This is a genomic window from Streptomyces sp. NPDC043726, from assembly GCF_056436565.1.
Map to the genome: position 1 here is coordinate 564281 of NZ_JBWKCI010000004.1, position 45630 is coordinate 609910.

Here is a 45630-nt window from a genome sequence, read left to right on the forward strand (position 1 = left end):
GTCAGTCTGCGCACGGGCGCGCGCATGGACGACCTGCTCGACGAGCAGCCCCTGTGGGCGGTCTCGGTCCTCTCCGAGAGCCAGCGGCACATCGCCGGCCGCTTCGCGATGAAGGGCCGCATCAGCGACCGCCTCCTCTTCGAGGACATCCCGTACGTCCGTGGCGAGGCGACCGGTGCCGCACTGGTCGGGGGTGCGCTGGCGCAACTGGAGTGCCGGACCGAGCAGCGGGTGATCGCGGGCGACCACACCCTGGTCATCGGCCGCGTTCTGACGGCCCGGCTACCGAGCGCCGAGGGCGGCCCGCTGACCTATTTCCGCGGTCGCTATCGCCAATTGGACTGAACGGGAATTCAGCTGACGGAGAGTGAACTCGCGTCCTATGGTGCGCACATGACGACGAACGGCCTCCGCCTCGAATCCCTCACACCGAAGAATGTCGAGGACGCGATCGCGATCCGGATCCGCCCGGATCAGGAACACGCGGTCGAGCCGGTCGCCCACTCACTCGCCGAGGCCTATGTGTGGCCCGGCGTCGCCTGGCCCCGCCTGATCCTCGACGCCGAGCGCACGGTGGGCTTCGTGATGGCCTTCCTGGACATCGACTGGAAGGGCGACGGCACCGTCATCCGCTCCGGCCTGTGGCGCCTGAACATCGCGGCGGCCGAACAGGGCAGGGGTTACGGCCGCTTCGCGGTCGACGCGGTGGCGGACGAGATCCGCCGCCGGGGCGGAAGCGAGATGTACGTCACCTGGCACCCGGGCCCGACCGGCCCGGAGGGCTTCTACCTGGGCCTGGGCTTCGAGCCGAACGGGGAGACGAGCGGGGGCCAGACGGTCGGGGTGCTGAAGCTGAGCGCCTGAAGGGGCCGGGCAGGAGGGCCGCAGAGGTGACCGCGGGCGTGACAGCCGGCCGTCCCGCTATCCCCAGTCGCGCCCCGAACGCCCCCGCTTGGTGTCCGAGCGCTGCTTCTTCTGCCGCAGCCGGCGTTCGTTGATGCCCCGGGGGATGCGGGTCGGCTTGCGCGGCTTGGGCGGTGGTGCCGTGGCCTCGGCGAGCAGCGCCGCGAGGCGCACGGCCGCCGTCTCCCGGTTGCGCCACTGGGAACGGTGCTCGGAGGAGCGGACCGTGATGACGCCGTCGACCAGGCGTCCGGCGAGCCGCTCCAGCGCCCGCCGCTTCCACACCTCGGGCAGTGCCTCGGTGCGCGCGAGGTCGAAGCGCAGCTCGACCTGGGAGTCGCTGGTGTTGACGTGCTGTCCGCCGGGCCCCGACGACCGCGAGAAACGCCACATGAGCTCGGCCTCGGGGAGCGAGACGGAGCCGCGGACGGGATAAGGACCGGACATGCCGTCCATGGTGGCGTGTCTGACCGGACCACGTCACGCGAATATGTGCCCCGAGTGGCCGAGTAAAGAAAGTAAAGCGAGCTGGAACCTCACGTACCCGCTCCGCGTTATCAGGGGTAGCTGTAGCTTCGTGCTCGTACGCACTACGAGGGAAGGGACTCCCAACAATGGCTGTAAGCCTGTCCAAGGGTGGCAACGTCTCGCTCACCAAGGAGGCTCCGGGCCTGACCGCCGTCACCGTGGGCCTCGGCTGGGACGTCCGCACCACCACCGGCACGGACTTCGACCTCGACGCCTCCGCCATCGCGGTGAACACGGAGGGCAAGGTCTACTCCGACGCCCACTTCGTCTTCTTCAACAACAAGCAGACGCCGGACCAGACCATCGTCCACACCGGTGACAACCGCACCGGCGAGGGCGCGGGCGACGACGAGGCGATCAACGTCAACCTCGCCGGCCTGCCCGCGGACGTCGACAAGATCGTCTTCCCGGTCTCGATCTACGAGGCCGAGAACCGCTCGCAGAACTTCGGCCAGGTCCGCAACGCCTACATCCGCATCCTCAACCAGGCCGGCGGCGCCGAGATCGCGCGCTACGACCTGTCCGAGGACGCGGCGACGGAGACGGCCATGGTCTTCGGCGAGCTGTACCGCAACGGCGCGGAGTGGAAGTTCCGCGCGGTGGGCCAGGGCTACGCCTCCGGCCTGGTCGGCATCGCCCAGGACTTCGGCGTCAACGTCTGACGGATCCGTCCGGACGTCCGACGCACCCGAACCCCCGGTTCCGGCCGGGGGTTCGGTCGTGTCGCAGTAGCGTCCCCGGCATGATCCTCGAACCCCTGCCCCGCACCCCGGACCACGACCTCCCGGCCCCGCTGCTGACCGAGCTGACCGCTCTCCACGCCGCGAACCGTGAATTCCACGCGCTCAGCGGGGACTTCCCGGACCCGGACGACATCCGGCCGGATCAGGTGGCGGCGGCGCTGGCCGAGGAGCTGGCGCATCCGGACGCGGAGGTGCTGCTCGCCCGTGCCGAGGGGCGACTCGTGGGAATCGTCATCACCCTCGCCCACCACCCCGACCCGGCCGACCCGGACCCGTGGATCGGCCTGCTGATGGTGGACGCGAGCCTGCACGGGCGCGGTCACGGCCGCCGGATCGCCCAATGCGTCGAGGACCGCTTCCGCGCGTCCGGCCGTACCGCCGTACGCCTCGCCGTCCTCCGGAACAACCCCGGGGCCCTCGCCTTCTGGACCGCCCTCGGCTACGAGGTCGTCGACCACCGCGAGGACCTCCGGCTGCACCGCCCCTGCGCGGTCCTGCGCAAAACGCTGCGCACCCCGCGCCGCGCCGCCCGGGTCGCCGTCGTCGATCCGGAGGGCTCGGTCCTCCTCTTCCGCTACGACAACGTCGAGGTCGGCGTCCACTGGGCCCTGCCCGGCGGTGGTCTGGAGGCCGACGAGAGCCCCCGCGAGGGCGCCCTGCGCGAACTCCGCGAGGAGACGGGCTGGACGGACCTGGCACCGGGCCCGCTGCTCTGCACCTGGGAGCACGACTTCACGCACTCCGGGACCGGGACCCCCGTCCGCCAGCACGAGCACATCTACGTCACCCCCGGCCCGCACCGCGAACCGACCGGCCCCCAACTCGCCGCCGCCCACGCTCAGGACGGCATCCTCACCTGGGCCTGGTGGACGAGGGAGCAGCTGATGGACGAGCCGGAGCCGGTCTGGCCGCCGGAGCTGGCACGGCTGCTGACGGAGTGGGAGGCATCCGGATGACGGACCGCCGGAAACGGCTTTCGGACACGAACCCGTAAAGTCTAGACCGCGCTCTGTCAAACAGGGTGGTTCCAGTGACACCCTCTCCTGGCCCGCCGCGACTCTGTGCCCCACCTGTGTCCTCGGCGCGCGCGAGAAGCTCGTCGTCCGGCGCGACGTCAATTGACCCGCACGGGGGGCCGGACCGATTTCAGGGGCGGTCCGGCCTCCCGTCTCCGTACAGCCAGTCGTCCCAGACGCGGCTGAAGTCCACGTCGGGCGCCCGCTTCTCCGCGTACGCGGTGAAGTCGTCGGTGTCCGCGTTCCCGTGACGGTGGCCGGCGGTCCAGCCCTGGACCAGGTCGTAGAAGGCCTCGTCGCCCACCGCCTGCCGGATCTTGTGGACGACCATCGCGCCCCGGTCGTAGACCGGCCGGTCCGAGATGTGCTCGGCGCCGGGCGGCTCGGCGGGCGGGAAGGCCCAGAGATCGGCGTCGTCGCTGTCGTACAACGCCTCGAAGGTCATCTGCGCGCTGTCGCCGCCCTGGTCCTCCTCCCACAGCCACTCGGCGTAGGTCGCGAAGCCCTCGTTGAGCCACATGTCCCGCCAGGTCCTCGGCGTGACGGAGTTGCCGAACCACTGGTGGGCGATCTCGTGGACGAGCAGTTCGGTGTCGGGGACACCGGGGAAGACCGGCCGGTTCTGGGTCTCCAGGGCGTAGTCGGAGTCGCCCGCGCCGGCGATGATCACACCGGTGGAGGAGAAGGGGTACGGCCCGAAGTTGTACTCCGCCCACTCCATGACGTCGGGCAGTTCGTCGCCGAACTCCGCCGCGCCGGGTTCGACGGCGGTGTACTCCGGCACGCCGCCGGCCGTGCCGCGCCGGATGTCGTAGTCGCCGATCGCGAGCGTGGCGACATAGCTGGCCATGGGCTCGGCGGCCCGCCAGGTGTAGGTCGTACGGCCCTCGCGGGTGCGCTGACCGGCGGGCTCCCCGTTGGAAACGGCCGCCACGCCCTTCGGCACGGTCACCTCGATGTCGTACGACGCCTTGTCCGAGGGGTGGTGATTGCCGGGGAACCACGCCATGGAGCCGGTGGGTTCACCGAGCGCGAGGGCACCGTCCGAGGTGGGCAGCCAGCCTTCCGCCGAGCCGTCGGGGTCGGTGATGGTCCGGGGGGTGCCGTGGTAGCGGACGCGCGCCTCGAAGGTCTCGCCGTCGGGGAGCGGGGCGGGCGGGCTGACGATCAGTTCCTGGTCCTCACGGCTCCAGCGGGCCCGCTCACCCTCGACGGTGACCTCGTCGACCGACAGCCCGTGCAGGTCCAGGTCGAAGGCGGAGAGGTCCTGGGTGGCCCGGGCGGTGACGGTGGCGGTACCGGAGAGGCGGCGGGAGGCGGGGTCGTAGTCGAGGTCCAGCGAGTAGTGCCGGACGTCGTAGCCGCCGTTGCCGGCCTCGGGGAAGTAGGGATCGCCGAGCCCCGCGGCACCGGGACTGCCGTGACGGTCGCCACCGCCGCACGCCGTCAGGGCGAGGGCCAGCAGCAAGGGGGCGATACGGACGGACCGGTACACGATCGCGATCCTACGAGGGCATGACACCATCACCCCGTGCTCGACATCGGCTACGCCCTCTCCAACCGCTTCCCGGACCCCCCGCAGACGGACTACCGCCGCGCGGACGTCCACGCCCTGCGCCACGACCTCTTCTGCGGCGACGTCTACCTCGCGGACACCAAGGAGGACCGCGAGCTGTCCACAGCCTGGGGATGGGTACCGGTGCTCGACTTCGCGTGGGCCCTGTGCGACATCGTGGAGCGTCTGGACCAGGACCCGGCGGGCTCCCGGGCGTCCCGCCCACAGCACGCGGAGCTGGACTTCACCGAGTCCACCGACCGGATGCTCTTCGAGCGCCGCTTCGGCTGGGTGGACGTCGAGGCGGACTGGATGCCGGCGGAGGAGGCACCGCTGAGCTTCTCGCACGCGGAGCTCAGGCGCGAGGCACGGGACTTCCTGCACGACCTGATCGCCGACCTGTGCGATCTGCACGAGGACCTGGCCGAGAACCCGGCGATCTGGACCCTCCAGGCCCGCTTCCCCCGCCTGCCCTGACCCGCCCCCGACCTCCGCTCCCCCGACCGCCGCGCTACCTCCGCCCCGCTCGGCCCCCTCGCGCTGCCTCCGCTGACTGCGACCGGCTCACCCCCTCGCACTGCCCCCGCTCCTCCGGCCGCCGCTGCCTCCGCCCCTGCTCGGCCCCCTCGCACTATCTCCGCCGCCTCCGGCTGCCGCTGCCTCCACCCCTGCTCGGCCCCCTCGCACCGCCCCCGCCGCCTCCGCCCCGCTCACCCCCTCGCACTGCCCCCGCTCCCCCGGCCGCCGCTGAATCCACCCTGCTCGGCCCCCTCGCGCTGCCGCCGCCTCCGGCCCGCTCCTCCCCCCAGCGCAGCCACAGCCGCTGCCGCTGACTCCGCCTGCTGACCCAGCGCAGCCACAGCCGCTGACTCCGCCTGCTGACCCAGCCCCTGGCCTGACCCTGACCCAGCCCCGTCAGTCCGCCACCCGGATCCCCAGCGCCCCCGCCAGCACCGGTGCCAGATCGAGGAGTTGCCCCGTGCTGATCACCGCACCCGACAGCCGGTCCACCCCGCCCGCGAGCTCCAGTGCCGCCGCCTCCCTGAGGTCCACGTCCCTCAGGGTCGCCCCGCTCAGCTCCGCCCCTTTCAGCACGCAGCCCGGGAACGAGACCCGCTCCAGCGTGGCGCCCCCGAAGTCCGGCTCGACCAGGACGCAGTTCTCGAAGACGACGTCTCTGAGGCGGGCCGCGCGCAGGTTCAGGTAGTCGATCTTGCCGCCGCGGATCAGGACCCGCTCCAGGACGGCGCCGTGCAGCTGGACTCCGCCGAGGCGGGCGTCGAGCAGCTCCACGTCCCGCAAGGTCGCCTCCGCGAGGTCCGTGCCGACCCCGCGCGGAGCGCTGAGCACCGAGTCCAGGAGGCGGGCGCGGGTGAGCCGGGTCTCGTCCAGCACGCACGCTCTGAGCGCGCAGTCCATGAAACGGGCGCCGCCGCCGTCCTGCCCGGCGAGATCCGCCTCCCGGAACTCCAGCCCGTCGTAGTCACCGTCCGGCTCGAGCCCCCCGGTGCACGCCTCCAGGGCAGGAAGCCGCACCTCGGGGCGCCGGGCCGCCTTCACCGTCGTACCGCCACGCTCCGCAGTCGCCATGCCCTCATGGTGCACCCCACCACTGACAACGCCCCCTACTCGCCCCCCACCCGGCTCTGACCTGCGAAAACCCGGCCGATGTCACATTTCACGGGCCTCGGTGCGTCGTACTCGTAGCAAGGGCCACCACGCAGCAGGCCACCCGAGCAGAGGGAGATCCCTATGCACCGCATCACCGTCGTCGGCGGCGGCTTCGCCGGACTCGCCGCGGCCATCACCGCCGCCGAGGCGGGCGCCAAGGTCACCGTGTACGAGGCCCACCACTCGCTGGGCGGACGGGCGCGGACCGCCGAAGGGCCGTACCGGACGAACGAGGGCCCGCACGCCCTCTACAACGGCGGTCCGCACTGGGCCTGGCTCAAGCAGCGCGATCTGATCGGCCGGCTGGCCCCGCTCCCGCCCCTAGAGGCGGCGCGGCTGCGGCTGCGGCACAAGGGCACGCTGCGCCGCACCCCGCCCTTCGGCCTGCTCAAGCTGCTGCGCCCCGGGCTGCCGCAGGCGCCGGTCGACGCGGACTTCCTGAGCTGGGCGACGGGGATCGCGGGCGAGGAAGGCGCCCGCGCGGCCGCCCACTACTCCGCCGTGGCCCTCTTCCACCACGACCCGGGCGCGCTGTCCGCCGCCTTCGTGCAGGAGCGGCTGCGCCGCGCGACCAAGCTGCCGCCGGAGGCGCACTACCCGCGCGGCGGCTGGGGCAGCGTCATCGGGCGGATGGCCGACCACGCCTGGAATCTCGGGGTCCGGATGGAGACCCTGTCCCGCGTCGACACGCTGCCGACCGACACCCCGGTCGTCGTCGCCACCTCCCTGGACTCCGCCCGGCGGCTGCTGAAGGACGACAGCCTGACCTGGACGAGCGGGCGTACGGCCCTGATCGACCTGGCGGTACGCACCCGGCGCGGCGACGCCTTCGCGGTCTCCGACCTGGACCACCCGGGCTGGATCGAGCGGTTCACGGCGCAGGACCGGACACTCGCGCCGGCCGGCGAGAGCCTGATCCAGGGACAGATCCCGCTGGGCCCGGAGGAGTCGAAGGCCGCCGGGATCGGCCGTGCCGAGCAGCTGCTGGACCTCGCCTTCGAGGGCTGGCGGGACCGGGTCACCTGGCGGCGGGAGGCCCTCGCGAACGGCCGTACCGGCGCGGTGGACCTGCCCGGCACGAGCTGGCGGGACCGCCCGGCGATCGACCGCGGGGACGGGGTCTACCTGGCGGGCGACCAGGTGGCGGCGCCCGGGGTGCTGTCCGAGGTGTCCTTCAACAGCGCGCTGACGGCCGTGTCGCTGGCGCTGGGCCGGACGGCGGCGCTTGACCTCAAGCATGCTTGAGGTTGAAGAGTAGGCCCCGGAAAGAGCACACCACTCCGATGGGGGACCCGATGCACGCCATCCGTCTGCACGCCTTCGGCCCGGCCGAGAACCTCACCTACGAGCAGGTCGAGGACCCCCGACCGGGCCCCGGCCAGGTCCGGATCGCGGTCGCCGCGGCCGGTGTCCACCTCCTCGACGCGGCCCTGCGCGAGGGCATGCGGGGCCCGGCGCCCGCCCCGACGCCCCTGCCCACGATCCCGGGCCGGGAGGTCGCGGGCGTGGTCGAGTCCCTCGGCGAGGGCGTGGCCGAACTCTGGCTCGGCAAGCGGGTGGTGGCGCACCTGGGCTTCACCCCTGGCGGTTACGCCGAACTGGCCGTCACCGACGTCGACCGCCTGCACGAGATCCCGGAGAACCTGGACTTCGCGGAGGCGGTCGCGATGATCGGAACAGGCCGTACGGCGATGGGGATCCTGCAGTTCGCCGAGCTGGGCCCGGACTCGGTGGCCGTCGTCCCGGCCGCGGCGGGCGGCATCGGCACGCTGCTCGTGCAGTACGCCAAGAACGCGGGCGCGACGGTGATCGGCCTGGCCGGTGGTCCGGAGAAGGTGGCCGGGGTCCGGGCGAACGGCGCCGATCTGGCCGTGGACTACAAGGAGCCGGACTGGCCGGAGAAGGTCCGCGCCTGGCTGGGCGGCCGCGAGGCCACGGTGGTCTTCGACGGCGTGGGCGGGGACGCGGCCCGCGACTCGGTGGCCCTCCTCGGCCCAAACGGCAAGCACGTCGTCTTCGGCTGGTCGGCGGAGGGCCTGAACGCGGGCGAGCCGTACGTGGTCGAGGGCGTCACGGAAGAGGTCCTGGGCCCGGTGATGCTGAGCAAGGCGGGCGGCCCCAACCCGATCCGCACCCTGGAACTCCGAGCCCTGACCCAGGCCGCAGAGGGCCACCTCCGCCCGGCGGTACAGCGCTACCCCCTCGCGGAGGCACCGGCCGCCCACCGCGCCCTGGAATCGAGGGCGACGACGGGCAAGGTGGTCCTGGAGCCGTAGAGGCGGAACTGCACCGCCAACCCGGCCGCGGTTCCCCAGGGGCGCGGGGAACCGCGCGACCAGCCAGGACGGTGCCGCGGCCGACAGACGGCATGACGCGGCACTTGATTGGTCAATGCCACCCCCGTACCGCTCAGCCCCGCCCCGCCACCCGATCCGCCCACCGGGCCAGCCGCGACGACTCCGCGCTGTGGGAGGACGTCTCCCGCCGGTCCGCCGCCCGGTACACGGCGTACATCCCCTGCACCCCGAGCCACCGCAACGGCTCCGGCTCCCACTTGCGCACCCTGTGTCCCACCCACGGCAGATCCGTCAGCTCGGTGCGGCCGCCCTGCCCCGAGTCCAGCCGCACCAGATCCCGCAGAGTACGCGCCGCCAGATTCGCCGTAGCCACACCGGACCCGACATACCCACCGGCCCAGCCAAGACCCGTACCCCGGTCCAGCGTCACCGTCGCGCACCAGTCCCGCGGCACACCCAGTACTCCCGACCAGGCATGCTCCACCCGCACCCCGGCGAGCGAGGGGAAGAACCCGAGCAGGATCTCCCGCAGCGCCTCGATCGTCGCGCCCTGCGTCCGCCCGTCGTTGTCGGTCCGGGAGCCGTACCGGTACGGCACTCCACGACCGCCCAGCGCGATCCGCCCGTCAGCGGTCCGCTGGGCGTACATGTACGCGTGCGCCATGTCCCCGAGCGTCTCCCGCCCGTCCCACCCCACGGACTCCCACTGCGCCTCCGTCAACGGCTCGGTGGCGATCATCGAGGAGTTCATCGGCAGCCACGTCCGCCGCTCCCCCTTCAGCGCCGCCGTGAAGCCCTCGGTGCACCGCAGCACATAAGGCGCCCGCACCGTCCCGTACGGCGTCACCGCGTGCTTGGGCCGGATCTCCGTCACCGGCGTCTGCTCATGGATCACGACGCCCAGCGCCTCCACCGCCGCCGCGAGCCCCTTCACCAGCTTCACCGGATGCACCCGCGCCCCGTGCGGAGTCCACGACGAGCCCACCGCGTCCGCGACCCGGATCCGCTCGGCGGTCTCCCGGGCGTCGTACAGCTCCCGGTCCTTCTCCCCGAAGGCCAGCTCCGCCTCGTGGAAGGCCTTCAGCCGGGCCAACTGCGCGGGCGTACGCGCGACTTCGAGCACCCCGCCCTTGTGCACACCGGCGTCGAAACCCTCCTCCGCCACCACGGCGACGACCTCGTCCACCGTCCGGTTCATGGCCCGCTGAAGCGCCACCGCGGCCTCCTGCCCGTGCAGCGCCGCGTACCGGTCCCGCCCCGCGATCCCGTTGTACAGCCATCCACCGTTGCGCCCGGAGGCGCCGTACCCGCAGAACTTCTGCTCCAGGACGGTGATCCGGAGAAAGGGCGCCGCCTTCTTCAGGTAGTACGCGGTCCACAGACCCGTGTACCCGCCCCCGACGATCACCACATCCGCCGAGGCGTCCCCGGGCAGCGGCTCCCGCACCGCAGGGAGGCCATCGTCCGCGTACCAGAAGGAGATGCCACCGTTGACGACATCGCTGACCGAGCTGCTCATGGCCGGGACGTTAACCCGTGCCGACGGCCACTGTCTCCTTCGGATTCCGTGGTTTTCCGATGGCCCGCGCCCCGGGAACCCGACTACCGTCGGCCCATGATCGAACGCGCCGCGCACTTCCTCGACCGGTGGGACCTCCGGCGCGACGGCCCACCCATGCGCGGCCAGGTCGCCCTCGTCCTGCCCGTACGGCGGCCCGACGGCACCCCCGCCGTGCTCAAGCTCCAGGACGTCGACGACGAGACCGTGGGAGAGCCGGTCGCGCTACGGGCCTGGAACGGCGACGGCGCCGCCCGCCTCCTGGGCCACGACCCGGACACCGGCACGATGCTCCTCGAACGCCTGGACTCCACACGGCACTTGGCCGACCTCCCCGACACCCGCGAGGCCACCCTGGTCATCGCCCGCCTCCTGGCCCACCTGACCGCCGGCCCCGCCCCACCGGAACTCCGCCGCCTGGCCGACCTGGCCCCCGAGCTCCTCGACGACGCGGAGGACGTCCTCCCCGAGGTCGGGGATCCGGCCGTACGCCGGCTGCTCGCGGACTGCGCGGCGGCGGTACGGGAGGTGGCGGCCGAGCCCGGCGACCGGCTCCTCCACTGGGACCTGCACTTCGAGAACGTCCTCGCCGCCGACCGGGCCCCCTGGCTCGCGATCGACCCCAAGCCCCTCGCGGGCGACCCCGGCTTCGACCTGTTCCCGGCCCTGTGGAACCGCTTCGACCCCGACGAGACGTGCTGGCGCTTCGACGCGATGACGGAGGTCCTGGGCCTCGACCGGTCCCGGGCGCGCGCCTGGACGCTGGGCCGGGTGCTGCAGAACTCGGTGTGGCAGATCGAGGACGGCGACCCGCCCCTCCCCGAGCACCTCGACATCGCCACCCGCCTGCGCGCGCACCGGGGTTAACCTCACCGCATGATCCGCACCGCGACCCCCGCCGACATCCCCGTCATCCACACCCTCGTGCGCGAGCTGGCCGAGTACGAGAAGGCCCCGCACGAGGCGAAGGCGACCGAGGAACAGCTCCACGACGCCCTCTTCGGCGACCGCCCCGCCGCCTACGCGCACCTGGCCGTCGACGACACGACCGGCGAACCGGTCGGCTTCGCCCTGTGGTTCCTGAACTTCTCGACCTGGCGCGGTGTCCACGGCATCTACCTGGAGGACCTCTACGTCCGCCCCACCGCCCGCGGCGCCGGCCACGGCAAGGCCCTGCTCACCGAGCTGGCCCGGATCTGCGTCGAGCGCGGCTACCAGCGCCTGGAGTGGTCCGTCCTGAACTGGAACGCCCCGTCCATCGCCTTCTACGAGTCCCTGGGCGCCCGCCCGCAGGGCGAGTGGACGGTGTACCGGCTGACGGACGAGGCACTGTTCAAGCTGGGCGGGTGAGCAGGGCCGTCGCCAACGGGTCGGCGTCCGGGCCGAGTTCGGCGTGCACCGCCATGACCAGCTCCGGCCGGGCCAGCAGCGCCTCGCCCGCCGGCTCCCCGGCCGCCCGCGCCGCGAGCCCGAGGCCCACCCAGGTCTCGGGATCGCCGGCCCCGCGCACGATCCGCTCCCGGTAGGCCCGCAAGGCCTCCTCCGGCTCCCCGCCGACGAGGGCGACGTCCTCGGGCCGCGCCCCCTCCACGGTGGCGCCGGGGTTGTCGCGCAGCGCGTCGAAGCCCGCGGGGTCGGCCAGCAGCCACCGCAGCAGCACCGCGCGCGTGTCGAAGCCCCGCGCGGGGCTGCCGGGGACGAGCTCGGCCCCACCGCCGTCCACCGGCAGGCCCTGCGCGTGTGCGCGTACCACCCGCGGGTCGGGGCGCAGGTGATACGCACGCCAGAGCGCCCGGTGGTCAGCCACCGCCAACTCGGCGGCGCTCCGGGCGGGTTCGTCCACGGCCTCCGCCCGCCAGGGCACCAGCCGCAGCTCCAGCTCGCCCACCAGCCGGCGCCCCAGCCCGGTCAGCCCCTCGGCCGCTCCGATGCCCCGCAGGGCGTGCGCGGTCTGCTCCCGCCACAGCGCGAACTCGAAGCGTCCGAGGGGATGTTCGCGCCGCCGCCAGAACCCGGTGACCCCGAAGAAGGCGTACACGCCCTGCAGCAGCCCGCCGAGCGGCCGGGGATCGTCCCGCCACGGCGCGTAGTACAGCCGCCGACCGCCGCCCTGGTCGTCGTAGAGGGTGAACAGGTGCATGAAGGCGCTGAGTTTGTTGTGCTGGAACTCGTGCACCAGCGTCGACGCGAACTGCTCGCCGTCGTCGGGGACGGAGGCGAGGGCGGCGCCGAAGGCGTCCCCGGAGGACGCGCTGTGCGGGCGGAACCGCTCGGCACGCGGTCGCGGGACGACGGCGACGAGACCGCCGCCCAGCGCCCGGGCCGCCTCCGCGTCGAGCCCGCGCAGAATCTCCCAGGCCTCGGCGAACAGCTCCTGCCAGTCTTCGTCCGCAACGGGCTCGGTGGGCACGGGGGTGCGCAGGGTGCGATAGGGATCGGCGTCGTCGAGAACCAGCGCGCAGCCGTCGGCGCGCAGCCGGGTCAGCGGATGCCAGTCCGCCCCGCCCAGCACCCGGCCGCCGACCAGCACCCGCCCCCCTGCGGCGGAGACCTCCGCCGACGCACCGGCCGCCCGCATCGCCCCGAGGGCGGGCAGTACGGCCCAGCCGTCGCGTACGGGGATGGCGGTACGGAAGTCCAGCCCGGCGCGGATCGCCGCGCTCGCCGCTACGGCGTACAGGTATCCGGTGTCCGGGGGCGTGTCACCGGGTGCCGTGCCGCGCAGCCGCCGCAGGGTGTGGGCGGCCCACACCCCGACGGCCGGGTAGGCGAGCAGTTCCTCGAAGGCGGCCTCGTCAACCGCGCGGGCGCGCAGCAGGAGTTGCCAGGCGTCGAGGGGCGGATCGTCGGGACAGGCGTCGAGCAGGGCGCGTACGACCAGCAGCCGCCAGCTGCGCTCGCTCGCCCGGAGCGCGTCCACGGCCGCGGGCCCGCCCCCGCCGCCGAGCAACTCCTCGAAGGTCTCGCCGGCGAGAACGTGCGCGCCGGTCACGCTTCGTCGCGCTGCGGGTTGTAACCACCGAGGCTGCTGGCCGGGTCGTCGATACGGCCGAGCAGCCGCCGCAGCGAGCCGTCGGCGGCCGGAAGCGGAAGAGAGGGCCAGGACTCCAACGGAACCCCACTGAGGTCGATCAGCTCGGACTCGACTCCGGACTTGTCCATGGGCCCATCCATTTCGCTCTTTAAGATATTTCATGCGGTTTACGACTACCTTGGCGACATTAGTTCATCACAGGCGGCACATGGGTTCTCCTACGCCGAATCCGCCGGATCGAGTGACAGATCTGCGGTGGGGGTAAGGACCGGTTGATGGAACTCGCCGCGCGGAGTGAGGAGTTGTGCTGAACTCGGAAAAGGTGGCGCGACTGGTCGTGTCCCCCGGTCGGGGCCACTGGCGGCGTGGATCGGGATACCAGGTCGGCGGGCGCTGGGTTTTGACCTCCGCCCACCTGGTGCGTGATGCGCGGACGACTCTCGTACAGGGCCACGACCACGAGGAAGGCAGTCCGGCCCGCGTGACGTTCGCCTCCGACAAGGCGGATGTGGCGCTGCTTGAACTCCTCGACCGGGGACAGGAGGCCGATGAACCGCCGGTGTACGGCGGTCCGCTGGACGTGGAGACCCGTTTGTGGTCCGCGTCCGCAGGCACCTCCTGGGTGTCCGGAACCTTCTCGGTCCCCTCCGAGGACGCACTGGCGCTCTCCGTCGCGCGCCACGTGCCGGATCGCTCCTCCTGGGAGGAACTGTCCGGCGCCGCCGTGTGGCACGCAGGCACCCTCATCGGCTTGCTCCGCGTCGATGGCCCCGGCCGCCTCACCGCTACCCGCGCGGACCACTGGTGCGAGCTGCTGACCGGAGCCGAACTGGACCTCCTGCACCAGCATGCCGGTCTGCCCCGCGTCACCACCCCGGCCACGCTGGCGCACCTGCCCGACAACCTCCCGCTGCGCGAACTCGACGGCTTGGTCAACGCGTTGACCGCGCTCCCCTCGGTCAGCGATCGCACCGGCCTCGCCCTCATCCTCGACTGCGTCGACCCGGTGATCACGGCCATGAGCCCCCGCGCGCCCGCCCTGCGGCCGGACGTGTTCGGAATCCTGAGGACCTGTCTGCGCTACCCGGGGACCTTGGATCAACTCCTGGAAGCGATACGGTTGGTGGAGGGCGAGTCCGCCGGGGTTGCCCGAATGGACCAGGAGGCGGTGGAGTTGTCCCGGCGCCATCGCTGACCTGATATCGCGGCGCGCCACGGACACGGGGTTTCATCCCCTGTGCGGCGGGCCATTATCAGGGGGATATGAGCAGCCCGCACCACAAGTGCAGCCGGGGGGAAGGGGTTTGGCCGTCATGGAGCCGTCTGTGGCCGCCGTCGAGTCCAACCTAGTCGATCTCGCGGGGGTGTCTCTTGAAACGCTGCGCTCCATGGACAGTCAGGTTCTCGCCGGATCCCTCGATGAACTGCGGCAACGCATCGACCTCGCGCAAGCGAGCGTCAGCGACTTCAACCCGACCGCGGAGCGGTACGACTGACCACGCCTGGGCCGCCGATGCCTGCTGAGCTGCCGCTCCCCCACCACCGCATGACCTCGTCCGGCCTGGACGAACTGTGCTGCGGCGAGGGCGGTCCGGCCACGATCGGCCTCCTGCTCGCGGCCGAACGCAGCCGCCGTCTGCTGCTGTTACGGATGCTCGACGAGGCGACCGATCTCGGCCCTGCCTGGAATTTGCTCAGCGCGGCACAGCGCGCGGCGCCGGACACCGTGGACGAGCTGCTGATGTACCCACAGACCGGAATGTGGCTGGCCACCGCGCTGCGCCGGCAACGCGGGAGCGCGCCGCAGGACGACGTGCCGCTGCGGGTGGTGCTGGGCCATGTGTCCTGCCTGGCCGCGGCGGCGGCGCTACGCGCGGAGCTCGACTTCTCGATCGAGGTCCCGATGCGCCACGGGAGGGTGCCGCTGCCCACCCTGGGCTGCGCGGAGCTGCCCGCGAGCGAGCCGTGGACGACGGCGACGGTACGGGCGGAGGGGGGCGACGCGCTGGTGGAGGCACCGGGTGCCACGGTGGCGTTGCCGGCCTCGCCGGAGACTCCGGCACCGGGCTGGCATCCCCTGCGACGGCTGACGGTCGGGCCCCCCAACCAGCGCCTCGACCTGGCCCTGGACGACGTGGACCCGTACCGGACCTATCCCCACCCGACCGAGCCGAGCCCGCTTGCCGAAGAGGCGGCGGAGCAGTGGCGGCGGCTGCTGGAGCGGGCGTGGACGGTAATGCTGGACGAGCAGCCGCGGACGGCGGAGGCGATGCGCGGGGGGCTGCTGTCGCTGACGCCCGGCCCGGCGAGGGAAAGGTTTCGGCCGCGCAGTGTCACGGCGGGGGATGCGTTCGGGGGCATCGAGGCGTCGGAGCCGGACGACGCGGTGCAACTGGCGGTGACGCTGGTCCATGAGTTCCAGCACACGAAGCTGGGCGGCCTGCTGCACCTGACGCCCCTGCTCACCCCGGAGACCGCGGAGGCCCCGGAGCTCTGGTACGCCCCCTGGCGCGACGACCCCCGCCCGCTCGACGGCCTGATGCAGGGGATCTACGCCTTCGTCGGCATCGCCCGCTTCTGGCGCACCCATCGCCTGGCGTCGGGCGCGGCGACTCCCATGGCCCACTTCGAGTTCGCCCTGTGGCGGGCCCATGTGACGACGGCGCTCCGCCAGGTCCACCGCCACGAACGCCTCACGCCGGTGGGCGCGCAGCTCCTGGACCGCCTGTACACGCTGTGCACCCGCTGGCTGGACGAACCGGTCCCCGAGACGCCCCTGACACTGGCCCGTCTCTGCGCCGCCGACCACGCCACGCGCTGGCGGGCCCACCACTTACGTCCGCCGGAGCCGGCGGTCGAGGAAACGGTCCGGGCCTGGCTGTCGGGAGCCCCCACCCCACCCCGCTCCCTCGCCGCACCCCCCGAGGTCCGCACCGACGACTCGGCCCGCTGGCTGGACGCCCTGGCGGTCCTGATCCGCTACCGCCTGGCAGGGGAGGACCCGGAGAAGGCGGCGGCAACCGTGACGGGGGCCCTGGGAGCGGACGCGCTACTGGCCTCGGGCGACACGAGAGCGGCCCAAGAGGCCTACCTCACCCACCTCGCCACCACCCCGGACCACCCGACGGCATGGTCGGGCCTCTCCCACACCACCGACTCCCCCCAGGCCGCCCACTACCTGCGCCACCACCCGGAACAGGCCCGAGCAGTCCACACAGCCATCGCAAGGACCACGGGAACACCCCCGGACCCCATAGCCCTGGCTGCCTGGCTCGCCACCTAGCTGCGGCACCCCGCCGGCGCGGGCGAGCGCAGATCCGCCCGCCCGCACACCGGGACCCGCTACCTCACAGCGGCATGGGGTCGATGTCGCAGTTCGCCCGCTCCCGGGCCCGCGCCTGCACCGTCGCCGGATGCGGCACCGGCTCCGCGGAGCGCAGTCGCGGCGCGTCCAGCACCTGCTCCATCCGAGCCAGCGTGTCCTCGCGCAGCGCCTCCGACTCGGCCTCCTCCCCCAACGCGGCGAGGTCCAGGGAAAGGTTCGCCGCGCAGACGAGCGCCGTCGGATGGTTCTCCCCCATCCGCTCCCGGCTCGACTCCAGCGTCCGCTCCCCGAGCGCACGCGCCTCCGTCACCTGCCCCAGCGCACTCAGATCGCTCGCCAGGTTGATCGCGCACGCCAGCACGATCGGATGCCGCTCACCCAGCCGCTCGGTCAGCGAGGCCAGCGCCGCCTCGTCCAGCTCGCGCGCCTCCTCCACGCGGCCCAGCAATCGCAGGGTCACGGCGAGGTCCACATCCGCGGCCAGCACATGGGGATGATCGGCGCGGAAGACCCGCCGGAAGCGGTCGCTCGTCTTCACGCCCCGCTCCCGGGCCGCCTCGAGCTCACCGTTGTGCCGCAGGGCCACCGACAGCGCCAGCGCGGCCGTGAGGGACTCGGGGTGGGTGTCGCCGTATCGACGCGTGAACTGGTTGAAGGACTCCCGCGCCAGTTCGAGCGCCTTCGCGTGGTCGCCCTCCTTGCGGCAGGCCTCACCGAGCTGTCGTACCGTCTGCAGCGTGGAGGGGTTCCCGGCGCCGAAGACCGGTTTGAAGCCGTCCACCACCGCCTCCTGGAGCGACCGCGCGCCGACGTAGTCGCCGGTCTCACGGACGTCGATGGCGATACTGCCCTCGGTGATCAGCGACTGATGGTGGTCCCGGCCGTACAGCCGTGTCTTCAACGAGTGCGTGTGCTGGTCGAGTTCCAGTGCCCGCTGGAACTCACCCACCAGACGGAGGCTCACACCGAGGTTGTGGGCCGCGCCCAGCGTCGTCGGGTCGTCCTCGCCGAAGGCCCGGCGGGCGCGGTCGTGGACCAGCTCGTCCAGTTCGGCACCGGCGGCGAAGTCACCCTGGACACGGCGGACCGCCGCTTCCAGCATGATCGCTTCCAGCGCGTCCTCACGTGTGTCCTCACGGCCCTCGGGGGCGGTGCGGGCGTAGACGTCCTTGAGCCGGGCGACCAGCCGGGAGGCGTCGTCGTAGCGGCCGACCTTCAGGTACAGGAAGCACAGCCACCAGCCCATCAGCCGGGTCTGCTGGTCCTCCTCGCCGAACAGGTTCTGCCAGGTCTGCCACGCCTGCTCGCTGAACTCACGGGCGACCTTGTGGTCACCCCAGTACCAGAGGTACCGGGCGACGTTCATCACCAGTTCGCGGACCCACGGCTGGTCGGACTCGATCGCGTGGGAGGCGATCACATGGCCGTACAGCTCGGCGTAACGCGGCCAGTTGGCCGACTGGTTGGGACCCTTGGGGTCTGCGGCGGCCAGAAGGGTGTGAGCCCCGTTGCGCATGCGGTTCTGTTCCTCGGAGGTCATGCGGTTGATCAGCACCGCCTGGACCAGGCGGTGCATCTCGATCGAGTTCGTACGGTGGTCGATGCGGGCGAGGGAGTAGCGGTTGATCTCCCGGATGGCCCGGGCCAGCCGCATCGGGTCGTTGAGGGCCCGGTCCAGCTCGGGGTCGATGGTGCTGCCGCCGAGGCCGGAGAAGATCGAGCGGGAGATGGGGTCGGGGGCGAAGAAGGAGCAGAGCTGGAGCAGCCGCAGCGCCGTGGGGCTGCGGGTCTCCAGGTGGTCCAGCGAGACGTTCCACGCGGCGGCGACCGGAAGCTGGTAGTCCGGCGGCGGGGAGACCTCGAGGAGCTCGGCCCGCTTGTGTTCGAACAGACGGAGGTACTCCGCCGCCGGCATCCCGGTCTCCGCCCGCCAGGCGGCGGCCTGTTCCAGGGCCAGCGGCAGGTCACCGAGGGCATCGGCGAGCCGGTCCGCCTCGGCGTCGTCGAGCTCCGCTGAACCGGAGCGGCGCAGCAGCTCCTTGCTCTCCTCGCGGGTGAAGACGTCCACCTCCAGCGAGGGGTAGACCGTGTTCCAGCGCCGGTTGCGGGAGGTGACCAGGATGGTTCCGCTGCCACCGGTCGGGAAGTACTCACGCACCCGCTCGGGGTCGTCGGCGTTGTCGAAGATCAGCAGCCAGCGGGAGTACGGCCGCCCCTCGCGCAGCGCCTCCCGCACCGCCGGGGTGGCGATGTTGGCCTCGGCGCTGGTCACCAGGCCCAGCCGCTGGGCCAGTTCCACCAGCGCCTGTCCGATCTGGCCCGGCCGCTCCGCGGGGATCCACCACACGACGTCGTACTCGGACTGGTGACGGTAGGCGTACTCGATCGCCAGCTGTGTCTTGCCGACACCGCCCATGCCGTGAATGGCCTCGGGCAGCACCGTGGTGGTGGTGCCCTCGCGCAGCCGTCCGCTCAGTCGTTCCAGAAGGTCCACGCGACCGGTGAAGTTCGGGTTGCGCGGTGGGATGTTGCCCCAGATGCGCGGCGTCGAACGCCCGCTCTCCACCGCGGGCTGGGTATGCGTGGCGGTCATGGCCGTGGCTCCTTCTGAAGTTGTCCCGGGCCCCGTCGGGACCGGTTCGACGGCGCTGTGGTGCTGGGAAGGGGTACGCACGCCCACGCCCTTGCGCAGGCTGACGGAGTTCTGGCGGTCGTACTCGCGCAGCGCACGCGCCAGACGCTCGGCTCTGGGGAGGAACTTGCCGGACAGCGCGCGCAGCGCGGCCAGTTCGACGCGCAGGAAGGCGACATTGCGCCGCGTCACCGAGGGCACCTCGGCGGCTTCGAGGAGTTCCCCGGGGGCGGGCAGGAGGGGTTCGGGGTCGTGCGGCTCGGTGGCGAGCAGTCCGCGGACGTCGTGCAGGACCCGGGCGGTGTCCCTGCGCCGGGACAGCGCCAATAACTCCTGGCGGATGTTGGGCCCGAAGACGAAGACCACGTCGGCCGCGCGCTCGGCGTCCGCGCCGGCGGGCCGCACCAGCCCGCTCATCAGCAGCTCCGCCAGATGGGCGGGCCCGGCCCCCGGCACCGAGGCGGTCACCGCGCTCATCACCGGGAGCGTCAGCGGCGCCGCGGCCAGCCGTGTGGCCAGTGCGAACGCGGTCGGCGAGGCGGCGGCCCGGAAGTCCGAGACCCGCTCCCAGGGCGGTACGCCACTGGCCGGATCCGGCACGTCCTCCACCCAGGGCAGGGCCCGCGCCGCGTCCGCCCGGCGTTTCCAGTCCCGGGCTCTGACGCCCGACATCTCCACCCAGCCCCCGGGGCCCCCGGTGACGAGGTCGACCCAGCCGGACAGGGAGCGCTCGGTGGGCTCCAGGACGGGGACCGGGACCACTCCGGTACGGGCGTCCGGGTCGTCCACGGGTTCGAGCGGTGAGGTGCGCAGTTCCCAGCGCAGCGAGTCGTTGGGCGCCCAGGGCCGGGTGGCGCTGAACCGCATCCGGTTCACATCGAGGCCGGTACGGGACCACAGGTGCTGCGGCAGCAGATGGAGTACGGCGAGCGGCTCGGTCCGCCCGATCTCGCGCAGCAGCGGAAGCACCGCGTCCGACCGCCAGCCGGCGGCCAGCCCGTCGGTCAGCACCAGCACCACCCGGCGCGCCGACGGGGCGGCCGGCAGACTCTCCAGCCGGATGCGGGCCGGCTCGGTGTCGTCCGAACTGAGCAGTCGCACGGTGTTGATCGCGCCCAGTCGTTCCTCGCGCGCGAGGTCGCCGGCCAGCTTCTCGACCGTCGCACCCCAGACGCACATGGTGTCGTGATCGTCCACGACGAGAAGCACCGACGGGGGATCCCCGGAGAAAGGGCGCGCCAGTTCGCTCAAGGCGTGCGGTACGGCGTCGAGTGACGCTTCGTCAAACACCGTTTCCACCGCTGGTCGTGGGACATCGTCACACTGCATAAGCCTCAGAGCGTCCGGTAAGGCGGCCCGAGCACGGAGGGGGTGCGGTAGAGGAATCCCACGATCCGCAGGCATGCGTGACATCCACGTGCCAAGCCTGGCAGTGGTCTGCATCACATGCAACATGGCGAGCCGGAGGGGGAGGGGGCACGGACGGGACAGTCGTTCGGCGTATGAGACGGCGGATAGAACGCGCCCCCCTGCGGTGTCGAGCACGCCTGTCGGCTGATGGGTTTTCCTCGCGTCCAGCGTGGCACCGCGCAGTGCCGCGTGCAAGGCCGTCTGCCACTCTCCTGCACGTATCGGCAACTGGCCCATTCCAGGGCGTAAAAGACGCCCGTTCCTGGAGGTCATCTTCGCTACACCGGCCCCGGGGGACCCGGCTTGCGCTCGGGATCGTCGAGCAGGATGGCCAGATGACGGCCGACATGGCCGTCCCAGTTCCCGGGGCCGAGGGCGAGCGCGTCATTGCGCCATTTGGCGACGCTCTCCGCGAGCGAGCCCAGTCCGCGTTCCTGGAGGATCTCGCTGATGGCGTCCTGGAAGGCCGAGTCGGAACAGTCGTTGCGGTGCCAGATCATCGCCGGCACCCCGGCCCGCAGCCCGGCGAGCACCTCACGGCGACCGGTGCCCGAGTCGTCGCCCGGCGGCTCGCTGAGCACCAGGCACACGGCCTGCCGGTCCTCCTTCAGCTCCCGCTCCAGATGGAAGAAGTACGCCCCGTCCTCGGCCGGCCGGCTCCAGTGCGGGTGGCTGTCCGCCGGGCGCTCCTTCAGCTGCCGCCACTTGTGATGCCACGGCCGGTGCCACGCCGCTCGCTGCAGCCGCTCCAGCGAGCGGATCAGCACCGGATAGTCCATGGCCAGCGGGGTCGGCTCGGGGTGGTCGGACTCCTTCGACCACCACTCGACCGGTTCGTTGAGCAGCTCCCAGGGCAGCACGAACTCCAGGATCACCGGCTGGCGCAGATCGGCCCAGCGCTCCTCGGACTCCTCGATCAGCCGCTCGACCGCGCCCGGCAGCTCCGCCCGGCACAGATGGAGGGTCTCGCCGCGCACGGGATGCCAGCCCGTCGAGTCGGACTGGCGCCAGTGGGTGACGTAGTAGCGGTCGGCCTCGATCCGGTCCGGCTCGAACTGGATCATGAGATAGGCGGGCACCACCGAGGGCGGGGGCTGCGGCAGCTCCGAGTGCTGCCACTCGGCGAGCAGGTTCTCCAGGCCCAGCCGCTGGGCCTGGCCGCGGTTGAAGCGGCGCAGCCCCTCGGCGGCCTCCATCCAGCCCTCCTCCACCAGCCGGTCGGCGGCCAGCGCGACGAAGGCCATGCTGGGCGGCAGCTCACCGGGCGGCGAGTTCTCCCCCGCCAGCCGCAGGAAGACGTCCCAGCCCGTCTGGCACCAGCTCGGCAGCTCCTGGACCCGGGAACGGCTCGCGCGCCGGGCCATCGAGGCCAGCTCGGGAGAGCGCAGGGACTGCAGGACCGGCCGTAAATGGGCGAGGTCGACGCTGTCGAAGAAGTCGACGGCCTCCCACTCGTCCACGAGCGGCCATAACGCCGAGACGGTGGCCGACTGCTGTTCCACGTACTCCAGCGACCGGGCCAGACAGGCCGCGCCGTACGCGACCGCCGTACTCCCCTTGACGACCTGGAGCAGCCAGGCCCGTAGCCCCTGGCCGGCGAACGGCTCCACCGGAGCCGCGAGCTCGTCGGCGAGCATGTCCCGCCATAACTCGCGGCTGTTCACCTGTTTGATCGTCGCCGACTCCTGGAGCGTGTCCACGATGGCTACGACCAGCTCATTGCGGACCCGTTCCGGACTGCGCCCTCTCACCCCGTGACCTCCCCAGCCGGCGCGGTTCCGTTGTGCCGACCAGGGTACGGCCGCGAGGGGTGCCACGGCAGGGGAAAGAAGAGCCCCCTGTCGGATTCGAACCGACGACCTTCGCTTTACAAGTTCCTCCCGGCGACCCTCCGACCAGGAGCAAAACTCCGCAGCTGGCACGCGAGGTACGTGACTGCGTCTCCTGATACGGCGATGTTCACCGACGTTGCCGTCAAAGGCTGCCGTCGAGGGGCGGCAGGCACCCCAAGCCTCGCCACAACACAGCCCACGCCCTCACCGCCTGAAGCGCCTCCCAAGCAAGAGTCATGATCGGCACCTCTTCCCGCAGCAGCTGTTGCGTTTGCTTCGAATATTGCGGATACTGCTGATAGTGGAACAGCGCTGACCACGACCGAGCCCACCAAACAACTACCTGCACCTCACAGCGGTGGATCCCCTCTTCGCGCCAACGACCAAGGGATCCACCGCCGTAGCCAGCTTGCCGCACCGCCATGCGGCGGCAAACCTGCCACCCCAATTCTCACGGCAGCGGATCCCCTCGTCGCGCCAACGACCAAGGGATCCTCTGCCGTCGCCAGCCCGCTGCCCCGCCAGGCGGCGGACTCTTGGCGCTCTACTGCATCTAGGAGCGCGCATATGACCAAGACTGACCTTCGTCCGGTGAGGCTTCCGGACGACAAGCAGGAAACCGCGAACCATGCCCTAGCCCGGGTTCGGACCTACCTGGCCGAACATCAGGATGCATCCCAGATCCGCGTCAATGTGCAAGACGGAGGCGACCGTGAGCCCTTGGTGCTCCCTCGCGAGGCAGTAGAACTCCTCGCATCACTCCTCGCTCACCTTGGTGCCGGCCGGGCCGTGTCTATCGTTCCGTCCGACGCCGAACTCACCACCCAGCAAGCAGCCGACATGCTCAACGTGTCCCGCCCGTTCCTCATTGGGCTCCTGGATGCCGGAGAGATCGAGTACCGGACGGTTGGCACGCACCGCAGAATCACCGCGTCGTCCCTGCTGGAGTACAAGCGGCAGGACGACCACCGTCGCCGACTGGTAGCTGATGAGCTCACCCAGCTCGGCCAGGAGATGGGAATGTTCTAGGTCATGGCCTTCATCGCCGTCTACGACGCCAACGTCTTATTTCCGAGCACCTTGCGCGACGTGCTCATCCGCGTCGCGCAAGCTGGCTTGGTTCAGGCCAAGTGGACGGACCAGATCCTCGACGAGACCTTTCGCAACCTGAAGGAGAACCGACCCGACCTTGATCCGCACAAGCTGGATCGAACGCGGGATCTGATGGCTGGCTCAATTCGGGATGTCTTGGTAAGAGGGTACGAGCCGCTGGTCGAGATACTCGACTTGCCCGACCCAAACGACCGTCACGTCCTGGCAGCTGCAATCCGCGCGAAAGCGCAGGCCATCGTCACCTTCAACCTTAAGGACTTTCCGTCTAACAACCTGTCCGCATGGGACGTACAGGCCATCCACCCAGACGCCTTCATCGAAGCGCAAGTGGACCTGTCACCTCAGTTGGTGTACGCAGCACTGACGCGGATAGCAGACGCCTGGAAGACCCCTCCAAACGCGGTAGTTGCGGACGTGATCGCGTCGCTGGAAAGGGAAGGCCTAGTGGCGTCAGCTGCGGCGCTGCGAGCTTTGACGTGAACACCATGCAATAGGTCGTTGTCCCAGCCCAAGTGACTGGGGCAACGACCTTTGCAGGTTCAAGACGACTACAGGGATCAACAAGAGGAAGCCGGAGCGAGAAGCCGGGCCGGCGAGGCGCAAGCATGAGACTGCTGTTGTAGTCAGCGTCCTGCGAGGCCAACCGAGACGGAACCTGAGGCTGGCCAGAGCAGTCCCCATTAGGAGCGTTCCGACGCCTCCGGCACGAGTCGGCTTGTGAATCCGTGGTCGCAAAGACGCTCATACGCGGCCTCGATGACGTCGGGAATCTCCTGCTCGATCATGAACCCTTGTCGGGGGTAGATCATGAGGCGTTGCTGTGCACCGACCAGCATGTCGACGACGAGGCGTGCATCCCCGATTGAGTCGACGTAGTCGGGAAGCGTCATCGGGGTAGATGCGCATACCCACTCAACCCCGGGCCACATCTTGCAGGCTGTCGCGTACGCGCGCCGTTCCTCATACGGCTTGCTCACCAGCAGAACGGACGACACAAGAACGCCCCGCTTCTCGAGGAGGGCGCGCGAGAAGCGGATGTTCTCGCCTGTGTTCCTGGCCGTGGGCTCAACGAGGATGGCGTCCGAGGGCACGCCCAGCTCCACCGCGCGGTCGCGATAGTGCTCAGCCTCTCCCCGCGGCATCCGCTCCCGCGTCGTACGGCTAGTGGCCCCCGTGAAAACAATGAGCGGCGCCATGCCTCGCTGGTACAGGTCCGCAGTCGTGTCAGCCACTCCCAGGTCGTGACTGCCGAGGCCGATCGCCACAGAGCATGGGCGGGGCTCGTGGCCCATCTGCTGGAAGTCCCAGAGCCGCTGCGCGTCTGCCCACGCCTGAGTGGAGATCACTTGCTCTCGCCCTCCGTGTCTGCCGAGTCGGGCACCTTGAACTCATACGCCCATGCGAAGCGCGTGGCGGCATGGACCCCGATGGCGAACTCCACCACAGTCCCGTCGGCCGTGTAGGTGGTGCGGTGAAGTTCCACCACCCATTCACCTGGAGCTAGCTGAAGGAGCTGCACTTCGTCGGTCGTGGGCACCCGCGCGAAGAGTTCCTCCTTCATGTGGTCGATCTCGTAGCCAGCGTCATACAGAACACGGAAGCCGCCGCCACGGCCGGCGGGACCCGGAGTCGGATCGACGATGCGCGTCCCTTCCACATGCTCAGGACGGTAGTAGCTGGTCAGTGTGTGGGTTGGCCGCGAGCCCTCCTTGACCAGGCGCGCACGCGCATACACCTCAGCACCTTCCGGCAGGCCGTGAGCCTGAGCCACCAGCGCCGGCGCTTTCACGCGGCTGACGCTCTGGGTCTGCTCATTCCTGCGGTACGCGCGACCGGAAGCCACGCGGTCCGCGATGAACGCGACCTCGTCTCCATCACGCCATTTGGCCTTGTCATAGCGTGCAATGCCTAGCCTCTTGAGCGGTGCTCGTTGGCGGACGACGGTTCCGTGACCCCGTGAGGAGGTCACCAGCCCTTCGGCCTCTAGAGCCTTGTAGGCCGCGTGGACCGTGGACTTGGATCCTTCCCCCGCCTCCACAAGTTCTCTGATCTGCGGCAATTGCTCGCCGGGCGCATATTCGCCGCTCCGGATCTTCTCAGCGATCCGGTCCGCCAGCTCCCGCCATTTGGGCGCCATGCAGAACCTCCTCTCGACACCGACCAGTGAAGCACAGTCCCAGGACTGTTGACAGTCCTGGGACTGTGCGCCATTGTCTTCTCAGGCGGTTCGCAGTCCTGGGACAGCGGATCGGGAGAGCCCTCTTTGGGCTGCTCCAAACACGCCCGGCGGGTCCCGCCCCGCAAGGACGGGAGCCCCTCTGACCAGGGGTTACCGCGCTCGCCGGAAGCGTCTGTGCCTTGAGAACTTCACACAGGGAACTGCCGGTAACCCGTGGTCCGCCTGCCCGAAGGGGTCGGAAACAAGGCGGAGAAGACCGGCGTGCCCCGCACGGAATCCGACCGGTTCGACTCCGGTCCGGGGCACTGGCCGCTGTCTGCGGCCCGCCGCACAGCCTGTGTGCGGCATTCACCTTCAACGGCGCGCACCCCCGGAGTTGCAGCTCCGGGGGTGCTGTTCGGGCCGTTCACCCCTTCGAGAGGAACACGACCCAATGAGCCACATCGTCACTGTTCAGGAGCCTGTTACCGCTTCCGCCGACCCGGTCGAGCCGTCAGGGGCGGAGCTGGACGCGATCGAGCAGGAGATGCCCGTGATTTTGGCGGAGGTCGACCTGTTGGACGCGCAGATCATGACGCTCGACCGCACCCCCACGGAGCTGGACATCCGACGCATCCGCCGGGCCCGTCGTCGGCTGCTGACCGCGCTGGCGCACCAGACGGTGGAGGAGCACCGAGGCGGTGCGGCGTGAGCGGACAGAAGGCCGCGCGGGAGTTCAGCGCGCAGATGTCCGAGCGTGAGGGGCGCTGGCGTCTGTACGTCGCGTTGATGAACACCACCGAGGCGTGGCCGGAGTACCGGTTCGGGCGTTCGGTGCCGACGTTCAAGGACCGTACGAACGCCCTCAACGCGCTCGGGTTCGAGCCGGTAGCGGGCGCTGAGTGGACGTGGACCGAGGACAGCGAGACCCACGGCGACCCCGATTCTCCGGTCGTACTGATCGCGGCGATCCGGGTCCGTTCACGGGCGGAGGTGGGCGCGTGAACGCCGTTCAAATCCGTTCAGCCGAGCGCGCGCTGTCGGCCGGCACATGGCTGATCGTGGCGGGCGCGATGCTCTACTCGATCCTCACCGTCACCCCGCTCGCCGCCGCCCACACCCCCGACCGCTGGGACTGGACCGCACCCATCCTGCCCCTCGTGGTCGACGCTGCGGTGGTCATCGTGGTCCGCCTCGATGCGGTGCTTGCCCGGCTCGGGGGCGATGGCGGGCGGTGGCCCATCGCGCTGCGGTGGATGACCGGCTGCATGACGCTCGCCCTCAACGTGGCCGACTCTGCGCTGAAGAACGACCTGGTGGGCGTGGCCGTCCATGCAGTCGCCCCTCTGCTGCTGATCGTCACGGCAGAAACGGGACTGGCCTACCGGCGTGCGATCACCGCCGCCGTGGCAGAGCTGGAAGCCAAGCAGCAGGCCGAGCGGGAAGCCCGCGAACGGGCCGCCATCGAGCGGCGTGACGAGGCTGCCCGCAGGGCCCGTGAGGAACGGGAGCATGCGGCGGCGCTGGCCCGTGAACAGCGTGAGCACGAAGCCCGCATGACCCGTGAACAGGCCGAACGGGAGGCCGCCGCCAGGCGTGAGGAACGCGAGCACAAGCAGGCTCGCGAGCGTGCCGAGCAGGCCGAGCGTGAACGCCTTGAGCGGGAGCGTGAACAGCGTGAGCGGGACCGTGAACGCCGTGAGCGGGAGGCCGCCGAACGCGCGGAACGCGAGCGGCGGGAGCGTGCCGAGCGGGAGCGCCGTGAACGGGCCACACTGCTGTCCGCCGGCCCGGCCACGGACAAGCTGCCCGAGGACGACGCGCGCGCCATCGTGGCCGCCGCCCATGCCGAGGGCATGTCGGTGCGGACCGCTGCAGAGCTGTGCGGCTGGTCGGTGGGCTGGGTCTCGACCCGATACGCCGAACTGCGCGGCCCCGTCAACGGCGTTCCGGTTGATCTCGCCGGTACGGGCCGCTGATGACCACCTCGCCCGCCAACGGGACTCTGCCCGTGTACCGGTGGCGGCTCGCCCCGGACGGCTACGCCACCTACCGCCAGCTCCGCGCCCTCGGGCTGCGTCCCGGCGGCCAAGGCGTAGCCGCTCAGGTGGAGCGGCCCCGGCGTCGCCGGGGCCCGCTGGTCGCCTACCTCTACCGCATCGACCGCGCGAAACCGGTCCGTCCGATGACCCCGGCCCGGTGGGCGGCCCTGGCGAAAGCCAACACCGCCCGCCGCACCTGCCCGACGTGCCGGCGCGATGCCGGATACGTCATCCCCGCATCCCTCGGCATGTGCTCGCCCTGCGCGTTCCCCGACACTCCCTGAGGAGCCCTGATGGCCCACCGTGACCCGCCGGGGATCATCACCCCGCACATCCCCGCCGACGACTATCACCGCGCTCAGGCCACCGGACAGCCCGTCGTCATCGTCGTCCACACCACCGACCCGAGCGGACGCCCCCTGCGCCGCTACCTGATCCCCCTCGTCGTCGCCGGGACGGCCGCCATGGGCTGCTGGGGACTGGTCGTCGCCCTGTGCGCGCTGCTCGACGCCGCCGCGCATGCGGTCACCGTCATCGCCCAGACCGCCGGGCCCCTCGGCATCGGCGGAGTCACCCTCAAACTCGCCCGCCCGAAGGGCAATTGACCATCCGCCTACGGCTTCCGCCCGCACCCGATCGGGGCGGGGGCCGTAGGCGCCCCGCAGGGCGCACGACACCCGTTCCGGGTGGGGTTTGACCCTCGGAAGCCTGTTCGGCCGCGAGAGGCCCCGTAGCGACGCAGGGTGACGGAAGTTTCCGTCCTCGCGCGCACACGCGTAGGGACCCTGCCGGAAACCAGGAAACCGGAAACACGCTCACTCCGCGTAACACGCGCGTGGTGACGGGCCGTCGCAGGGCCCGTCACCACCGACCCACCAACCCCTGAGAAGAGGACACTCGTGAGTCACGGCCAAGTCTGGCGGACCCACCGCCAGTACGCAGCAACCGCCGCCCGCTGGACCGCCGATCACTGGCGTAAGGAAGCCGACCGCCGACGCGCTCTGCGTGCCGAGCGCAAGCCGCTCGTGCGCGACGCTCGCCGCGCGCTCGCCACCGCGCGCGCCATCGACCCCGAGGGCGTCACCTCCCTGCGCCACCGCGCGGAACGCGAACTGCGCACCGCCAAGCGGCGCGTGCCCGACCCGATGTGGTTGTTCGCCTCCAAGACCGCCGCCGCCCTCGGTGTGGCCGCCTACGCATGGCTGCCGCACGTCTCCGCACGCGTGTGGGTCTGGTCGGCCGTCGCCGTGGTCGCCGCCGTCACCAGCCTGCTCGTGTGGGTGGCCGTGCGGGAGCGCGACACCACTGGGCTCAAGCCCACCGCCGAAGAGTCGGCGCTGTTGAAACGGCTCGCGCCGCAGCACTGGAAGGACCACGCCGAACAGCGCGGCCTGGCGGGAACCCTGACCGGCAAGCCCAGGCTGACCGAGGCGGGCATCGTGTGCGCGGTCCGTCTCGACGGCACCTGGACCGCGACCAAGCTCCGCACGGCCGAGGATCACGTCCGCGCGCTGCTCGGGGCCCGCACGAGCCTGCGCATGCAGATCAAGGCGGGCAAGCAGGGTGGTTGGGCCGAACTCATCCTGCGCACCCGCAGTGCGGCCGACGGCGACGACCTCACCTGGACCCCCGAGCGGCGCTCCCTCGGGGTCGACACCGTCACCGGCGAGCAGGTCACTGTGCCGCTCGGGGAACGGCTGCTGATCGCCGGACGCTCCGGCGCGGGCAAGAGCGTGGCGTCCCGGCCGTTGCTGTACGACGCGTCAGAGGGCGAGTCGAACGCGCTGGTCATCATCGACCTCAAGCGCGTTGAGGGCCGTCTGTGGGATCACCGCGCCCGTGTCGCCTCCACCCCGCGCGAAGTCGTCGACGTCGTCGACGAACTGGAGACGGAGATGCTGGAACGGCTCGCCATCCTGCCCAAGGGACAGGACACGTGGACTCCCACCCCCGACCGGCCGCGCATCACGGTCGTGGTCGACGAGGGGGCCGAGGTCATGACGGCCGCCGACAAGGTCCCGTACGAGACCGAGACCGGCGACGGCAAGTCCCGCACCGTCAACCGCTCCGCGCTGCCGGGCTTGGAGTCCATCGCGCGCATGGGCCGCGCGGCGTGCATCGACCTGTGGTGGATGACGCAGAAGCCCACCATCGGCGACGGCATCCCCAAGCAGATCGCCCCGCAGATCGGCATCGCCATCTGCCTCTCGGTGCGCACGCCGGCCGAAGCCCGCGTCGTCCTCGGTGAGGACGCGCAGGCCAAGGGCTGGAACGCCGACGAACTCCCCGTGCCCGGTGTGGCGCTGGTCCGCGACGGCAAGCGCAAGCCCGACCCCGTCAAGGTCCGTTACATGGACAAGACCGTCGTCATCGCCCTCCCGGACCGCACCCCCTGGTCCCGCACGACCGCACCGGCGGTCGAAGCCGCGGGCGTCCCGACACTCACCCTCGTCAAGGACACCCCGACCGATACGGCTCCGGCCACGGACAGCGCCGTCGCCCGCGTGCTGAAGGCCATCGAGACCGCCGACGAACCCGTCCGCCAGAAGGACCTGGCCACCATCACGGGCCTGTCCAAGGGCGCCGTGTCCAAGGCCGTCAAAACCCTCACCACCGGCCGCATGGTCACCCGCGCCGCCGATGGCCACCTCACCACCACACGCCGCGACGACAGCGCCGCCGCCTGAACCGTCCCGACGCACGACAACGGCGGCCCCCTTCCGCCAAGAACCGGGGCCGCCGCCTGTCCACCTGCCATCGACAGACCTGTGGAGGTCTCCCAGCATGACCCAACCGACCGTCATGAGGCGAGAGGCCCTATTAGCCGCCGCCGTGGATGCCGCCAATCGCGGCTGGCCGGTCATCCCGCTGCACCCCGGCAGCAAGCGCCCGGCAGGACACGCCGAACGTGCCTGCCCCGGCACCGGCCGATGCGCCGACGGGCACCGCACCCCGGAGGAGCGGGCGACCACCGACCCCGAGCTGATCAACGCCGCGTGGGCACGGCGGCCCTACAACGTCGGGATCGCTACCGGCCCGGCCGGACTGCTCGTCATCGACCTCGACCCGGTCAAAGCGGAAGAGCCAGAAGGAGCGCCTGACGGCGCCACTTCCCTGCAAGCGCTCTGCGAGCGCGCCGGGCAGGTGCTCCCCGACACCTACCGGGTGCGGACCGCGCGCGGTCAACACCTCTACTTCGCCGCCCCCACCGGGGTGCGGCTGAAGTGCAGCGCGAACCGTCTCGGGCCCCACATCGACACCCGCGCGTGGGGCGGCTACGTCGTCGCCCCCGGCAGCACCACCCCCGACGGCGCCTATACGGTCGCCCGCGACGCGCCCGTGGCTGAACTGCCCGCATGGCTCGCCGCGTTGCTCACAGAGCCGGACAGGGCCGCCCCAGCGCCCGTGCGAGTCCACGACGGCACCCGCGCCGCACGGACCGCCCTGGAACGCGAATGCGCGGTCATTGCTGCCGCGTCCGAGGGCGGGCCCAACGGCCGCAACAACACCCTGCACCGCAGCGCCTGCAAGATCGCGCGGTTCGTCGCGTGGGGCGACATCCCCCGAGACGTGGCGGAGCAGGCAATCCAGGGGGCGGGGGAGGCTACCGGACTCCCGCCGGCCGAGTGCCGCACCACCATCCGCAGCGCCATGGACTGGGTCATCACCCACGCCACCCCACGGGAGGCAGCGTGACGACGCCGACTCCCCCCGCCCTGGATTGCCCCACGAACCCCCCGAACAGCCCGCACGCCGCTCCACAGCCTGTGGACACGGCAGCAGTAGGCGAGCCGAAAGGCGCCGCCCGTAAGGGCGTCGTAGCTGCTCTTCGTTCTGAGCGGTTCGGGAACGACCAGGCATCCCACGGCGTGGAAGACCCGACGCCCGCGCGGCCCGGTATCCGCATCTACGCCCCACCGGTCTACCGCCACCACTACGACGGCGCCCGCTGGTCCAAGCGCTACGGCGACACCCCCACCGCCGCCTACGCCTGCCCCTGCGGCCACACCGCCACCGCCACCGGTCAACAGGATGTGGCCGACCTGGTCGCCGACTACGCCGCCCACAAGCACTTCTGCACCGGCACACCCGCCGCGCCCCCCGAACGGAGGACCGCCGCATGACCCCGCCCGCCATCGACGGCGCCGCCCTGCTCGACGAGGTGGAAGCCTTCCACCGCCGCTTCAACGTCTTCCCCACCGAAGCCGCCTACGTCGCCGTCGCCCTGTGGGATGCCCACGCCCACCTGCTCGACTGCTTCGACTCCACCCCCCGCCTCGCCTTCCTCTCACCCGAGCCGGGATCGGGGAAGTCGCGGGCACTGGAGATCGTGGAAACCCTCGTCCCCGCGCCCATGACGGCGGTCAACGCCTCCGCCGCCGCCCTGTTCCGCTCCGTGTCCAACCCCAGCGGACGGCCCACGATCCTGTTCGACGAGATCGACACGGTCTTCGGGCCCAAAGCCGGGGAGAACGAGGAACTGCGCGGGTTCCTCAACGCCGGACACCGCCGTACCGGCGTCACCTACCGGTGCATCGGCGACGGCGGCAACCAGACCGTTCAAGCCTTCCCGTCCTACGCCGGCGTCGCGGTCGCCGGACTCGGCAACCTCCCCGACACGATCATGACCCGATCGGTCGTGATCCGGATGCGGCGCCGGGCCCGCAACGAGCGCATCGAACCCTTCCGTGCCCGCGTCCACGAAGCCGAGGGGCACAAGCTGCGTGACCGGCTCGCCCAATGGGCCGAACACGCCCGCGGGTTCGTCATGGGCGCCTGGCCGGACATGCCCGACGGGGTGAGCGACCGTCCGGCGGACGTGTGGGAACCCCTCCTCGCCGTGGCCGACGCGGCAGGGGGCGACTGGCCCGAGCGGGCGCGGGCGGCGTGCGTGACGCTGGTGACCGCGTCCAAGGCCAACGACAAGGGCAGTCTCGGCATCCGGCTCCTGACGGACCTGCGCGACCACGTCATGGTCGGCATCGACCGCCTGCCCACCGTCGCCATCCTCGACCGGCTCAACGCCCTCGACGACGCCCCCTGGGCCGACCTGCACGGCAAGCCGCTCGACAACCGGCGCCTGTCGCGGATGCTCGCGGAGTACATGACCAGCGACAACGAGCCCATCGCCTCCCGCAACATCAAGACCGCCGGGAGCGTCCTCAAGGGCTACTACGCCGCCGACCTCGCGGACGCGTGGGCGCGCTACTGCCCCCCACCCCCGGAAAGTCCGCTACCTCCGCTACCGGGCACCGAAAACACGGTCTGACCAGCCACAACGGGGTAGCGGCAACCGCCGCCGCGAGCCGCTACCCCCGCGCTACCCATCCGCTACCGCTACCCCTTCCCGCTACCCCGCACAGGCCCCTGACCTGCGCGGTAGCGGCGGTAGCGGAAGTAGCGGACTTCCCAGGAGGGGCCAACGGAGGCCCTAGCCCTCACGGAGGTTTCGACGTGCTCACCGCTGTCCCGAGCGAGCCCCAAGCACTCACCGTCCCGGAGGTCATGACCGCCCTGCGCCTGAGCCGCAGCAAGGTCTACGACCTGATCCGCTCCAAGCAGCTCCCGAGCTACACGTCCGGCCGCGCCCGCCGCATCCCGGTGGATGCCGTCCGCAGCTACATGCACAACCGACTGGAGGAGAACGCAGCCTGATGGCATCTCGAAAGAGGAACCCGAACGGCGCCGGCAGCATCTGGCAGCGCAAGGACGGGCGCTTCGAGGCGCGCGTCTACGTGCCGCAGCCTGACGGCACCCGCAAGCGCAAGACGGTGTACGGCGCCACGTGGGAGGAGTGCGACGAGAAGCGGCAGGATCTCGTACGGCGCGACCGACAAGGGATCCCGACGCCGTCGCGGTCGGCGAAGCTCTCCGAGTGGCTGCCGTACTGGCTGGAGGAGTACATCCGGCCCAACCGGAAGCGGACGACGTACATCAAGTACGAGATGCATGTGCGGCTCTACCTCGTACCGCTGCTGGGCAGTCGGCGGCTGGAGTCGCTGACTACGGCGAACGTGCGGCAGATGCTCACGAAGGTCACGGCCCAAAAATCGGCCGCTACTGCGAAGGAAGCGCACCGCGTGCTGCGCACCGCCATCACCGCTGCCTGCCGAGACGAACTGATCAGCCGGAACGTCGTCCAGTTGGTTCCCGCCCCGCGTGCGGAGCCGCGTGAGCTGCACCCCTGGTCGCTGGACGAGACTCTGACGTTCCTGGAAGAGGCCCGAACCGATCCGCTGTACACCGCGTTCGTTCTCGCGGTGGCCCTGGGCCTGCGGCGCGGCGAGATTCTCGGGCTGCAATGGCGCGACGTCGACCTGGACCGCCGCACGCTGACCGTTCGGACCACGCTGCATCGCGGCGGCAATGAGCTGTACCTCGACACCACGAAGAACCGGCGGGCGCGAGTGATCCCGATTCCGCGCATGTGCGTAGCCCCTCTCCGGTGGCAACGTCTCCGGCAGGGAGAGCGGCGCGCTGCGGCCGGCGCGGACTGGCACGAGAGCGACCACGTCTTCACCACGCGCAGTGGGCGACCGATCGAGCCCAGGAACCTCTACCGGTCGTTCCTGCGCCTCTCAGAGGCCGCAGGACTGCCTCAGGTACGTCTTCACGACACTCGCCACGGGTGCGCGTCTCTGCTCTTCGCTGCCGGCGTCGCACCCCGGACCGTGATGGAGATCCTGGGCCACTCGCAGATCGCCGTGACCATGAACGTCTACACCCACGTAAGCGAGGGCGACCGGAGAGAGGCCATGGGCCACATGGATCGCCTGCTCACGCGGCGCCGTTAGCGGGGGCTGCCGTCACGAACTGCCGTCAACGCCCCCGTGATCCAAGATCGCGGGGGCGTTGTCGCAGGCAGAGAAAGAGCCCCCTGTCGGATTCGAACCGACGACCTTCGCTTTACAAGAGCGGCGCTCTGACCAGCTGAGCTAAGGAGGCACGCACCTACGTGCCCGAGCAGTGTACCCACGCCCCGGCGTGCCCCTGTCGAAAATTTCCGCGAAGTTCACAGGGGTCCGGGTACTGACAGACCAGGTGAACGGCAGGTACCGTCCAAGGCCAGTCCACTCGCATGGACTACACCACCACCTTCCTACAACGGATCGTCCGGCACGTTCCTGCCGGTAGAAGGGGGCCCATTCACCATGGCCACTGTCTCGTTCGACAAGGCGACCCGGATCTACCCGGGTTCCGAGAAGCCCGCTGTTGACGCGCTCGACATCGAGATCGAGGACGGAGAGTTCCTCGTTCTGGTCGGCCCGTCCGGCTGCGGCAAGTCCACCTCGCTCCGCATGCTGGCGGGGCTCGAGGACGTCAACGCCGGCGCCATCCGTATCGGCGACCGTGACGTCACGCACCTGCCGCCGAAGGACCGGGACATCGCGATGGTGTTCCAGAACTACGCGCTCTACCCGCACATGACGGTCGCCGACAACATGGGCTTCGCGCTCAAGATCGCCGGTGTGCCGAAGGCGGAGATCCGCCAGAAGGTCGAGGACGCGGCGAAGATCCTGGACCTCACCGAGTACCTCGGCCGCAAGCCGAAGGCGCTCTCCGGCGGTCAGCGCCAGCGTGTGGCGATGGGCCGCGCCATCGTGCGTGAGCCGCAGGTCTTCCTCATGGACGAGCCGCTGTCGAACCTCGACGCCAAGCTGCGTGTCTCCACCCGTACGCAGATCGCCTCGCTCCAGCGCCGGCTCGGCATCACCACGGTCTACGTCACCCACGACCAGGTCGAGGCCATGACGATGGGCGACCGCGTGGCCGTCCTCAAGGACGGTCTGCTCCAGCAGGTCGACTCCCCGCGCAACATGTACGACCGCCCGGCCAACCTCTTCGTCGCCGGCTTCATCGGCTCCCCCGCCATGAACCTGGTCGAGGTCCCGATCACCGACGGTGGTGTGAAGTTCGGCAACAGCGTCGTCCCGGTCAACCGTGACGCCCTGAAGGCCGCCGCCGACAAGGGCGACCGCACGGTCACCGTGGGCGTGCGCCCCGAGCACTTCGACATCGTCGAGCAGGGTGGCGGCGCCGCCACCGCCCTGACCAAGGACACCGAGGACGCCCCGGCCGGTCTCGCCGTCTCCGTCAACGTCGTCGAGGAGCTCGGCGCCGACGGTTACGTCTACGGCACCGCCGAGGTCGGCGGCGAGAAGAAGGACCTGGTCGTCCGTGTGAACGGCCGCCAGGTCCCGGAGAAGGGCGCTCAGCTGCACGTCGTGCCGCGTCCGGGCGAGACCCACGTGTTCTCGACCTCCACGGGTGAGCGTCTCACCGACTGATTCACTTGACGAGAAGGGCCCCGCGGAGTGACGCGGGGCCCTTCTCGTTGTCGACAAATACCCCGGCAAACCGCCCATTTCGAGCAGCGAGCGTCAACCTCTTACCCAAAAAGAGGCACCACTTCATCCCCCGAACCGGTGACTAAATGTCGCCAAATCATTACCGGGCGCTACCCTCACTCGCGTGAAGCACTCCACTAACCAACAGACGCGACGCGGCCGGGGCCCCGCCCGCCGGATCGGCCGCTCACTCGCCCTCGTCCTGCCCGTCGTCCTGGTGCTCTCCGGGACCCTCGCGGTCACCCGGGTCAACTGGTCGGGGGACCCCTCGAACTCGGTGCTCACGGCATCGGACGCGTCGGTCTCGGACGCCAAGCCCGGCTCCGTCTCCCGTGCGCCCCAGGACGTGCTGCGCGACAAGCTCGTCGCCGAGCTCGTGCGGGAGAACCCGGGCGTCGCGCTCACCCACCTCCAGCAGGCCGTCAACGGCCGCCCGTCGCTGGCCAAGCACTGCGCCTCGATCGCCCGAGCCCTCGGCCGCGCCGCGGTCCGCGCCTACGGCCCAACACGCGCCCAGTCGTACGCCCGCCCGGTCTGCGACACAGCCTTCGCAACAGGCGTGGCAACGGCCCACAACTGAGGCCAGACGGCGGGGCCTGGGGCCGCAGGGGCCTGAGTCCCGGGTGCCACGGGGGCCGCGGAGGCGGCGAAGCCCGGGGGCCGGGAGCCCGAGGGCCCGGGGGCCGCAGGCCCCCAGGGGCGCGGGGAACTGCGCGACCAGCCCCCACGGCGCCGCACCCGCGCACGAGGCACGCCCCCCGAGCTATTAGGCACCAGGCACCCAGGCACCAAAAACCCAGGCACCAGGCACCCAGGCACCAAAAACCCAGGCACCAGCCACCCCGCCCAAGCCAGCGCAGCGCCACCGTACAGTTCGGTCCATGACCGATCCCAACGCCGCGTCCCGCCCCGTGCAGGCCGTGATCCTGGCCGGGGGCCAGGGGTCACGGCTGCGCCCGTACACCGACGACCGGCCCAAGCCGATGGTCGAGATCCCCGGCACGGGGACGCCGATCATCGGCCATCAGCTCGCCTGGCTCGCCGAGGAGGGCGTGACGGACGTGGTGGTCAGCTGCGGCCACCTCGCGGACGTCCTCAAGGAATGGCTGGACTCCGCCGAGCTGCCCTGCAAGGTGACCACCGTCGTCGAGACCGAGCCCCTGGGGCGCGGCGGCGGGCTCAAGTACGCCGCCGCCCATCTCCCCCACCCCGACCGGCCCTGGTACGCCACCAACGGCGACATCTGGACCCGCTTCTCCCTGCGGGACATGGCCGACTTCCACGCGGAGCGGGACGCGGTGGCGACGCTGGCTCTGGCGCGGCCCCGGATTCCCTGGGGCGCCGTGCAGACGGACGGGTTCGGGCACGTCACCGACTTCATCGAGGCGCCGCCCACGACGTACGAGATCAATGCGGGTGTGTACGTCTTCTCCGCCGAGTTCGCCGAGATGCTCCCTGAGCGGGGGGATCACGAGCGGACCACGTTTCCTCGTCTCGCACGCGAGCGGCGCTTGGCCGGCTTTCCCCTCCCCCAGGGGGCCTATTGGCGTGCCATTGACACGGCCAAGGATCTGACCGAAGCCGCGAAGGAGCTGTCCGCTCTGCGGTCGTAGTGCGGCTGAGCGGGGGCTGACAGCGCAGTTCCCCGCGCCCCTGGAGGGGTGCGGGGAACCGTGGGTTCGTATGTGCAGCCGGTGGGCTAACCCAGAATCCCGCCCACCGGCCCATCTACCCCAACAGGCCGCCCACCAGGCCCGGTTCACCGGAGGTCGAGCCTCCGCCTCCCGAGCCGCCCGGCGTGCTGCCGCCGCCGGTGGTGCCGCCGGAGGTCGGGCCCGTGGTGGTGCTGGGGGCCTCGTTCGCCGGTGAGGACTGCTGGGGCGGGGCCTGGCCCGCGGTGCCCTGGGTCTGGCTGGGCGTGCTCGCGGTGCCGGTGTCCCTGGTGGCGTCCGGGGTCGTGGCGGTGTCCGCGGAGGGGGCCGCGGTGGCGCCCCGGGTCGGGGTGGTGGAGGCCGACGGCGTACGCCGCTCCCGCTGGCCGGGCTCCGAGGGGAGCGGGGAGCCGGGGAGTTCGTTGCGCGGGGCCTCGCCGGGGCCGGGGACGACCACCCGGTCGGCGTCGCGGACGGCACCGCCGAGGAGGGAGCCGATGAGGAGGGTCAGGCCGGTGACGATCGCGGTGACCAGGGCGCCGCGACGCAGGACGTAACGGCGCAGTTCCCAGATGTCGGAGCGGGGGCCGAGGCGGCGCCAGGCGCTGCCCGCGAGGCGGCCGTCGATGGAGTAGACGGGGGCGCCGGCGATGATCAGCGGGGACCAGGCGGCCAGATAGATGATGTCGGGGGCGTCGTAGACGGGGACGCTCTTCCAGCTGACGGTGAGCAGCAGCGCGGCCGACAGCAGCGCGCCGACCACGGCGGCGACCCGCTGCCAGCAGCCCAGGACCGTGAGGACACCCACGATGACCTGGAAGAAGGCGATCACCAGACCGGAGCCGACGGGGTGCTCCAGGGCGAACTGGCGCAGCGGCTCGGCGACTTCCCAGGGATGCAGGGTGTTGAGCCACTTCACCATCGAGCCGCGCTTGCCGCCGTCGAAGTAGACGGGGTCGCAGAGCTTGCCCATGCCGGCGTAGATCGAGATGAAGCCGAGGAAGATGCGCAGCGGGAGCAGGACGACGCCCAAGTTCATGCGGCGGCCCGGGTAGTAGGCGTGCCGCGCGGGGTCGTCGCCGTGCCGTCTGGACCGGGGAGTCTCGTCGGGCTCCGCGAACTGCTCGTCGTCGTACCCGAGTTCGTCGTCGTAGGCGCTGCCGGCCTGGCGCATGTCGGGCAGCAGCCGGGTGCCGGCGGCGTCGGGCGGGGTGCGCTGGGCGCCGACGACGGGGGTCTCGACGGTCTGCGCGAGATCGTCGTAACCGTCTTCGCCGTAGCCGTCGTTGACGTCGACGCGCGGGATGACCTGGGTGGCGCCTGCGTCGGCCGGTTCGTCGGCGTGGCCGACGCCGGCGCCCCGCACCGCCTGGAGGAGCCGGTGGGCGCCCGTGTCGTCGGGCGCGGACTTGCCGCTCCAGACGACCGGACGGCGACGGCCGGCGGTCGCGGCGCCGACCACGGGCATGCGGGCGGTGTCCTCGGCCGCGCTCAAGTGCCGTGCGATCCGCGGCGATTGGCTGCGTCTCGTCGAGGCACCCAACTGCACGCGGAAACTGGCGTGATTGACGATGATCTGCGCCGGATCGCTCGGCACCTTCACCATGCTCAGCGCGGGAGCGTCGTCGAATCCCGACGAGCGGTCCCCCGTGGGTGTGCGGGGTGTTCTGGTGTCCACACTCATCTAACCGAGTGACGTGTGTTTAGGACACTGCTTTGACCTGCCGGATCTGTCCGGACCGCGTCAAGCTTGTCCTGGATGCCAGGATTACCCCGTACGGGTGACGGTACGGACTGGTGTTCAGACCCGTCGGCGCGCCGCCTCGTACAGCACGATCCCCGCCGCGACACCGGCGTTCAGCGACTCGGCGCCACCCGGCATCGGGATCCGCACCCGGAAGTCGCAGGTCTCGCCGACCAGGCGGGACAGGCCCTTGCCCTCGCTGCCGACCACGATGACGACGGGGCCGTCGAGCGCCTCGAGGTCGCCGACCTCGTGCTCTCCGTCGGCGGCGAGGCCGACGACGACGATGCCCGCCTTCTTGTACGCCTCGAGGGCGCGGGTGAGGTTGGTGGCGCGGGCGACGGGGGTGCGGGCCGCGGTGCCGGCAGACGTCTTCCAGGCGCCGGCGGTCATGCCCGCCGCGCGCCGCTCCGGCACGAGGACGCCGTGGCCGCCGAAGGCCGACACCGAGCGGACGACGGCACCCAGGTTGCGCGGGTCCGTCACACCGTCGAGGGCGACGATGAGGGGGTCCTCACCGTCGTCGTAGGCGGCGCTGGCGAGGTCCTCGGGGTGGGCGTACTCGTACGGCGGGACCTGGAGGACCAGACCCTGGTGGTTGAGCCCGTTGGTCATGCGGTCGAGCTCGGGGCGGGGGGCCTCCATGAGGTGGATGCCGCCGCGCTCCCCCACGAGCTGGAGCGCCTCTCGGACGCGCTCGTCGTTGTCGATGAACTGCTGGACGTACAGCGTCACCGCGGGCACGCCCTCGCGCAGCGCCTCGACGACGGGGTTGCGGCCCACGACCATCTCGGACGTGCCCTTGCCGCCGCGCCCGCGCGGTGCGGGACGGCGTGCCGTCTGCTTCGACTTGGCGTTGGCGATGCGGTTCTTCTTGTGACCCTTGCGCATCTCGGCGGGCGGCGTCGGGCCCTTGCCCTCGAGCCCCTTGCGCCGCTGGCCGCCACTGCCGACCTGCGCGCCCTTCTTGCCGGACATGCGGCGGTTGTTCGCGGCCATGACCTACCTGTCTCTTCGGTGCGATGGAACGTCTGGAAATTCGTACGTCTATGCAGTGTGCCGCCCGGAGGCCCGGGCGGCACAATCGATCACCGCGCTCAGCGCGCGCCGAGGCTCCAGCGCGGGCCGTGCGGGCTGTCCTCGATGACCAGTCCCGACTGCCCCAGCTGGTCCCGGATGGCGTCCGCCGTGGCCCAGTCCTTACGGGCTCGGGCCGCCTCCCGCTGGTCCAGGACCAGGCGGACCAGGCTGTCGACCACGCCGTGCAGGTCTTCGCCCTTTCCGGCCTCACCGGCCCAGTGCGGGGCGAGCGGGTCGAGACCCAGCACGCCGAGCATGGCCCGCACCTCGGCCAGCCGCGCCACGGCGGCTTCCTTGTCGTCGGCGGCGAGGGCGGAGTTGCCCTGCCGGACGGTGGTGTGCACGACGGCGAGCGCCTGCGGGACACCCAGGTCGTCGTCCATCGCCTCGGCGAAGGCGGACGGCACCTCGGCGGCCGGCTCGACGGCATGCCCGGCGAGCTCCACCACGCGCTGCACGAAGCCCTCGATCCGCGCGAACGCGGACTCGGCCTCGCGCAGGGCCTCCTCGCTGTACTCGATCATCGAGCGGTAGTGCGGGGTGCCGAGGTAGTAGCGCAGCACGATCGGGCGCCAGTGCTTGACCATCTCGCCGACGAGCACGGAGTTGCCCAGCGACTTGGACATCTTCTCGCCGCTCATGGTGACCCAGGCGTTGTGCACCCAGTACCGGGCGAACTCGTCGCCGTAGGCCTTGGCCTGGGCGATCTCGTTCTCATGGTGCGGGAAGATCAGGTCCAGGCCGCCGCCGTGGATGTCGAAGGCGGAGCCCAGGTACTTGTGGGCCATCGCCGAGCACTCCAGGTGCCAGCCGGGGCGGCCGCGTCCCCACGGCGTCTCCCAGCTCGGCTCGCCCGGCTTGGCGGCCTTCCACATCGCGAAGTCCCGGGAGTCCCGCTTGCCGGTCTCGCCCTCACCGGAAGGCTGGAGCAGGTTGTCCAGCTCCTGGTTGGACAGGCGCAGGTACTCCGGGAAGGACTTCACGTCGAAGTAGACGTTGCCGTCGGCCTCGTAGGCGTGGCCGCGCTCGATCAGGCCGCGCATCATCTCGACCATCTCGGTGACATGGCCGGTGGCACGCGGTTCGTACGTCGGCGGCAGGCAGCCGAGGGCGGTGTAGCCGTCGTTGAACGCCCGCTCGTTCTCGTAGCCGATGGACCACCACGGGCGGCCCTGGTCCACCGACTTGGTGATGATCTTGTCGTCGATGTCGGTCACGTTCCGCACGAACGTGACGTCGTAGCCGCGGTACTCGAACCAGCGGCGCATGATGTCGAAGTTCAGGCCGGAGCGAATGTGGCCGATGTGCGGGGCGGCCTGCACGGTGGCACCGCACAGGTAGATCGAGACACAACCCGGCTGGATCGGGGTGAAGTCACGGATCTGCCGGGCGCTGGTGTCGTACAGGCGAATAGTCACGAGTCCAGGGTAGTAGGCGATCCCCAGTGCCTCGGACGGTTGTGGATAACAGTCAGCCCGCGGTTCGGGCCACCAGAGCGGTCGCCACCGCCATCAGGCCTTCACCCCTACCGGGGAACCCCAGACCGTCGGTCGTGGCTCCCGACACCGAGACCGGCGCCCCGGCCGCCTCCGAGAGAACCTTCTCGGCCTCCTCCCGGCGCTTGCCGATCTTCGGGCGGGGTCCGACGACCTGCACGGCGATGTTGCCGATGACGAAGCCCGCCTCCCGCACGATCCGGGCGGCCTCGGTCAGCAGTACGACGCCGGAGGCGCCCGACCACTCGGGGCGCCCCGTGCCGAAGTGCCGGCCCAGGTCGCCGAGGCCCGCCGCCGAGAACAGCGCGTTGCACGCGGCGTGCGCGACGACGTCGGCGTCGGAGTGGCCGGCCAGACCGGTCCCCTCGCCCTCCCACTTCAGGCCCGCGCACCACAGCTCGCGGCCCTCCTCGAAGGCGTGGATGTCGGTGCCGATGCCGACCTGGGGGAGCAGCGGCGCCTCAGAAGCCATCGTTGAGCCTCCGGCGCGCCAGGACCGCCTCCGCCAGGACCAGGTCCAGCGGGCGGGTGACCTTGAAGGCCTCCTCGTGACCGGGCACCACCACGACGGTGAGCCCGAGCTGCTCGACCATGCTGGCGTCGTCGGTGACGTCGTCGGTGACCGTCTCGTGGGCGCGGACCAGGGTGGCCCGGTCGAAGCCCTGCGGGGTCTGCACGGCACGCAGCCGCGACCGGTCCGGCGTGGCCACGACCGGCTCGGGCTCACCCTCGGCACCGGCCGGTTCGACCTCCTTGACGGTGTCGGCGAGCGGCAGCGCGGGCACGACGGCGGGAGCACCCTCCCGTACGGCCTCGATCACGGCGTCGACGGTGTCCACGGGGACGAGCGGGCGGGCCGCGTCGTGCACCAGGACGATGTCGTACTCGGGCGGCAGCGCGTCCAGACCGAGCTTCACGGAGTCCTGGCGCTCGGCGCCGCCGGGGACCACCAGGAAGTCGGTGCGCTCGGGCAGCGCGTGCGTGTCGAGGAGGGACTTCACCTCGGCGGTGCCGTCGGGCGGGGCCACGACGACGACCAGCGAGACGGCGCGGGACGCGGCCATCGCGCGCACCGCGTGGATGAGGAGGGGGGTGCCGCCCAGCGCGCGGAGCGCCTTGGGGGCGCCCGGGCCGAGGCGTACACCCCGGCCGGCGGCCGGAATCACGACAGCCGTGCGAGCGGTCGGACTGGCCTGCGCGGGCGTAGGGCGCGATTCGTCAGACATCGGTTCCTGTCAGGTTTGTGTGCTGGCCTGGCTTGGGTATGGCCTGGGAAGTGCCGGGCGCGACGCCTTGACCGGACCCTTCCGTGACACTGGTCGAGCCAGCTGCCCGGGCCCGGCACGCCAAGTATCGGGGGGAATTCCTCCCGAAGGTGTACGGCGTGGGTCGGCACGCACAAGCGAACATGCCGCAGCGCCCGGCGACGGCAAATACGTCATCGGGCACCGCGGCACTTCTTTTACGCGACTACGCAACGCAGCTTCTGAGCGCGGCCTTCAGGCAACGCAGCGGCGTGGGCTGAGCCTGCCGGGGGCGGGCGTCAGGACGCGAGCACCTCGTCGAGCAGGGCCTCGGCCTTGTCCTCGTTGGTGTTCTCCGCGAGGGCGAGCTCGCTCACCAGGATCTGGCGAGCCTTGGCGAGCATGCGCTTCTCACCTGCGGAGAGTCCGCGCTCGCGCTCACGACGCCACAGGTCACGCACGACTTCCGCGACCTTGATGACATCGCCGGAGGCGAGCTTCTCCAGATTTGCCTTGTAACGACGCGACCAGTTCGTGGGCTCCTCGGCGTACGGCGCGCGCAGCACCTCGAAGACCCGGTCCAGCCCGTCCTGACCGACCACATCACGCACGCCGACGAACTCCGCATTGTCCGCTGGCACACGTACCGTCAGGTCACCCTGGGCGACCTTCAGCACCAAGTAGGTCTTGTCCACGCCTTTGATCTGGCGAGTTTCGATGGCCTCGATCAGCGCGGCCCCGTGATGGGGATAGACCACGGTGTCGCCAACCTTGAACGTCATGTGACAGGTACCCCTTCCGTGGCTATCCAGGGTAACACGGAAACGGCAGCTTCTGAATGGCGTTTTCGCAGGTCAGGGCATATCTCGGGGCTTGACAACAGCAACAGGAACGTGCTGCGCGGGCCGACCGGAAGCAGGTATTCGCAGGTGGGAGCGGCTCTTCGGGGGAGGGGAAACGCGCACGTTACACACATCCGGAGCCTCCGCCAAGCGGACGAACATCCCGATATGTCCGGTTCCAGGTGTGCGACTTCCGCTACTCCGTTCGGTGTCCTTCAGCCGGGTCCCGGCCGAATCCGGAATTGATCACGAGGGCCGCCGAGGCACAGCCGGTGATCAATTTCCGGAGGGTCGCGCATTCCTTCACGGAAATTTCGCGAGCCGGTGTCGCAGGTATGCCCACGGGACTTATGTGAATGGCGGAGGAGTGTGGTGCCAAAGTGACTCACGAGTCACCTGTGGGGGACGGGACGGGTGAAGCGGCACCCTCTTGTACGGCTCAGGGGAGGGTCGGGTGCGCCCGCGTGGGAACGGCTCGGTAACCTAAGGCCGCTGACAGACACTTAGGGCGGCTTTATGCGCCCGCCCCGTTCGAGTCAAGGAGTTGCCGCCGCCGTGAGCAGCAGCATTCGACGCGGCGTCCTCGCTGCCGCCGCCATCACGTTCTCGATCCTCCCGCTCGCCGCGTGCGGCGCCGGCAGCAACGCCCAGACCCTTGAGATCAAGCCGGACAACGCGGCGACGACGGTGGGCGACATCATGGTCCAGAACGCCGTCATCGTCACCCAGCCCGACCCCGAGGCCGGCGGCCCGGCCGCCGTCGCCGCGACGCTGTTCAACAACGGCACCGAGCCGCAGAAGCTGGAGTCGATCAGCATCGCCGGGGCCGGCGAGCCCGTCGAGCTGAAGGCGGCCAAGGGCAAGAGCCTGACCATCCCGGCCGGCGGCTCGCTGATCCTCGGCGGCGCCGAGAACGCCTCCGCGGTGCTCTCCAGCACGCCCGAGAACGTCCAGGACGGCAACGCCCAGCAGATGACGTTCACCTTCAGCGAGACCGGTGACGTCAGCCTGCGCGCCTTCGTCGTCCCGGCCGAGAGCTACTTCACCGGCTGGGGCCCGACCGAGATCCCCGCGGCTCCGACGGAGGAGCCCACCGGCGAGGCCACGGCCACCGCGACCGAGACGGGCGAGCCCGAGGAGGGCGCCTCCGGCTCCCCCGCCGACACGGCCACCCCGACCGACGCGGCCTCGGGCTCGGCGACGGCCACGGAGTCCCACGCGGCCTCCGGCCACTGAGCCGACGTAGCACCAAGAAGGCGGGCCCCCTCTCCTGGGAGAGGGGGCCCGCCTTCGTCGTACTGGCAGCGTCGTCTACGGCTCGAACTTGTAGCCGGTCTACGGCTCGAACTTGTAGCCCAGACCACGCACCGTCACCAGATACCTGGGCGCGCCCGGGTCCGGCTCGAG

At 70.9% G+C, this 45630-nt stretch carries 44 protein-coding genes and 1 tRNA gene (1 of these 45 running past the window's edge); 28 read left to right on the forward strand and 17 right to left on the reverse strand.

Annotation, left to right across the window (positions count from 1 at the left end; all coding sequences use genetic code 11):
* Positions 1-345, forward strand: partial view of a flavin reductase family protein gene (locus AC068Z_RS14750; protein ID WP_478555049.1) — the 3' portion only. Its footprint begins 234 nt before the window's first position; the window shows 345 of its 579 coding nt (coding positions 235-579); its start codon lies beyond the left edge, outside the window; it ends in the stop codon at positions 343-345.
* Between the two features lie 48 nt (positions 346-393).
* A complete protein-coding gene (locus AC068Z_RS14755; RefSeq protein WP_478555051.1) occupies positions 394-864 on the forward strand; it encodes a GNAT family N-acetyltransferase in 471 nt (156 codons plus the stop codon).
* A 57-nt stretch (positions 865-921) separates the two neighbouring features.
* Here AC068Z_RS14755 and arfB read toward each other — a convergent pair whose 3' ends face one another.
* Complete coding sequence (gene arfB / locus AC068Z_RS14760) at positions 922-1359, reverse strand: alternative ribosome rescue aminoacyl-tRNA hydrolase ArfB (protein WP_478555053.1); 438 nt, start codon at positions 1357-1359, stop codon at positions 922-924.
* Positions 1360-1517: 158 nt separating this feature from the next.
* Between arfB and AC068Z_RS14765 the strand changes: the two genes are divergently transcribed.
* Positions 1518-2093: a TerD family protein gene (locus AC068Z_RS14765; protein WP_478555055.1), complete on the forward strand. Its 576-nt coding sequence runs from the start codon at positions 1518-1520 to the stop codon at positions 2091-2093.
* A gap of 80 nt (positions 2094-2173) precedes the next feature.
* A complete protein-coding gene (locus AC068Z_RS14770; RefSeq protein WP_478555057.1) occupies positions 2174-3130 on the forward strand; it encodes a bifunctional GNAT family N-acetyltransferase/NUDIX hydrolase in 957 nt (318 codons plus the stop codon).
* A 190-nt stretch (positions 3131-3320) separates the two neighbouring features.
* Here the strand turns inward: AC068Z_RS14770 and AC068Z_RS14775 are convergent, their stop codons facing one another.
* Positions 3321-4715 carry a M1 family metallopeptidase gene (locus tag AC068Z_RS14775; RefSeq protein WP_478555059.1) on the reverse strand — a complete coding sequence of 465 codons (1395 nt, stop codon included), beginning with the start codon at positions 4713-4715 and terminating at the stop codon, positions 3321-3323.
* Between the two features lie 6 nt (positions 4716-4721).
* On the opposite strand from AC068Z_RS14775, the gene AC068Z_RS14780 reads away from it, so the two are divergent.
* Positions 4722-5222 (forward strand): hypothetical protein, encoded by a 501-nt coding sequence (locus AC068Z_RS14780; RefSeq protein ID WP_478555061.1) that lies wholly within the window; start codon positions 4722-4724, stop codon positions 5220-5222.
* A gap of 438 nt (positions 5223-5660) precedes the next feature.
* Here AC068Z_RS14780 and AC068Z_RS14785 read toward each other — a convergent pair whose 3' ends face one another.
* On the reverse strand, positions 5661-6335 hold the full coding sequence (locus tag AC068Z_RS14785) for a pentapeptide repeat-containing protein (RefSeq protein WP_478555063.1): 675 nt from the start codon (positions 6333-6335) through the stop codon (positions 5661-5663).
* Positions 6336-6497: 162 nt separating this feature from the next.
* Here AC068Z_RS14785 and AC068Z_RS14790 point away from each other — a divergent pair, with 162 nt between their 5' ends.
* A complete protein-coding gene (locus AC068Z_RS14790; protein WP_478555065.1) occupies positions 6498-7661 on the forward strand; it encodes an NAD(P)-binding protein in 1164 nt (387 codons plus the stop codon).
* Between the two features lie 50 nt (positions 7662-7711).
* Positions 7712-8692 (forward strand): zinc-binding dehydrogenase, encoded by a 981-nt coding sequence (locus tag AC068Z_RS14795; RefSeq protein ID WP_478555067.1) that lies wholly within the window; start codon positions 7712-7714, stop codon positions 8690-8692.
* 133 nt (positions 8693-8825) lie between these two features.
* Here AC068Z_RS14795 and AC068Z_RS14800 read toward each other — a convergent pair whose 3' ends face one another.
* Positions 8826-10232, reverse strand: a complete 1407-nt coding sequence (locus tag AC068Z_RS14800; protein ID WP_478555069.1) for an NAD(P)/FAD-dependent oxidoreductase — start codon at positions 10230-10232, stop codon at positions 8826-8828.
* 96 nt (positions 10233-10328) lie between these two features.
* Between AC068Z_RS14800 and AC068Z_RS14805 the strand changes: the two genes are divergently transcribed.
* The gene (locus AC068Z_RS14805; protein ID WP_478555071.1) at positions 10329-11138 is read left to right on the forward strand and encodes an aminoglycoside phosphotransferase family protein; all 810 of its coding nucleotides are present in this window, start codon (positions 10329-10331) and stop codon (positions 11136-11138) included.
* Positions 11139-11147: 9 nt separating this feature from the next.
* The gene (locus tag AC068Z_RS14810) at positions 11148-11621 is read left to right on the forward strand and encodes an N-acetyltransferase family protein (protein WP_478555073.1); all 474 of its coding nucleotides are present in this window, start codon (positions 11148-11150) and stop codon (positions 11619-11621) included.
* On the opposite strand, the gene AC068Z_RS14815 is transcribed toward AC068Z_RS14810, so the two are convergent.
* Positions 11605-13263, reverse strand: a complete 1659-nt coding sequence (locus AC068Z_RS14815) for an HEXXH motif domain-containing protein (RefSeq protein WP_478555075.1) — start codon at positions 13261-13263, stop codon at positions 11605-11607. The two genes, AC068Z_RS14810 and AC068Z_RS14815, sit on opposite strands and share 17 nt — an antisense overlap.
* Positions 13260-13433 (reverse strand): hypothetical protein, encoded by a 174-nt coding sequence (locus AC068Z_RS14820; protein ID WP_478555077.1) that lies wholly within the window; start codon positions 13431-13433, stop codon positions 13260-13262. Before AC068Z_RS14820 ends, AC068Z_RS14815 begins: the two co-directional genes overlap by 4 nt.
* Positions 13434-13786: 353 nt before the next feature.
* Here AC068Z_RS14820 and AC068Z_RS14825 point away from each other — a divergent pair, with 353 nt between their 5' ends.
* Positions 13787-14500: an effector-associated domain 2-containing protein gene (locus AC068Z_RS14825; RefSeq protein WP_478555079.1), complete on the forward strand. Its 714-nt coding sequence runs from the start codon at positions 13787-13789 to the stop codon at positions 14498-14500.
* Between the two features lie 318 nt (positions 14501-14818).
* Entirely contained in the window at positions 14819-16588 is a 1770-nt protein-coding gene (locus AC068Z_RS14830) for an HEXXH motif domain-containing protein (RefSeq protein WP_478555081.1), read from the forward strand.
* A gap of 64 nt (positions 16589-16652) precedes the next feature.
* On the opposite strand, the gene fxsT is transcribed toward AC068Z_RS14830, so the two are convergent.
* Together fxsT and AC068Z_RS14840 are read right to left on the reverse strand one after the other, a co-directional pair.
* Positions 16653-20945: an FxSxx-COOH system tetratricopeptide repeat protein gene (fxsT, locus tag AC068Z_RS14835; RefSeq protein ID WP_478555083.1), complete on the reverse strand. Its 4293-nt coding sequence runs from the start codon at positions 20943-20945 to the stop codon at positions 16653-16655.
* A gap of 5 nt (positions 20946-20950) precedes the next feature.
* Positions 20951-22423 carry a VMAP-C domain-containing protein gene (locus AC068Z_RS14840; protein ID WP_478555085.1) on the reverse strand — a complete coding sequence of 491 codons (1473 nt, stop codon included), beginning with the start codon at positions 22421-22423 and terminating at the stop codon, positions 20951-20953.
* A 648-nt stretch (positions 22424-23071) separates the two neighbouring features.
* Here AC068Z_RS14840 and AC068Z_RS14845 point away from each other — a divergent pair.
* Positions 23072-23533, forward strand: coding sequence for a helix-turn-helix domain-containing protein (locus AC068Z_RS14845; protein WP_478555086.1), 462 nt, complete (start codon positions 23072-23074; stop codon positions 23531-23533).
* Positions 23534-23536: 3 nt separating this feature from the next.
* Positions 23537-24097: a VapC50 family PIN domain-containing toxin gene (locus AC068Z_RS14850; RefSeq protein ID WP_478555088.1), complete on the forward strand. Its 561-nt coding sequence runs from the start codon at positions 23537-23539 to the stop codon at positions 24095-24097.
* A 200-nt stretch (positions 24098-24297) separates the two neighbouring features.
* On the opposite strand, the gene AC068Z_RS14855 is transcribed toward AC068Z_RS14850, so the two are convergent.
* Positions 24298-24963, reverse strand: coding sequence for a YdcF family protein (locus tag AC068Z_RS14855; protein ID WP_478555090.1), 666 nt, complete (start codon positions 24961-24963; stop codon positions 24298-24300).
* Positions 24960-25754: a GntR family transcriptional regulator gene (locus AC068Z_RS14860; RefSeq protein WP_478555092.1), complete on the reverse strand. Its 795-nt coding sequence runs from the start codon at positions 25752-25754 to the stop codon at positions 24960-24962. Before AC068Z_RS14860 ends, AC068Z_RS14855 begins: the two co-directional genes overlap by 4 nt.
* A gap of 475 nt (positions 25755-26229) precedes the next feature.
* On the opposite strand from AC068Z_RS14860, the gene AC068Z_RS14865 reads away from it, so the two are divergent.
* From AC068Z_RS14865 to AC068Z_RS14915, 11 genes are all read left to right on the forward strand, one after another.
* Positions 26230-26487, forward strand: a complete 258-nt coding sequence (locus AC068Z_RS14865; RefSeq protein WP_478555094.1) for a DUF6284 family protein — start codon at positions 26230-26232, stop codon at positions 26485-26487.
* Positions 26484-26780 (forward strand): DUF6303 family protein, encoded by a 297-nt coding sequence (locus AC068Z_RS14870; RefSeq protein WP_478555096.1) that lies wholly within the window; start codon positions 26484-26486, stop codon positions 26778-26780. The genes AC068Z_RS14865 and AC068Z_RS14870 overlap by 4 nt, the downstream gene beginning before the upstream one ends.
* The gene (locus AC068Z_RS14875; RefSeq protein WP_478555098.1) at positions 26777-27754 is read left to right on the forward strand and encodes a DUF2637 domain-containing protein; all 978 of its coding nucleotides are present in this window, start codon (positions 26777-26779) and stop codon (positions 27752-27754) included. Before AC068Z_RS14870 ends, AC068Z_RS14875 begins: the two co-directional genes overlap by 4 nt.
* On the forward strand, positions 27754-28101 hold the full coding sequence (locus AC068Z_RS14880) for an RRQRL motif-containing zinc-binding protein (RefSeq protein WP_478555100.1): 348 nt from the start codon (positions 27754-27756) through the stop codon (positions 28099-28101). Before AC068Z_RS14875 ends, AC068Z_RS14880 begins: the two co-directional genes overlap by 1 nt.
* Positions 28102-28110: 9 nt before the next feature.
* Positions 28111-28422, forward strand: coding sequence for a hypothetical protein (locus AC068Z_RS14885; RefSeq protein WP_478555102.1), 312 nt, complete (start codon positions 28111-28113; stop codon positions 28420-28422).
* Positions 28423-28716: 294 nt separating this feature from the next.
* Positions 28717-30504, forward strand: coding sequence for a MarR family transcriptional regulator (locus tag AC068Z_RS14890; protein WP_478555104.1), 1788 nt, complete (start codon positions 28717-28719; stop codon positions 30502-30504).
* Between the two features lie 97 nt (positions 30505-30601).
* Positions 30602-31513, forward strand: a complete 912-nt coding sequence (locus tag AC068Z_RS14895; protein WP_478555106.1) for a bifunctional DNA primase/polymerase — start codon at positions 30602-30604, stop codon at positions 31511-31513.
* 173 nt (positions 31514-31686) lie between these two features.
* The gene (locus AC068Z_RS14900; protein ID WP_478555108.1) at positions 31687-31941 is read left to right on the forward strand and encodes a hypothetical protein; all 255 of its coding nucleotides are present in this window, start codon (positions 31687-31689) and stop codon (positions 31939-31941) included.
* Complete coding sequence (locus AC068Z_RS14905) at positions 31938-33086, forward strand: DUF3631 domain-containing protein (RefSeq protein ID WP_478555110.1); 1149 nt, start codon at positions 31938-31940, stop codon at positions 33084-33086. The genes AC068Z_RS14900 and AC068Z_RS14905 overlap by 4 nt, the downstream gene beginning before the upstream one ends.
* 185 nt (positions 33087-33271) lie before the next feature.
* On the forward strand, positions 33272-33472 hold the full coding sequence (locus AC068Z_RS14910; RefSeq protein ID WP_478555112.1) for a helix-turn-helix domain-containing protein: 201 nt from the start codon (positions 33272-33274) through the stop codon (positions 33470-33472).
* The gene (locus tag AC068Z_RS14915) at positions 33472-34611 is read left to right on the forward strand and encodes a site-specific integrase (protein ID WP_478555113.1); all 1140 of its coding nucleotides are present in this window, start codon (positions 33472-33474) and stop codon (positions 34609-34611) included. The genes AC068Z_RS14910 and AC068Z_RS14915 overlap by 1 nt, the downstream gene beginning before the upstream one ends.
* 77 nt (positions 34612-34688) lie before the next feature.
* On the opposite strand, the gene AC068Z_RS14920 is transcribed toward AC068Z_RS14915, so the two are convergent.
* Positions 34689-34762: transfer RNA gene (locus AC068Z_RS14920), tRNA-Thr, on the reverse strand.
* Between the two features lie 206 nt (positions 34763-34968).
* Between AC068Z_RS14920 and AC068Z_RS14925 the strand changes: the two genes are divergently transcribed.
* The 3 genes from AC068Z_RS14925 (at position 34969) to AC068Z_RS14935 (ending at position 37778) form a co-directional block, all read left to right on the forward strand.
* Complete coding sequence (locus AC068Z_RS14925; protein ID WP_478555115.1) at positions 34969-36105, forward strand: ABC transporter ATP-binding protein; 1137 nt, start codon at positions 34969-34971, stop codon at positions 36103-36105.
* A gap of 184 nt (positions 36106-36289) precedes the next feature.
* Positions 36290-36745, forward strand: a complete 456-nt coding sequence (locus AC068Z_RS14930) for a hypothetical protein (RefSeq protein WP_478555117.1) — start codon at positions 36290-36292, stop codon at positions 36743-36745.
* A gap of 301 nt (positions 36746-37046) precedes the next feature.
* Positions 37047-37778 (forward strand): nucleotidyltransferase family protein, encoded by a 732-nt coding sequence (locus AC068Z_RS14935; protein ID WP_478555118.1) that lies wholly within the window; start codon positions 37047-37049, stop codon positions 37776-37778.
* 115 nt (positions 37779-37893) lie between these two features.
* Here the strand turns inward: AC068Z_RS14935 and AC068Z_RS14940 are convergent, their stop codons facing one another.
* The 6 genes from AC068Z_RS14940 to AC068Z_RS14965 form a co-directional block, all read right to left on the reverse strand.
* The gene (locus AC068Z_RS14940; RefSeq protein ID WP_478555120.1) at positions 37894-39501 is read right to left on the reverse strand and encodes a DoxX family protein; all 1608 of its coding nucleotides are present in this window, start codon (positions 39499-39501) and stop codon (positions 37894-37896) included.
* Between the two features lie 117 nt (positions 39502-39618).
* Positions 39619-40560: a 23S rRNA (guanosine(2251)-2'-O)-methyltransferase RlmB gene (gene rlmB, locus AC068Z_RS14945; protein WP_478555122.1), complete on the reverse strand. Its 942-nt coding sequence runs from the start codon at positions 40558-40560 to the stop codon at positions 39619-39621.
* Between the two features lie 98 nt (positions 40561-40658).
* Positions 40659-42059 (reverse strand): cysteine--tRNA ligase, encoded by a 1401-nt coding sequence (gene cysS / locus AC068Z_RS14950; RefSeq protein WP_478555124.1) that lies wholly within the window; start codon positions 42057-42059, stop codon positions 40659-40661.
* 52 nt (positions 42060-42111) lie between these two features.
* Positions 42112-42609, reverse strand: coding sequence for a 2-C-methyl-D-erythritol 2,4-cyclodiphosphate synthase (gene ispF, locus AC068Z_RS14955; RefSeq protein WP_478555126.1), 498 nt, complete (start codon positions 42607-42609; stop codon positions 42112-42114).
* On the reverse strand, positions 42599-43363 hold the full coding sequence (ispD, locus tag AC068Z_RS14960) for a 2-C-methyl-D-erythritol 4-phosphate cytidylyltransferase (RefSeq protein WP_478555128.1): 765 nt from the start codon (positions 43361-43363) through the stop codon (positions 42599-42601). The genes ispF and ispD overlap by 11 nt, the downstream gene beginning before the upstream one ends.
* Positions 43364-43680: 317 nt before the next feature.
* Positions 43681-44163: a CarD family transcriptional regulator gene (locus AC068Z_RS14965; protein ID WP_003953493.1), complete on the reverse strand. Its 483-nt coding sequence runs from the start codon at positions 44161-44163 to the stop codon at positions 43681-43683.
* A gap of 615 nt (positions 44164-44778) precedes the next feature.
* Between AC068Z_RS14965 and AC068Z_RS14970 the strand changes: the two genes are divergently transcribed.
* Positions 44779-45459 carry a copper chaperone PCu(A)C domain-containing protein gene (locus AC068Z_RS14970; protein WP_478555130.1) on the forward strand — a complete coding sequence of 227 codons (681 nt, stop codon included), beginning with the start codon at positions 44779-44781 and terminating at the stop codon, positions 45457-45459.
* The last annotated feature ends 171 nt before the right edge of the window (positions 45460-45630 follow it).

What these genes read in the sequence shown, in the direction of transcription:
- AC068Z_RS14885 (WP_478555102.1), top strand. Translation starts at nt 28,111, where the DNA reads ATGGCCCACCGTGACCCGCCGGGGATCATCACCCCGCACATCCCCGCC.
- AC068Z_RS14895 (WP_478555106.1), top strand. Translation starts at nt 30,602, where the DNA reads ATGACCCAACCGACCGTCATGAGGCGAGAGGCCCTATTAGCCGCCGCC.
- AC068Z_RS14805 (WP_478555071.1), top strand. Translation starts at nt 10,329, where the DNA reads ATGATCGAACGCGCCGCGCACTTCCTCGACCGGTGGGACCTCCGGCGC.
- fxsT (WP_478555083.1), bottom strand. Translation starts at nt 20,945, where the DNA reads ATGACCTCCAGGAACGGGCGTCTTTTACGCCCTGGAATGGGCCAGTTG.
- rlmB (WP_478555122.1), bottom strand. Translation starts at nt 40,560, where the DNA reads ATGGCCGCGAACAACCGCCGCATGTCCGGCAAGAAGGGCGCGCAGGTC.
- AC068Z_RS14810 (WP_478555073.1), top strand. Translation starts at nt 11,148, where the DNA reads ATGATCCGCACCGCGACCCCCGCCGACATCCCCGTCATCCACACCCTC.
- ispD (WP_478555128.1), bottom strand. Translation starts at nt 43,363, where the DNA reads ATGTCTGACGAATCGCGCCCTACGCCCGCGCAGGCCAGTCCGACCGCT.
- ispF (WP_478555126.1), bottom strand. Translation starts at nt 42,609, where the DNA reads ATGGCTTCTGAGGCGCCGCTGCTCCCCCAGGTCGGCATCGGCACCGAC.
- AC068Z_RS14935 (WP_478555118.1), top strand. Translation starts at nt 37,047, where the DNA reads ATGACCGATCCCAACGCCGCGTCCCGCCCCGTGCAGGCCGTGATCCTG.
- AC068Z_RS14880 (WP_478555100.1), top strand. Translation starts at nt 27,754, where the DNA reads ATGACCACCTCGCCCGCCAACGGGACTCTGCCCGTGTACCGGTGGCGG.
- AC068Z_RS14925 (WP_478555115.1), top strand. Translation starts at nt 34,969, where the DNA reads ATGGCCACTGTCTCGTTCGACAAGGCGACCCGGATCTACCCGGGTTCC.
- AC068Z_RS14820 (WP_478555077.1), bottom strand. Translation starts at nt 13,433, where the DNA reads ATGGACAAGTCCGGAGTCGAGTCCGAGCTGATCGACCTCAGTGGGGTT.
- AC068Z_RS14795 (WP_478555067.1), top strand. Translation starts at nt 7,712, where the DNA reads ATGCACGCCATCCGTCTGCACGCCTTCGGCCCGGCCGAGAACCTCACC.
- AC068Z_RS14755 (WP_478555051.1), top strand. Translation starts at nt 394, where the DNA reads ATGACGACGAACGGCCTCCGCCTCGAATCCCTCACACCGAAGAATGTC.
- AC068Z_RS14785 (WP_478555063.1), bottom strand. Translation starts at nt 6,335, where the DNA reads ATGGCGACTGCGGAGCGTGGCGGTACGACGGTGAAGGCGGCCCGGCGC.
- AC068Z_RS14905 (WP_478555110.1), top strand. Translation starts at nt 31,938, where the DNA reads ATGACCCCGCCCGCCATCGACGGCGCCGCCCTGCTCGACGAGGTGGAA.
- AC068Z_RS14965 (WP_003953493.1), bottom strand. Translation starts at nt 44,163, where the DNA reads ATGACGTTCAAGGTTGGCGACACCGTGGTCTATCCCCATCACGGGGCC.
- arfB (WP_478555053.1), bottom strand. Translation starts at nt 1,359, where the DNA reads ATGGACGGCATGTCCGGTCCTTATCCCGTCCGCGGCTCCGTCTCGCTC.
- AC068Z_RS14860 (WP_478555092.1), bottom strand. Translation starts at nt 25,754, where the DNA reads ATGGCGCCCAAATGGCGGGAGCTGGCGGACCGGATCGCTGAGAAGATC.
- AC068Z_RS14850 (WP_478555088.1), top strand. Translation starts at nt 23,537, where the DNA reads ATGGCCTTCATCGCCGTCTACGACGCCAACGTCTTATTTCCGAGCACC.
- AC068Z_RS14765 (WP_478555055.1), top strand. Translation starts at nt 1,518, where the DNA reads ATGGCTGTAAGCCTGTCCAAGGGTGGCAACGTCTCGCTCACCAAGGAG.
- AC068Z_RS14915 (WP_478555113.1), top strand. Translation starts at nt 33,472, where the DNA reads ATGGCATCTCGAAAGAGGAACCCGAACGGCGCCGGCAGCATCTGGCAG.
- AC068Z_RS14800 (WP_478555069.1), bottom strand. Translation starts at nt 10,232, where the DNA reads ATGAGCAGCTCGGTCAGCGATGTCGTCAACGGTGGCATCTCCTTCTGG.
- AC068Z_RS14770 (WP_478555057.1), top strand. Translation starts at nt 2,174, where the DNA reads ATGATCCTCGAACCCCTGCCCCGCACCCCGGACCACGACCTCCCGGCC.
- AC068Z_RS14865 (WP_478555094.1), top strand. Translation starts at nt 26,230, where the DNA reads ATGAGCCACATCGTCACTGTTCAGGAGCCTGTTACCGCTTCCGCCGAC.
- AC068Z_RS14940 (WP_478555120.1), bottom strand. Translation starts at nt 39,501, where the DNA reads ATGAGTGTGGACACCAGAACACCCCGCACACCCACGGGGGACCGCTCG.
- AC068Z_RS14775 (WP_478555059.1), bottom strand. Translation starts at nt 4,715, where the DNA reads ATGGTGTCATGCCCTCGTAGGATCGCGATCGTGTACCGGTCCGTCCGT.
- AC068Z_RS14830 (WP_478555081.1), top strand. Translation starts at nt 14,819, where the DNA reads ATGCCTGCTGAGCTGCCGCTCCCCCACCACCGCATGACCTCGTCCGGC.
- AC068Z_RS14845 (WP_478555086.1), top strand. Translation starts at nt 23,072, where the DNA reads ATGACCAAGACTGACCTTCGTCCGGTGAGGCTTCCGGACGACAAGCAG.
- AC068Z_RS14790 (WP_478555065.1), top strand. Translation starts at nt 6,498, where the DNA reads ATGCACCGCATCACCGTCGTCGGCGGCGGCTTCGCCGGACTCGCCGCG.